This is a genomic window from Methanoregula sp. (assembly GCF_049518935.1).
Lineage (GTDB): Archaea > Halobacteriota > Methanomicrobia > Methanomicrobiales > Methanospirillaceae > Methanoregula.
On sequence record NZ_JBEKRH010000016.1, the window covers coordinates 1 to 41,525 of the forward strand.

At 54.6% G+C, this 41,525-nt stretch carries 46 protein-coding genes; 29 read left to right on the forward strand and 17 right to left on the reverse strand.

Going from position 1 to position 41,525, the window contains the following annotated elements; translation table 11 throughout:
* The first annotated feature begins 329 nt into the window (after positions 1–329).
* The gene (locus tag ABSE13_RS09755; RefSeq protein WP_424028332.1) at positions 330–479 is read left to right on the forward strand and encodes a hypothetical protein; all 150 of its coding nucleotides are present in this window, start codon (positions 330–332) and stop codon (positions 477–479) included.
* Between the two features lie 143 nt (positions 480–622).
* Here the strand turns inward: ABSE13_RS09755 and ABSE13_RS09760 are convergent, their stop codons facing one another.
* Positions 623–1,102 carry a hypothetical protein gene (locus ABSE13_RS09760; RefSeq protein WP_424028333.1) on the reverse strand — a complete coding sequence of 160 codons (480 nt, stop codon included), beginning with the start codon at positions 1,100–1,102 and terminating at the stop codon, positions 623–625.
* A 352-nt stretch (positions 1,103–1,454) separates the two neighbouring features.
* On the opposite strand from ABSE13_RS09760, the gene ABSE13_RS09765 reads away from it, so the two are divergent.
* Positions 1,455–2,564, forward strand: coding sequence for a PAS domain-containing sensor histidine kinase (locus ABSE13_RS09765; RefSeq protein ID WP_424028334.1), 1,110 nt, complete (start codon positions 1,455–1,457; stop codon positions 2,562–2,564).
* A gap of 662 nt (positions 2,565–3,226) precedes the next feature.
* Here ABSE13_RS09765 and ABSE13_RS09770 read toward each other — a convergent pair.
* Positions 3,227–4,213 carry a hypothetical protein gene (locus ABSE13_RS09770; protein WP_424028335.1) on the reverse strand — a complete coding sequence of 329 codons (987 nt, stop codon included), beginning with the start codon at positions 4,211–4,213 and terminating at the stop codon, positions 3,227–3,229.
* Between the two features lie 802 nt (positions 4,214–5,015).
* Between ABSE13_RS09770 and ABSE13_RS09775 the strand changes: the two genes are divergently transcribed.
* On the forward strand, positions 5,016–5,252 hold the full coding sequence (locus ABSE13_RS09775) for a hypothetical protein (protein ID WP_424028336.1): 237 nt from the start codon (positions 5,016–5,018) through the stop codon (positions 5,250–5,252).
* A 188-nt stretch (positions 5,253–5,440) separates the two neighbouring features.
* Positions 5,441–5,701: a hypothetical protein gene (locus ABSE13_RS09780; protein ID WP_424028337.1), complete on the forward strand. Its 261-nt coding sequence runs from the start codon at positions 5,441–5,443 to the stop codon at positions 5,699–5,701.
* Positions 5,702–5,909: 208 nt separating this feature from the next.
* Here ABSE13_RS09780 and ABSE13_RS09785 read toward each other — a convergent pair whose 3' ends face one another.
* Positions 5,910–6,437 (reverse strand): pyridoxamine 5'-phosphate oxidase family protein, encoded by a 528-nt coding sequence (locus tag ABSE13_RS09785; RefSeq protein WP_424028338.1) that lies wholly within the window; start codon positions 6,435–6,437, stop codon positions 5,910–5,912.
* A gap of 187 nt (positions 6,438–6,624) precedes the next feature.
* On the reverse strand, positions 6,625–6,957 hold the full coding sequence (locus ABSE13_RS09790) for a DUF4870 domain-containing protein (RefSeq protein ID WP_424028339.1): 333 nt from the start codon (positions 6,955–6,957) through the stop codon (positions 6,625–6,627).
* Positions 6,958–7,328: 371 nt separating this feature from the next.
* On the opposite strand from ABSE13_RS09790, the gene ABSE13_RS09795 reads away from it, so the two are divergent.
* The 4 genes from ABSE13_RS09795 to ABSE13_RS09810 all read left to right on the forward strand — a co-directional run bounded on the left by ABSE13_RS09795 (position 7,329) and on the right by ABSE13_RS09810 (position 11,731).
* On the forward strand, positions 7,329–8,918 hold the full coding sequence (locus ABSE13_RS09795; RefSeq protein ID WP_424028340.1) for a PKD domain-containing protein: 1,590 nt from the start codon (positions 7,329–7,331) through the stop codon (positions 8,916–8,918).
* 187 nt (positions 8,919–9,105) lie between these two features.
* The gene (locus ABSE13_RS09800; protein ID WP_424028341.1) at positions 9,106–9,765 is read left to right on the forward strand and encodes a DUF4013 domain-containing protein; all 660 of its coding nucleotides are present in this window, start codon (positions 9,106–9,108) and stop codon (positions 9,763–9,765) included.
* A 117-nt stretch (positions 9,766–9,882) separates the two neighbouring features.
* The gene (locus ABSE13_RS09805; RefSeq protein ID WP_424028342.1) at positions 9,883–10,500 is read left to right on the forward strand and encodes a double zinc ribbon domain-containing protein; all 618 of its coding nucleotides are present in this window, start codon (positions 9,883–9,885) and stop codon (positions 10,498–10,500) included.
* 217 nt (positions 10,501–10,717) lie between these two features.
* Positions 10,718–11,731, forward strand: a complete 1,014-nt coding sequence (locus ABSE13_RS09810) for a hypothetical protein (protein ID WP_424028343.1) — start codon at positions 10,718–10,720, stop codon at positions 11,729–11,731.
* A gap of 140 nt (positions 11,732–11,871) precedes the next feature.
* Here ABSE13_RS09810 and ABSE13_RS09815 read toward each other — a convergent pair whose 3' ends face one another.
* Positions 11,872–12,021 carry a hypothetical protein gene (locus ABSE13_RS09815; protein WP_424028376.1) on the reverse strand — a complete coding sequence of 50 codons (150 nt, stop codon included), beginning with the start codon at positions 12,019–12,021 and terminating at the stop codon, positions 11,872–11,874.
* 90 nt (positions 12,022–12,111) lie between these two features.
* Here ABSE13_RS09815 and ABSE13_RS09820 point away from each other — a divergent pair, with 90 nt between their 5' ends.
* Positions 12,112–12,243 (forward strand): hypothetical protein, encoded by a 132-nt coding sequence (locus ABSE13_RS09820; RefSeq protein WP_424028344.1) that lies wholly within the window; start codon positions 12,112–12,114, stop codon positions 12,241–12,243.
* A gap of 4 nt (positions 12,244–12,247) precedes the next feature.
* Positions 12,248–12,520 carry a hypothetical protein gene (locus tag ABSE13_RS09825; RefSeq protein ID WP_424028345.1) on the forward strand — a complete coding sequence of 91 codons (273 nt, stop codon included), beginning with the start codon at positions 12,248–12,250 and terminating at the stop codon, positions 12,518–12,520.
* Positions 12,521–12,765: 245 nt separating this feature from the next.
* Here the strand turns inward: ABSE13_RS09825 and hisI are convergent, their stop codons facing one another.
* Both hisI and ABSE13_RS09835 read right to left on the reverse strand, forming a co-directional pair.
* Entirely contained in the window at positions 12,766–13,134 is a 369-nt protein-coding gene (gene hisI / locus ABSE13_RS09830; protein WP_424028346.1) for a phosphoribosyl-AMP cyclohydrolase, read from the reverse strand.
* Entirely contained in the window at positions 13,135–14,370 is a 1,236-nt protein-coding gene (locus ABSE13_RS09835) for an A24 family peptidase C-terminal domain-containing protein (protein WP_424028347.1), read from the reverse strand.
* A 170-nt stretch (positions 14,371–14,540) separates the two neighbouring features.
* Between ABSE13_RS09835 and ABSE13_RS09840 the strand changes: the two genes are divergently transcribed.
* The 4 genes from ABSE13_RS09840 (at position 14,541) to ABSE13_RS09855 (ending at position 18,248) form a co-directional block, all read left to right on the forward strand.
* Complete coding sequence (locus ABSE13_RS09840) at positions 14,541–15,152, forward strand: hypothetical protein (protein ID WP_424028348.1); 612 nt, start codon at positions 14,541–14,543, stop codon at positions 15,150–15,152.
* 105 nt (positions 15,153–15,257) lie between these two features.
* Positions 15,258–16,367, forward strand: a complete 1,110-nt coding sequence (locus ABSE13_RS09845) for a V4R domain-containing protein (RefSeq protein ID WP_424028349.1) — start codon at positions 15,258–15,260, stop codon at positions 16,365–16,367.
* A gap of 58 nt (positions 16,368–16,425) precedes the next feature.
* Positions 16,426–17,220 (forward strand): response regulator, encoded by a 795-nt coding sequence (locus ABSE13_RS09850; protein WP_424028350.1) that lies wholly within the window; start codon positions 16,426–16,428, stop codon positions 17,218–17,220.
* Positions 17,221–17,504: 284 nt separating this feature from the next.
* Positions 17,505–18,248 carry a hypothetical protein gene (locus ABSE13_RS09855; RefSeq protein WP_424028351.1) on the forward strand — a complete coding sequence of 248 codons (744 nt, stop codon included), beginning with the start codon at positions 17,505–17,507 and terminating at the stop codon, positions 18,246–18,248.
* A gap of 160 nt (positions 18,249–18,408) precedes the next feature.
* Here the strand turns inward: ABSE13_RS09855 and minD are convergent, their stop codons facing one another.
* The 3 genes from minD to ABSE13_RS09870 form a co-directional block, all read right to left on the reverse strand.
* A complete protein-coding gene (gene minD / locus ABSE13_RS09860) occupies positions 18,409–19,203 on the reverse strand; it encodes a cell division ATPase MinD (RefSeq protein ID WP_424028352.1) in 795 nt (264 codons plus the stop codon).
* Between the two features lie 70 nt (positions 19,204–19,273).
* Positions 19,274–19,804 (reverse strand): hypothetical protein, encoded by a 531-nt coding sequence (locus tag ABSE13_RS09865; protein ID WP_424028353.1) that lies wholly within the window; start codon positions 19,802–19,804, stop codon positions 19,274–19,276.
* An 86-nt stretch (positions 19,805–19,890) separates the two neighbouring features.
* Complete coding sequence (locus ABSE13_RS09870) at positions 19,891–20,694, reverse strand: hypothetical protein (protein WP_424028354.1); 804 nt, start codon at positions 20,692–20,694, stop codon at positions 19,891–19,893.
* A 241-nt stretch (positions 20,695–20,935) separates the two neighbouring features.
* Between ABSE13_RS09870 and ABSE13_RS09875 the strand changes: the two genes are divergently transcribed.
* From ABSE13_RS09875 to ABSE13_RS09895, 5 genes are all read left to right on the forward strand, one after another.
* Positions 20,936–21,283, forward strand: coding sequence for a roadblock/LC7 domain-containing protein (locus ABSE13_RS09875; RefSeq protein ID WP_424028355.1), 348 nt, complete (start codon positions 20,936–20,938; stop codon positions 21,281–21,283).
* A gap of 12 nt (positions 21,284–21,295) precedes the next feature.
* Positions 21,296–22,066 carry a roadblock/LC7 domain-containing protein gene (locus ABSE13_RS09880; RefSeq protein ID WP_424028356.1) on the forward strand — a complete coding sequence of 257 codons (771 nt, stop codon included), beginning with the start codon at positions 21,296–21,298 and terminating at the stop codon, positions 22,064–22,066.
* Between the two features lie 190 nt (positions 22,067–22,256).
* The gene (locus tag ABSE13_RS09885; RefSeq protein ID WP_424028357.1) at positions 22,257–24,695 is read left to right on the forward strand and encodes a type II/IV secretion system ATPase subunit; all 2,439 of its coding nucleotides are present in this window, start codon (positions 22,257–22,259) and stop codon (positions 24,693–24,695) included.
* Positions 24,688–25,611, forward strand: a complete 924-nt coding sequence (locus tag ABSE13_RS09890; RefSeq protein ID WP_424028358.1) for a type II secretion system F family protein — start codon at positions 24,688–24,690, stop codon at positions 25,609–25,611. The genes ABSE13_RS09885 and ABSE13_RS09890 overlap by 8 nt, the downstream gene beginning before the upstream one ends.
* A 1-nt stretch (position 25,612) precedes the next feature.
* Positions 25,613–26,644, forward strand: coding sequence for a type II secretion system F family protein (locus ABSE13_RS09895; protein ID WP_424028359.1), 1,032 nt, complete (start codon positions 25,613–25,615; stop codon positions 26,642–26,644).
* A gap of 446 nt (positions 26,645–27,090) precedes the next feature.
* Here ABSE13_RS09895 and yciH read toward each other — a convergent pair whose 3' ends face one another.
* Entirely contained in the window at positions 27,091–27,396 is a 306-nt protein-coding gene (yciH, locus tag ABSE13_RS09900) for a stress response translation initiation inhibitor YciH (protein ID WP_292346507.1), read from the reverse strand.
* A gap of 213 nt (positions 27,397–27,609) precedes the next feature.
* Here yciH and ABSE13_RS09905 point away from each other — a divergent pair, with 213 nt between their 5' ends.
* On the forward strand, positions 27,610–29,058 hold the full coding sequence (locus tag ABSE13_RS09905; RefSeq protein ID WP_424028360.1) for a cobyric acid synthase: 1,449 nt from the start codon (positions 27,610–27,612) through the stop codon (positions 29,056–29,058).
* Between the two features lie 231 nt (positions 29,059–29,289).
* Here ABSE13_RS09905 and ABSE13_RS09910 read toward each other — a convergent pair whose 3' ends face one another.
* Together ABSE13_RS09910 and ABSE13_RS09915 are read right to left on the reverse strand one after the other, a co-directional pair.
* Complete coding sequence (locus ABSE13_RS09910) at positions 29,290–29,571, reverse strand: hypothetical protein (RefSeq protein WP_424028361.1); 282 nt, start codon at positions 29,569–29,571, stop codon at positions 29,290–29,292.
* A 122-nt stretch (positions 29,572–29,693) separates the two neighbouring features.
* Positions 29,694–30,626: a bile acid:sodium symporter family protein gene (locus ABSE13_RS09915; protein ID WP_424028362.1), complete on the reverse strand. Its 933-nt coding sequence runs from the start codon at positions 30,624–30,626 to the stop codon at positions 29,694–29,696.
* 582 nt (positions 30,627–31,208) lie between these two features.
* On the opposite strand from ABSE13_RS09915, the gene ABSE13_RS09920 reads away from it, so the two are divergent.
* A complete protein-coding gene (locus ABSE13_RS09920; protein ID WP_424028363.1) occupies positions 31,209–32,387 on the forward strand; it encodes a nucleotidyltransferase family protein in 1,179 nt (392 codons plus the stop codon).
* A 360-nt stretch (positions 32,388–32,747) separates the two neighbouring features.
* Here ABSE13_RS09920 and ABSE13_RS09925 read toward each other — a convergent pair whose 3' ends face one another.
* The gene (locus tag ABSE13_RS09925) at positions 32,748–33,533 is read right to left on the reverse strand and encodes a CBS domain-containing ParB/RepB/Spo0J family partition protein (RefSeq protein ID WP_424028364.1); all 786 of its coding nucleotides are present in this window, start codon (positions 33,531–33,533) and stop codon (positions 32,748–32,750) included.
* 280 nt (positions 33,534–33,813) lie between these two features.
* Between ABSE13_RS09925 and ABSE13_RS09930 the strand changes: the two genes are divergently transcribed.
* Together ABSE13_RS09930 and ABSE13_RS09935 are read left to right on the forward strand one after the other, a co-directional pair.
* Positions 33,814–34,506: a hypothetical protein gene (locus tag ABSE13_RS09930; protein ID WP_424028365.1), complete on the forward strand. Its 693-nt coding sequence runs from the start codon at positions 33,814–33,816 to the stop codon at positions 34,504–34,506.
* A gap of 78 nt (positions 34,507–34,584) precedes the next feature.
* Positions 34,585–34,845, forward strand: a complete 261-nt coding sequence (locus ABSE13_RS09935) for a thioredoxin family protein (RefSeq protein ID WP_424028366.1) — start codon at positions 34,585–34,587, stop codon at positions 34,843–34,845.
* Between the two features lie 9 nt (positions 34,846–34,854).
* Here ABSE13_RS09935 and ABSE13_RS09940 read toward each other — a convergent pair whose 3' ends face one another.
* A complete protein-coding gene (locus ABSE13_RS09940; RefSeq protein ID WP_424028367.1) occupies positions 34,855–35,430 on the reverse strand; it encodes an HVO_0476 family zinc finger protein in 576 nt (191 codons plus the stop codon).
* A gap of 32 nt (positions 35,431–35,462) precedes the next feature.
* Here ABSE13_RS09940 and ABSE13_RS09945 point away from each other — a divergent pair, with 32 nt between their 5' ends.
* A complete protein-coding gene (locus ABSE13_RS09945) occupies positions 35,463–35,891 on the forward strand; it encodes a DUF371 domain-containing protein (protein WP_424028368.1) in 429 nt (142 codons plus the stop codon).
* Here the strand turns inward: ABSE13_RS09945 and xseB are convergent.
* Positions 35,875–36,060: an exodeoxyribonuclease VII small subunit gene (gene xseB, locus ABSE13_RS09950; protein ID WP_424028369.1), complete on the reverse strand. Its 186-nt coding sequence runs from the start codon at positions 36,058–36,060 to the stop codon at positions 35,875–35,877. The two genes, ABSE13_RS09945 and xseB, sit on opposite strands and share 17 nt — an antisense overlap.
* Positions 36,044–37,294 (reverse strand): exodeoxyribonuclease VII large subunit, encoded by a 1,251-nt coding sequence (gene xseA, locus ABSE13_RS09955; RefSeq protein WP_424028370.1) that lies wholly within the window; start codon positions 37,292–37,294, stop codon positions 36,044–36,046. Before xseA ends, xseB begins: the two co-directional genes overlap by 17 nt.
* A gap of 42 nt (positions 37,295–37,336) precedes the next feature.
* On the opposite strand from xseA, the gene ABSE13_RS09960 reads away from it, so the two are divergent.
* The 5 genes from ABSE13_RS09960 to ABSE13_RS09980 all read left to right on the forward strand — a co-directional run bounded on the left by ABSE13_RS09960 (position 37,337) and on the right by ABSE13_RS09980 (position 41,022).
* Positions 37,337–38,158: a sugar phosphate isomerase/epimerase family protein gene (locus ABSE13_RS09960; RefSeq protein WP_424028371.1), complete on the forward strand. Its 822-nt coding sequence runs from the start codon at positions 37,337–37,339 to the stop codon at positions 38,156–38,158.
* A 107-nt stretch (positions 38,159–38,265) separates the two neighbouring features.
* On the forward strand, positions 38,266–39,549 hold the full coding sequence (locus ABSE13_RS09965) for a hemolysin family protein (protein ID WP_424028372.1): 1,284 nt from the start codon (positions 38,266–38,268) through the stop codon (positions 39,547–39,549).
* Positions 39,550–39,583: 34 nt separating this feature from the next.
* Complete coding sequence (gene purN, locus ABSE13_RS09970; RefSeq protein ID WP_424028375.1) at positions 39,584–40,189, forward strand: phosphoribosylglycinamide formyltransferase; 606 nt, start codon at positions 39,584–39,586, stop codon at positions 40,187–40,189.
* Positions 40,190–40,268: 79 nt separating this feature from the next.
* Positions 40,269–40,595 carry a ribonuclease P protein component 4 gene (locus ABSE13_RS09975; protein WP_424028373.1) on the forward strand — a complete coding sequence of 109 codons (327 nt, stop codon included), beginning with the start codon at positions 40,269–40,271 and terminating at the stop codon, positions 40,593–40,595.
* Positions 40,579–41,022: a YhbY family RNA-binding protein gene (locus tag ABSE13_RS09980; RefSeq protein ID WP_424028374.1), complete on the forward strand. Its 444-nt coding sequence runs from the start codon at positions 40,579–40,581 to the stop codon at positions 41,020–41,022. The genes ABSE13_RS09975 and ABSE13_RS09980 overlap by 17 nt, the downstream gene beginning before the upstream one ends.
* Positions 41,023–41,525 lie beyond the last annotated feature (503 nt).

Consider the following 41,525-nt stretch of genomic DNA (forward strand, 5'->3'; position numbering starts at 1 on the left):
AACCCGTCCTTTCACTTTTACGGCACAACCCCCGGTTGTCCGCAAGATGGATTTTGTTGTTATATAATAAACGTCTTATCGGCCAAAACTCGACACGTTCACGTTCTGTTTTTTAGTAAAAATAATTCCAGGCTTTCGGCTTGCCCCCTCCGTTTCCTTCGGCTTTCTGCAACGCACGCTCGTATCGCAGCCCGGGCAATCCCCCTCGACAGGAGCAAGCCCTGACGGCCCCCCTCAAAGGCGGAGCCTTAGGGAATAACTGTCAGTATCACTGCAGATTTTTTTTCACTCAACACCAATGTTATGTCATTTCCGTCTGACAGAATAGTATGGATGCTGAACAGGTCGCATGCACTGCAACAGGTCCTGACTGGTGCATTGTGCTCATTGCTGTCATCGCGCTTCTTCTGATAACCGGTGTCGCTGTTGTTGGCTACCGGCTCATCGCGGATTACCGGAAAAAGACGGAGATCTCCTGATCTCCTCTCACTTCTGGAAATTCCGGGGAGTTGTATACACTTCCAGCGTCCAGAACCTGGCGCTTAGCAACGCCCTTCCGTATCGCAGTCCGGGTAATCCCTGCCCGGGATCCCCTCACGCCGTGCCTGAATGCCCGGGTACCTCAGATCGGGACGCCCAGGGGCTGCTGGCTGCACGCCTCGACCGTATCGGTCATGGTATTGTAGGACAAATTCCTGCTGTATGCGTCCCGTATCAGCGGAATTCTCTTGTTCTCTCTTGAATATCCCGCAGTGGTAGGGTCATCTTTTGTAGCCTTGAGGACGTTATACTTGTAGTTCACCGCACACACATCCTTCGGGTCCGGGGTATTCTGCATGCAGGTGGTAAATGCCAGCTGGGAGGTTACATCGGAGATGACGGGGGTAGCGGCGGAACATGCTTCTGCCGCACCGGCAAATGCCTTATCCGCAATTGCCGCCGTATCCGGTGTCGGAACGGGTGCGGATGTCGGCATGGTGGTAAATGCAGGGGTTGGCGCCGGAGTATACGTTACCGCCGGGGTGCTCTCAACCTGAACAACCGGCGGGTTGTTGGTACTCGTACAACCACTCAGCGCAGTCATCAGGACGACGACTGCCATAATTACCATGAAAACCGATGAGCCTTTCATATACCTTTAGATCCCGCTGAGGGACGATAAACTCTCGGATTGGGTTCCCTCCCCCACTCCCCTGGTTCATTCCCTTGTCGGCATTCCCCGATACCGCAGGCCCACAGCCTTTGTGGGAGAGGTTCTCTCCCTACTCATCAGCGCTGTGGCAACGCCCTTCGCCACACCGGCGGTGCAATCCCCCCTGACGAGTGCACCTGCCGATAGCCCGCCGGCGAACGCGGGACCGGGTTGAAGATCATGGCCCCCCTGTAAAATCCGGAAAAATTTTACATTTTTTAGGAAGGTTGAATATCATACGTATACCAATATCCAATAAAGGATGAAACCGGGGAACGCAGAGGATCCGGGACCTGACGCTCTGGTCAGGGCCCCGAAAGAGTTTTCAAATCTCATCGAGAGCATCCCTCTTGGTGTTTTCCGCCTCTCCCCGGCGCCCGGCCACCCCGTCGTGTTTGCAAACCGGAACCTCGCACTGATGCTCGGGTACGGGTCCGCAGACGAGATTATCGGCACCCACGCACGGACCTTCTTCCCCCCATCGGAAGATATCTCGTCCATCAGGCATGATCTGTTTATCCGGGACGCGCTGACGAACATCGAAGTGCCGCTGGTCCGCAATGATGGTTCGGAGATCCGGGTCATGATCACCGCGAAGCTGCAGTACGCGGCCGACCATTCTCTCGAACAGATCGAGGGCTTCTGTGAGGATATCACCGAGCGGAAGGTCTTCGAGATGGAGATGCAGTACCACGATGCGGAGCTGAACCGGTATGCCCTTGCCCTCTCGCTGGCAAACAAGAAGCTGAACCTGCTCCAGAGCATCACAAGGCACGATATCCTTAACCAGCTCATGGCACTTGGGTTTTATCTCGAGCTGATGAAGGAGTCAATCACCAACCCAGAGTTCCTTGAATATATTTCAACCGGTGAAAAGGTCACTGAAACTATCCGCAACCAGATCCAATTTACCCGGGATTATCAGGATATCGGTGTATCATCGGCCCAGTGGTTCGATGTTGAGAAGACCGTACGGGACGCAACCGCTTCCCTTCCGCTGGGGAAGGTCGTGCTGGAAACCGATGTCTGCAACCTGATGGTCTATGCCGATCCGCTGTTCGAAAAGGTGTTCTACAACCTCGTCGAGAACGCATTGCGCCACGCGCAGGGAATGACCAGGATCCGGTTCTCGTATTACCTGTCCGGGGATTCGGCGGTTCTCATCTGCGAGGACGATGGGTGTGGTGTCCCTTCCGGGCAGAAGGAGGCAATCTTCCGGCGCGAGTTCTATAAGCATACCGGGTTCGGCCTCTTCCTCAGCCGGGAGATCCTTGGCATCACCGGGCTCTCGATTCGCGAGACGGGCGATCCCGGCACGGGTGCACGGTTCGAGATTATTATCCCCCGGGATTTCTTCAGGATCGGATTATGAGATCCGTTTGCCGGTCCGGGGGTCCTCAGGCTCCGCCCTTTCCACCCGGCCCCTTGCAATGCCCGGCCCATCAAGCCCACCATTTTTCCAGTTTTCAGAGAATGGTAATACTAAAAGCAGTGGGATGCAATCTGCAGTAAACCTATACCCTGAAATAGCGACGCGGAGTAACAAAATGAGAGGTTGATGTATGGCCGGAGAATCTGAAAAACAACCGAAAGGGTCAGCAAAACTGGTATCCCCCTGTGGAAGTGGCTGTCAGAATTTTGTGGAAAAAACCTGTCCCGGTGAAGATACCGGGTGTGCATTATACTGGCGTTTTTCACAAGGTCTTCCCTGACAAAAAACCGGGATCCACGTACGAGTCCGCCATCCCCCTCTTTGAAAAGTGATATCAGAAGTGACGGGCTGCGAAATGTGGGATAACAATAACCCGCACCACGTGTTTGGGGAACCGGATTTGGACCTCTCTGTTTGCAGGAACCAGGACAATTCTTGATCATCTCCGTCCTCTTGGCAACGCCCTTCCGTATCGCAGCCTGGCAATCCCCTCGCGGGCAAAAGTGCCGACGGCCCACCACCCCAGGCGGATCCGTTGGATACACTCTACACATACATTCCGGAATTTCCTGAATTCTCTCTCGATGGAACAGGAATAATATTCATTCTTTTTTATCGGCAAATTCCCTGCATGCAAGTATTACTAGGAAAGGAAGAACCAGGATCCAATAATGCAGGTACTGGCGGATAAGAAGTGTTCCTGACAAGACGAAAATAAAAATAAAAATCGCACGTTCCGATGGCGATCCAAGTCCTCTCCGGACAACACTCGCTCCGGAAAACAGGACTACGGGAAGCACAACAAAAATACTGGAAATAAGGCTTATTGCATAGGAAAACAGGTCGTCCGTGTGATAGTTGGGAATATCTGCGATTGTCTGCCCGGTGATATAGGCGGGTCCCACACCGAATGTCCAGTTCAGGGCACTCATCATCGTTGTAGTGCCGTAAACGAACAGCAGCACGCCAAACATAACCATACCTGTGGCGATCGCAGGTATGATCAGGTATTGGAACCGGCGATCCCCCTGTGCCCACATCAGGTAAATCAATGGAATAAAACCAAGGAGGGCATATTGCTTGAATCCAAATGCAAGGCCGATACAGATCCCTGCATACATGTACTGTGATTTTCGTGCGGAGACAAGGGCCAGCAGGAGAAACAGGACTGCAAACTGTTCACTGAACAGGAAATACCCCTGAGTGAATGCGGCCACAACAAGGTAGAGAAGACCGGCAGAAAAACCCGAAATATAACCATAGTCTTTGTTCCCGATATAAAAAACCAGGAGGGCACAGATTATATTGATCAGGGTTATTACGGGGGTGTCAAGCAGACCCGGCGGCTGCACCAGATCCATTGCTGCAACAACGAAGAAGAGAAGGGGCGGTTTGGGATCGACAAAACTGACATAGGGTGCAAAGCCGTTGATGATCATCCGGGCCATCTCATGAAACCTTTCGGCATCAACCCCCGCCCATCCTCCGGTATCGATCTTTTGCATTACGCAGGCAATTATGCAGGCAATGATAATGTACGACAGTGAAACTGCAATCAGCTGCAGGTAAATTCGCCGGTCGTCGTCCACAAGGGACCGTTTGCTATTATATAATAAACGATTTGTCGGCCAAAACTCAACACGTTCACGTCCCGGTGTTCCGTGATGCGATGCCGGGCCCCCGGTTCACCCCTGGCACCCGGCCCGGCAGGAGCATGTGCCGACGGCCCACCGGCGCAGGCGGGACCGGGGTAATCCGGGCCGGAACGGGGGAGTTACCCGTCGCGATCATCTACAATCAGCTGCCGGCCTGATGTGTCCGTTACTGCAGGGCGGAACCGGGAATAACTGCAGAAATTTTTTTCACTCAATCGCCATTATTGTCCGTCCGGAAAAATGTTCCTGCAGGGAAACGGATGCGTCTCTTCTCTATCCATCCCTATATGGGTATAGAATCTATAACCGGAAAGCTATTGTGCTAATGATTAGCACACTCTGGTATAACCTCAAAGGAGGTGAGCGAAAAATGTTTGACTGGAACCTGTTCCTTAACATCATCATCGCGATTCTCCAGGCCATTGCCCATGCACTGCCCGTATAATATGGCAGGACCGGGTCATGGGGAGGCGGCAGGAAATTATCTCCTGTTGTTCGCGGTGATTATGCACCGGATGAAGACTTCCCATTACAACAAATTTCTTTTTTTTCCGGCAGTTTCCCGATACCTGAAATTTCCTCCCCCCTTGTCAGCGTGATTATCACCGCCTTGGAATCCTGTAGAATCCGGGCGAATGTGATGACGTCTCACCGCCGCACGCGGACCCGGGCGCTCCTTGTCAGTAACTGAAAGCATATAACGTTATGTAACGTATAACGTACAATGCCGCCGTATATGATGTATCATACACACTCGTTCGTCGGGCCAATCCTGATGTTCGCCGTCTGGATAGTACAAGTGCTCATTGCATATCTTATCTGGAAGGACGCAAAAGAACAGAAGATGCTTGCGCCGGTCTGGGCAATTCTTGCGATCCTGCCCATGTTCGGGTATCTCGTTGACGTGCTCTACCTGATCATACGGGAGGTACGGTCTCCCCGGAAAACAGAAACTCCCCCTGCGACGTTATAACCGGACTGATCTACCCTCCATCAAGAGATAAGATCTATCAGCAGATCTGAAAAAAAATATTTTTTCATAAGGGATCAGGCTTCATATATTTTGGGAATTTTTAGCTAACCTGCGATCCCGGATCAATCGGGTTATCCTCACTTGGCGCTGGATCTATAAAACTGGTCCTGGATCACAGCCCCACGCATATGAAAGGAGCTGCATCCGGTGTCATGAAAGCACTTGGCAATACCGGTATCATCCTCGGGATCGTGATCTTCCAGATTGCATTCTCTGAAACCCTGCTTACCGCGGAGGCCGCGGCGCAATTACACGATCCGTTCACGGTCCCGATGCCGACGATAGCTGACGGGTTCCAGGCGACTTTTCTCCTCGCAGCGGCACTCAAGTTTTGCTGCGGTATTCTTTGCATGGCATGCACGGGACGCAGTGGTGGATGCCTCTTCTGAAGATTCCCCGGGGGTATAGGGAGGAACCTTAACCCCCTCTCGTTCCCTCCGGTGACAACGGACCCCGGAAACGGACCCGGGTGAACCGGAAGTACGTGAAGATCCTGGTCACGTTCCTCCTGTGCCAGCGACTTCTTTGCTCCTCGCCTCACAAAAAAGAAATTGAGAACTGTCTCACCGTTTCCGGAAGTTTACTTTTGGAAGCGCCTTAGCGCTTCCAGACTTCCAGGCTTGCCATGTTCTTCCCGTGGTACGTGATCTCGTTCGCTGTGAACACGAGCACGACAAAATCGGGATTCTCGGGCGTCTTGAAGAACTGTTCGAACATCGGGTTCCAGTATTTCTTCTTCGTAGCTACATCCTCGTGGATTTTCCCTTTTGCCTGGATCTCGACATACGGGTCGGAGAACTCCTTTCCCGACCATGTGGAGAGGGCCGCGTCGGGATTCTTCTTCAGCTGCCCGACCTTCTTTGAGGATTTCATCGTTGCCCCGACAAGGGTCATGTCGGGAAAGCCGGCAAGCACCATGAACCGGACTGCAGGCAGCTTCCCGTCAAGCGTTGCGACGGCGGTGGGATGGGGCCCCCCGATTACGTCCATAATCTGCTCTTTGAGTACCATGCGGGACATTCTGTCCAGGGTCGTATTAAACGTACTGATCGGGGAAGCCGGGTGGCCACGCACCTTGCCGGTTTCGTGCCGGACCCGGGTGAAGATCAGAACTACCCGTCCCATTGCCCCGTATGACAATGCAACCCGGAATCCGGCCGGGAAAAATGTAATAAGAATCCGGATCCCGTCCCTTTCGGACTTACCTGGAACCACCGATCCCCGGGGGTAGAGAGTGACACCCCCGGATACAAAATACCGTCAGCCGGCGAAGAAGATTAAGTGATGAAATGGATCACTAATCCAGAAAAAATTATACCCAGGATTCGGCCATGTCGCCGACAACCGGGAGCTTGAACTTCTCGCCCTGGTATGACTTGATGATGAGCAGGATCCAGAGAATGAGTTCAACGAGCCAGACCAGGAGCATGAGGATGCCGATGAACGGGATGATGAAGGCGAGAACCATGATCACAATATACACAATGAACAGGCCAACGAACACAATGATTGACTGTGCTGCGTTGAACCTGACCGTCTTGTTCTCCTTCTCTACGAGGAAGAAGATGATACCGGTGATGAATCCGAGTACATACGTTAACGCCGATGCAATGTTCTCATCAAGACCAAAAGTTGCTTTCTCCATAAATCTCTCTCCGTAATTTTACATGCATAAATCTTTTCTCAAAGCATTAAAACGTTTTGAATCAATTGCTTTGGCCAAAATTGCCTTAAAATCTGCGGAAATGCCCGGAAACCGGGTATCATTTTCTCCCGGAAAGTATTTGAATGGTAAAACACGTTCCCTGTATCGCGTGACTTTGGCGCTATGATTTAGCCTCCTGTTCGATTATTCATCCGGCCCCGGGATTAATTCACTGCCGGTAAGTCCCGATTATAAAAATCTCCCCGCACAAGACGTGGTTCACCGGGCCAGCTCCCCATCTGGTGATACGACCGGTCCAGCAGGCTTTAATATCGGGATGGATACCATGATTTTATATCTGGATGAATACCATGAAACGCAATTCCCTGTGGCTCCTTTTGACCCTGGCCGCGTCATTCCTCTTCCTGACGGCCGCAGCCGGCGCAACCTCACCGGCAGCATTGTTTACTTCGAATATCACAAGCGGATCTGCACCCCTGTCTGTGCAGTTCATCGATACCTCCACCAACACTCCTACCGGCTGGGTCTGGTCCTTTGGCGATGGATGGACTTCGACTGGCGAGTCCCCGGTCCACCAGTATACCGGGATCGGTACCTACACCGTTACCCTGACGGTCACGAATGCCGATGGCAGCAATACCGTCACCCAGGCCGGGTATATCACTACCACCAAGGTGGCGGATAAGCCCGTGGCCGCGTTCGTCTCGAACATCTCGGCCGGGAGCCAGCCTCTTTCCGTCCAGTTCGTAGATTCCTCCAGCAGCTCCCCCACGTCATGGGCCTGGTCCTTTGGCGACGGCGGGACCTCCGCCGCCCAGAATCCCTCGCACACCTATACGACAACCGGAACGTTCACGGTGACGCTGACCGCCACGAACTCGGCCGGCAGCGCAACGATCTCGAAAGATGCATTTATTACGGTGGCCGCTGCATCCACCACACCGGGCGCATCCTTTTCTGCAACAAAGACTTCCGGCACAACGCCCCTGTCCGTGCAGTTCATCGATACCTCCACCAACAGCCCGACCACGTGGGTCTGGTCCTTTGGTGACGGGTATACTTCCCTGCAGCAGAACCCCGTGCATACCTACAACTCCGTGGGAACCTACACGGTCACCCTGACAGCATCGAACAGTGCCGGCAGTTCCACGGCGACACGATCCGGTTACATCACCACTACCCTCGCCGCCCCCATCGCCTCATTCTCGTCAAATATCACCACAGGAACGGTTCCCCTGTACGTCCAGTTCAATGACACCTCGGGAAATGCCCCTTCTACCTGGTACTGGTACTTCGGTGACGGCAACACGTCATCCGTACAGAATCCCGTTTACGGGTATACCCGTGCCGGGTCCTATACCGTAGTGCTGACCGTCTCCAACACCGTCGGGTCCAACTCCACAACCAGTGCGAAGTACATCAATGTTTCGGCGATCGCCATTCCTGTTGCCTCGTTCACTTCCGATGGGACAACGGGAACCCTCCCCCTCACGGTCCGGTTCACCGACACGTCAACAAACTCCCCCACGTCATGGGCCTGGAATTTCGGTGACGGCAGCACATCAACGGACCAGAACCCGTCGCATGTCTACCTCAGCGGAGGCAGTTTCACGGTAACCCTGACGGCGACCAACAGCGGGGGAAGCCAGACTATCACGTCAAGTAACTACATTGCCGTCACGGCAATTCCCACGGTAACGATTACCACCGTACCGACAACGCAGCCGGTAACCCCGGGTACTTCTGCGGCTTCTCCTGCCGACCAGGTTCCGGTCACAACGGAGACCACAACTGCACCTGCTGCATCCTCCGGTGACTCTTCCGGGCTGCTCCCGGTGATCCTGGTGGTACTTGTTGCAATAGGTTGTATTGCCATCGTGTATATCCTGAAGAGAAGGCCGCCGAAGGGACCGCACCATTCTCACAACAGGGAACTCTGATCCCCCCGCATCTTTTTTCGGGAATCCTTTTTTCCCCGGGGAACCTCCGGGTTTGCTGAACTAAAATGTATTCAGGAATGCCGGGTTTATTCCGGTGCCCCTGGTTCTCATGTCAGATCCAATCCTGCGGGATTTTTATAATATCCGGTCCAAACATCCCATATCATAGTAGTTTACAGGTGATACCATGGATTTCGGAAACATGCTTGGCGACTCCTTTGCCTATGCAAAGGACGCAGTGGTAGGTAAGTGGAAACAGTGGCTCCTCCTGATCATCGCGACGGTCCTCCTCACCATCCCCCTGATGGGATATACCCTGAAGGTGTTCCGGGGCGAGAAACCCGCTCCGGAAGTGACCGGCTGGGGTACGCTCATTATTGACGGGATCAAGTACATCATCGTTGCATTCGTCTGGGCAATTCCCTGCCTGATCATCCTGCTTCTCACCCTGGGTTCGCTCATTGCCGCTATTGCCAGTGGTAACTCTGGGGCGGCTATGGGGTTCATCGGTGGTGCGCTTATCGGGCTTCTCATATTCCTTGTGGTAGCGATCATCACCAGCCTGCTTGCCACCATCGGCATTGTCCGGTTCGCACGGACCGGCAGCATGGGCGAGGCCTTCAACTTCGGTGCGATCCTTGCCACCATCGGGAAGATCGGCTGGGGTACGTATATCCTCGCCATGATCGTCCTGGTCATTGCGCAGTTCGTCATCGCCCTGGTCCTCTGCATCTTCGGGCTCATCCCGATCCTCGGCATCATCGTGGAGCTTATCTTCCTTGCCCCGATCTCGATCTTCGAGGCCCGGTACATCTGCCAGCTGTACGATGCAGCCGGCACGGCCTGAACTTTTTTTCTTTCATCCCTTATCCCGGCCCGTCCCTGGTCCGGATACCGGAACGAAAAATTATACTATCCGTCCTCCACCATTGGTACAAGCGAATCCGGAACCGCAGGTAACACGATGCTCGATCTCAAGAAATGTCCCAGGTGCAGGGAACAGACCGATCTGAAAAACGAAGTCTGCCCCTATTGCGGTCACCACTTCTCCGAACCGGAGTCCTCCACGTCCCGGTCACCATCATATCAGCAACCGCAGAACCGGTGCCCGAACTGTGGTGCATCGGTACCTGCAGGCCGTCCGGTCTGTCCTGTCTGCCGGGCCTCCCTTACGCAGACTGGCAGGTCCCGCACGATCTTTGTTGTTGCCGGGTTTGTTGCAGCCGTTCTTATGCTTGCCCTGTTCGTCTTCTACCTCCCCTCGCTACCCCCCGGCAACACCCCGCCGGCCCCGGCACAAAATGTGACCCCGGCGCCGACCATGCCCCAGTGCATTATCGCGATCACCGGGCAGAAGGTATCCGGAAACACTATCCAGCTCCATCTCATGGAAATGACCTGCGTGCAGGGAGATATCTCGAAACTGCGGGTAATGGTGAACGGCCGTGATGCATGGATCCTGGATCCACGGCTGGGTGCATCGGGGAATTACCCCGGTCATGCCGGCCCGGATTCCGTTGTCGTGGTAGCGGTTTTCAGCAGCGGGTACGAGAAGACGGTACTTGAATCAACCTATTCCTGATTCATGACGGGCAAAAGAACCGGAGACGGTGAACTGTATGGGACGTACAGCACCATCAACGGGTCACCCGGGTGTCCTGTTCCCGGTGCCGGGACCGGTGAAAATCCGGATAAACCTTTTTCCTGCACCGGGATAATGGTTCGGCCTTTTTGTTCCTGTGTGGCCCCGGGAACCCTGGAAAGTGCCTTTTTATACCATTTTCTTCCACATAACAAGTGTGTCAACACCAGTCGGTGCCGCAATTCTTGCGCTTATGGTATCGGCGCTCCTGATCGCCGGGTGCCTTGCCCCCGGTAACAACACCTCGCTGACAACGCCAACGACCCCCCGGACGTCATCGGTGACGGTGATCGAAGTCACGACCACGCCCACACTGGTACCTGAGAACGTTACAATAACCCCCCCGCTGCCAGCCGCAGCTGTCACGCCAAACGTCACGCTCCCCGGGGCTGCGACCCTGGAGACCGGGCCAAAGAAACAGGCTTACCCGTATGCGATACGGACACGGTCTCAATTCCTCTACCTCGATACGTATGACGGCGTTGTGGACTACCTCCAGAACCAATACCCCGACCGGCCCACGGATTTTTACAACCCGGCTACCCTCGGGCCGTACTACCGGCAGTATGTCAGCGATCCCGTGCAGAAAAAATACCTTGCGGACTTTATTCTGAACATCCATGACCGGAGCGAGCTGCCGGAAGAACGGGTCCGGATCGCGGTGAGCCTGATCCAGCACATCCCCTATGCCCTGACCCCCCGGACCCTCTACCCGTACGAGGTCCTCCATTACGATATGGGAAAATGTGACGACAAGTCAATCCTGATGGCGTATGTCCTTTCGGAGATGGGCTACGGGACTGCCCTGTTCCTGTATTATCCCGAGCACCACATGGCGCTCGGTCTCAAGTGCCCGGTACAGTACAGCTACAACGGGTCCGGGTACTGTTTTGTCGAGACCACGGAACCGTCAATCATGACCTACAGCAACGGGACCTACGTGGATGTCGGGAAACTGACTTCAACACCCGATATCATCAAGATCTCCGACGGGGAGTCTTTCGACCAGATTGGCGAGGAGTATACTGATGCCCGGTCCTTCGATGCCGTGATCAACAGTGCGACCTGGAACGGCACAATGATGACACTGGATGCGATCAACTACAATCAGTTCGGGTACCTCCGGCAGAAATACGGCCTCTGGGACCTCGATATCCAGAAACTCCCGTGAGCAGGCGGGATACCCGATCCCCTGGTACCCCGCGGCACCCGGCGCAGGGTTCGGCCCGGTATAATATCCCCGGGTGGCCCCCGGGAGATCGTTTTTGTCAGGTGCAGCTGCGTACAGGGAATGCGACAACACCGGGCCGGTCAGGTTCTGAGCAGGTACGTGATCCCGAGGAACGCAAACCCCATGGCGCAGATCAGGAAGAACCTGAGGTAGATCCAGTGCTCGAAGGCCGGGAAGCCAAAGACGATCATCAGCCAGAGCCCTATGATGATGATGATGATCCCCGCCATTATTTTTAGGAAAAAGGTTGATTTGCGGCGTCTGGATTTTAGCACAGATGACGGTTGTATCACACATGCCGGTTTTTGTATTCCTGCATAATGAGCATTGTGGAATGCCTGCATTACCGGGACAGGTCTGCCGGTGCCATCCCGGTACGTGCAGCCCCGGTCACTTTCACCCCCCGCCAGCCCGATCTTAATCCCCCTGCTGGTGTCACGTACATCCGGTGATGTGATGCGAAGGAAAGACCTTGACCCGCTTATCTTCCGCTGGAAGAAGACCACCCGGGCACTGAAGATCCATGACCAGTCCTATGGGAAGCGGATTACGGATATCCTGGAGCAGTGCACGGATACGGACCTGGTGCTCTTCACCGATCCGGTGGAGGCGGCTGCATTCTTCTGCCTGCTCGACCTGGCCGGGAAGATCCCGGGCGAACCGTGCCATGCCGGGCCTGCCCTGCCGGAAGGACAGTGCCCTCTCCTGCCGGAGTATTGCCTGCCTTAATGCCTCTGAATACTTGTACGGGTTTACCCGCAGGGGGAATCACCCGGTAAACTCCCTGCATTCATGAGGACTGTACCATACAGGTTGTCAACGGGAATCATCCCCCCATGGGGCGGGTGCAGAACGGGCTATGCAAAAAATGGAACGGGACTGATAACCAGGTACCATCCGGCCAGGAGAGGCCGGTGAAGGTTGTAACGCACGGATTCCGGACCTGAATATGCAGGAGTAAAAACCAGCCAGGGTTAATGGCCCGGCTTTTTGTAAACTTTTTCCGGATCGAAGACTTTCAAGCCGGTGACGGTACCGTCCAGCGTCCGGTAAAAACAGGACATGTAGCCGGTGTGGCACGCCGCGCCGGTCTGCTGCACCTCGTAGATGAGGCAGTCCTCGTCACAGTCGGAGAGGATCCGCAGGACCTTCTGGAAGTGGCCGCTCTCCTCACCTTTCTTCCAGAGCTTCTTCCTGCTCCGGCTGTAATAATGGGCAAAACCGGTCTCGTTCGTGAGCCGGATCGCTTCCTCGTTCGCATACGCCATCATCAGGATCTCCCGGGTCTGTGCATCCTGCACGATCACCGGGATCAGCCCGTTGTCATACTTCAGCGCCAGCATCTAAATTCCTCCGGTGAAAATTTTCATGATCGTGAGCAGGAAATCGCCAAAGACTACCGCGGTGACAAATCCCGCAGTGATAGGGATGATGAACGGCACCGCGTACGAGATCCAGACGGTACCGGCCTTTTTGTACATAGCGAGCTCATCGGCAAAATCCTCCGGGTGCTCCCGGAGATCCTTGGTATAGACCCGGTCCTCCCCGGAGTACATGCGCCGGAGTGAATCGAAGAACCCGATGAACTTCCGGGAGATTTTCCCGTTCGTTTCTCCGAAGTCCTCCATCACAAAGCCCCATTCCTTCTGGATCTCCGCACCCTTGACCGGGAAGCCAAAGAACATGTACATCAGCGGGGCACGGTTCCCCCGGGCGATGTTGATGATGAAGATTCCTATCGGCGCCGCGAGGTTCAGCAGCAGTGCATTGATCAGGACCGAAAAGGAGAGGAAGCCCAGAGGAGGTATCCCGAGGAGGGGGGCAAAGGGGAACGTGGGTACGCAGAATGACATGAATATCAGTGCCCAGGCATCCGCCCCGCCAAAGAGGTTCATCCTGCCAAAGATGTAGAAGACGCCGCAGAAGACCGACAGCAGCAGGATCAGGATGGCAGGCTGGCCCCAGGCGGGTTTGGCCCCGGCACTGGCGCTGAAGAGCATCAGGGCCGAGACGATTGCGAAGATCATGATGACCAGCACGAAGTACCAGCGGCTGATCGTATCCTTCACGTCAGCAACCGCAGGCTCCTGGTTTTTCCGCTTCTGCTTCTTACGGGGCGTTTCCTCCGGGACGCCCTTGTATTCCATATAGGTGGCATAGGCAAAGATACCCGCAAACATCATAAACCAGGGGATGATCTGGGAGTTCACCGATGGCGTGAGCACAAACCATGAGAGCACCGGCAGAGCGATCACAGGGACGAGATACCAGAACATCCGGGATTTCGCATAATACCCGGTGAGCCCAAGGGAATCCGTCCTGCCCCGGTTGTCCAGGTAGTCCGCGTAGAGGAAGCTTGCGACGAGGGCGAGGTACCCGGTCACGAGACTTGCATTTGCCGTTGTCTGCCAGAGCAGGACGGAGGTGCAGATGATGCCCACAGCCAGCATCGGGAGCCAGTGGATGAACGGTACCCTCCGGTCACGGATATCCAGGTATGAGGTATAGATCAGGGTGGCGAGGACAGCGACCGCCGAGATCACCATGGGGTAGAAGATCTCCATAAATCCTATATACATTCTTTTTTGGAGAACTTATGCATGGCGCTAAAGTGCGCTCAAAAAAACCGGTTCTCCCCGGCACCCGGTACCGTAAATATATATTCCCCTCTATCCCATATTCCCATGAGTACAGATCGCGGTCACCCGATGAGGGTCAGGCCGGATCAAATGCAGGACAAACTGATCTCATGAAAATAAAGGACCTGATTGAAAATATCCTCAAAGGCTCACAGTATCTGGGGACTTTCACACTTCCTGACATGTTCAGTTTTGCCAAGGCAGGCAGCGTCAGTGGTATTGCCGTGGCAAAAGAATCCGGGAAAGAGTTGTACCTCGCCCTGATCAGCGGCGAACCCGAGGGGGCGATTTATATCGACGAGAAGGGGGAGCTCTATGGTGACAAGGCGGTCATGATGATAACCGGCCATGAAAAATTCGTGCTCTGCGAGGTGAAACCGGATATTGTCGAGGCCGTGGTGATGGGATGCAGGATCTTTGAGAAGTCACACCTGAGAATGAGCATCAATTACGTCCTGCCGGAGATTGGCATGAAAAGCCAGGGCATGGGGGTACTCACCCTCGTTATCCAGCGGGATCACGAGCCGCAGAACGGTATCCGGGTCTCGATCCGCAGGGACGGCAAGATTGTCGGGAGCGATGTGACCACCGATGACGGCAGCGTGGGGTTCAAGGTATTATTTGGCGATTACGACTGCATAGTGCAGGACCGCAGCCAGATGATCACCTCGTTCCGGATAAAATTCAATGAAACAAATCCAAAAAATATACTCGAACTTTAATACCCTGTATCAGGTCTGTTTTTCTTTTCTGCCGCAAATCCTGCGAACCCCGTCAGGAAACATAAGACGAAACACTTTAATTGGATAATGACAGAACAATGCTTTATGAAGATCGGACGTGAAGACTTCGAGGCGCTCATAAAAGGCGACAAGACCATCGCCCCGTACATCGAGCTCGACCCTCTTGCCGGTTCGTACTCAGTATTTGGGGTCAAAACGGCCAGTAACCCGAATTATCTCATCAGGGCAATATACGAGATGTATGAGGCAAACCTCAACAAGAAACTCGCAGTAAAAGCAGTGCGCAAACTCTTCCGTTCGGTCGGGGCCGGGTCAGTAGGGCTCAACAACCTGTTAAAGAAACTTGGCATGGACTTAAAGCCCGCGGAATTCCTGATGCTGGTCTTCAAGCTCCAGCACCAGCAGGGATGGGGCGCCCCCTTTGAACTCGTGGAGGCAAGCGACAAGCGGATCATCCTCCGCACCAAGCAGACCTTCGAGTCCGTAGTGCTCAAGGACTGGAACATGGCAGTCTGCGGTATCCACCAGGGATGGATCGAGGGGGTCCTCATGGCAGTGACCGGTAAGCCATGGTTTGCTCTCGAGAAGACCTGCCACGCGAAGGGCGATGAGTACTGTGAGTTTGTCTGCGACCAGGTCGAGCCGAGCTGGAAGTTCAAGGCAGAAGCCGTGGTCAAGGGAGACTCCGCGATCACCGAGTTCATCGAGCACAAACCTCTCGAAGGCACGATCCAGCTGATCGACGAGCCGGTGGTCATGATGCCCCGGTTTATCTTCACGTCCATGACAAATTCCTTAAAAAAGACCATGGGAGAAGCACCGGCAAGCGGGGTGAATTACCGCGCCTACATGGACATGGGCAAGGAGAATGTGGAACACTACAAGAAGATGGGCATCACGAACCCGAAGACGCTCTCCGACATGGCTTTCACCTTCTATTCCCAGATGGGCTGGTTCAACGTGATCAAGGAGGAGTGGGACGAGAAGACCAAGACCAAGCAGATCTACCTCTCCCATACGGTGGAATCGGAATCCTTCGGCAGCACTGGCAAGAACGTCTGCTACTGCACGGCCGGCCTCCTTGCCGGTATCATCGAAGGTTCGTTCGGGATCCGGGTACAGGCAAAAGAGGCAAAGTGCAAGTCCAAGGGTGACGAGCACTGTGTCTTCACGATCACCAACAAACCTGAATAAACCTATTTTTAAATAGCACCTCGTCCTATTTTTACGCATACGAGATAACCGGAATCCTATGGCTCCCATCCCCCGCATCCTCATTGTCGAAGATGACGATATCATCTGCAACCTGATCACCACGATGCTGGAACGCCGCGGGTACAGCGTTGTCGGCAGGATCAGTTCCGGGGAAGAAGCGATTGTCAAGGCTGCGGAACTGGAACCCGACCTTGTTCTGATGGATATCAGTCTCGCGGGCCAGATGGACGGCGTTGCGGCAGCCCGGTATATCTTCCAGCTCTTCCAGTACCCGATTGTCTTCTTAACCGCCCTTGCCGACGACAAGCTGATCGAGCGGGCAAAGCACGCCCAGCCGCTTGGCTATATCCTCAAACCGTTCACCGACAAGGACCTCTCATCGAACGTGGAGATGGCCCTGTACAACCACAGTATCCGGAAGAAATACCTGGACGCCTACCCCATAGGTGAACCCAAGAAACTTATGGCCAGTCTCGACACCCTCCTCGTCATGGACACGAAAGGCCGGATCGTCTTCTATAATCCTTATACGGTCCGGTTCCTTGATCTCCCCGAGAACCAGATCCTGATGCACCACTGGCGTGAGCTCATGATGATCGTCAACGACCAGACCGGGGAGGAGGTTCCCGATCCCGTTCCCGAGGTGGTTAAACAGATGCTCGTGGTAACCCATGAATTCAATACCGCCGTGGTAACAAAGGCCGGCAAAAGCAGGAAAGCCGGTGTCACGATCCGCCCGGTCAAAGATGACAAGCACGAACTGATTGGCGTTTTTATGCATATCAGGGAAAAGACCCTTGACCAGATCAAGATGGCTGCAAAGAAAGCCTGAGCCTGTTTTTTAAAACGCCGGGAAGCCCGGGCAGGAGACTGCTGCCAGCACCCCGCACCCGGTACATCGCGGATTTCCCCGTACCTTGTTTCTGCAACAACTTCCCTGTTTTCTCGTGTTTTCCGGTTTCCGGGTGATAGATCGGCCGGAACCGGCAGGATCCGGGCTGTGCTCCAACAACTATTTAATAAAAAAATAGCCAATATTTATATTGAGCAGATACTATTCCTGCCCTTTTAAAAGGGGTACAGGTAAAAGTATCAGCCTCTGGAAGGAATGACTGCGTGACCGGCATCGTACATTATGAGCGCTGCAGAACTGCATGGAACGAGTCACGGCATACCTATCTTATAGATGTCGGGAACCAGATTGAGATCCCGCTGGTACTGGTATCACCGGCCACCGAAAGCCGGGTCCTCTCTCCCCCTCACCAGGAAACCCGGTATTTTGAGATCGAGGTTGACGAAGTGCGTAAGAACGGAGAGAAAACCTTTGTCTTCCAGAATATTTTTCCCGTCAGGGCCGGACGAAAACCGGATTGGTTCTTCCTGAAGTTCAGGATCAAGCGAGGTGGCTGGACGATCACTGAACGCATCTATGCCCGGGCATCTGACCGTGAGTCCCAGTGGATCTATACGGACGATTTCAACATCCTCTTCCTCTCGTCCGGTGGCAGGCACGATCTTGAGATGCTCATCAATCTCGTCACTGCCCGGCTCGATGAGATTGCCATCTCGGTGAAGTCAGGAACCCCTCTCCCCTCCCAGTTTGAGACCCAGCTGGCATGCAGGGACGTGCTCGACTCCATGTTCAGCGATGGTGTTGACCGTGCGTTCCGCGATACCGTACTCTACCGGCAGCCTTCCCCGGTCCCTTCTGGAGATCCCCCCCGGACAGTCTTCCTTTCAGGTGCGGATATCTGCCGCAATCATGGCAGGATCGCTGTACCTGTGGATCTGGCAGCCGACCTGAACGTGAACCTGGATCAGATTGAAGAGCTCGATGACCTGAGCTGGCTGTACGAATAACGGGAATATCGCCCCCCTTGTTTTAATGCTTGTTCCCGGCCGGGAACAGATACGGGGTTTACAGCACGGCGATGCGTGCAATCAGCGGGATAACAGGTATGGATGCGGAAAGATTCGCGAACCGGTTTATCTTTAACGTGAAAAAAAGGAATAAAAAAAATTACTTCTCGGACTTCTTCTTGAAGAGTGCCTTGCTGAACCGGTCTATGAACCCTTCCTTGACCTCTACTGTCTTCTCTTCCTTGTAGGCGACACCGACAAGATCGGAGGCGATCCGCTTTATCGCCTTGGACGCAGGGGACTGGGGGAATTTGATCACGATCGGCGTTTTTGCAGAAGAGGCCCGGCGGACATTGGAGTCTTCCGGAATGATGCCGATGACCTTGACGCCAAGGACCTTCTCCATCTTCTTTGTGATGATATCGGTTTTGTCCTGGTCCACTCGGTTGATGATGGAGCCCAGCACGTGTCCGCCGACAACTTCGGTCAGGATCTTGGTCTTGAGGGCATCGACAATGGAGGAGAGTTCAGGGTTGACAACAAGGATCACTTCATCGGCGACGGCAAGGGGTACGACGCCGTCCTTGCTGATGCCGGCAGGGGCATCGATGAGGAGGAATTCACAGCGCTTGACGAGTTCGCTCATCACGTCCCGGATCTTGTCCGGGTCTGCCTGCTGGAATCCCTGGAGTGAGATACCGCTGGGGATTACCTTGAGCCCCGCAGGTCCTTCGTAGATCGCGTCGCTGATATTTCCCTTGCCTGCAAGGATCTCATGAAGGGTGATCGGTGCATCCTGGAGCCCAAGAACAAGGCCTACATTTGCCATACCGATATCCGCATCCATCAGGTATGTCTCCTTGCCGAGTTGGGCGAGCATTGTTCCGAGGTTAACAGAAACCGTGGTTTTTCCTGTACCACCTTTTCCGGAAGCGATTGTGTAGACCTTGACCATTGAACACCCTGTGGTAATACGTATTCCCGTTGTGTTTATATAAGATTACTGGATTTTTCTCATATTCGTGTTATATCCACTTGTTTAAAATATCTTTTGTATCTCTCTCAATCATACTCGTGACATCTCCGGGTATCCGGAGGTTTGTCCGGATAATCCCGACCAGGTCGGAGCCCTTGTGATCCAGGCCGAAGAGCACAACCCCGGGAGTTTCGGTAAGCGGGTCATTCGCGAACATCTCGCCGAACCGTGCAGCATCGTCCTGCGCATCCTCTCCCCCGCTGGAGGCAAATACCAGCCCATCGGCCGTAGCGATGGTAAACTGGTCCAGGGAGTACTTTTCCGTGAGGGTGCGGAGGCTCGTGGTGATATCGATCATGCCCTCGGTGACACTGGTATCCCCGGGCCGCGGGAGTACGCCCGGTTTCTGTACCTGACGGGGGATGGATTTCGGCGATACCGGGAGAACAGGTTTTATCCCGGGCCGGTAATCCAGGTTCTGCGCTTTCTGCATGCCCGGAATGTTCCGTTCAGCGGAAGGTGCCGGCAATCTGCCTTTTCTCCGGACAAGGACCACAACAGCAGCTGCAGTCAGGATCACGAGCGCAATGATCAGGTATACCAGCAGGGAATCGGGAACGGGAGGTAAAACGGCGATGATGGATCCACTCCTGTAGCGGGATGTTGTCAGCGCTCCATCAGGTGTTCCAGATGGAGTTGTTTGATCATGGTCTTGCAGTCATTCCGGATCTTATCCGTGACATTTTCCAGGTCCATGGTGTCGAATGTGTCAATATCCGAATCAAAACTGGAAGCTCCCTGATCCGGAGCAGGCTGGTCCGCACCCGGGATACCCCGTGGCGGTTCTGCCTTTGGTGCCGGCATCCTCTGCGACGGGGGGATTTGCGATGCCGGCTTTGTGGCGGATTCGGTATGCGTGGGGACGGAAAGCGGCTTGTGTTCCGGCGCCGGGGGGACTTTCTGCGGAGCGGTGGGTCTTGGAGCAGACGCTGCTGGTGCGGCCGGTACAGCTGCGGGTTTTAACGCAGCTTTTACCGGTGCTGCGGGGGCAGCAAAATGCGATGATGACGGAGGCTTTTTTGCCGGCTCATGCTGGGCCGCCTCATGATGCTCCTGCCGGGGCAGGGGAGCCGGCGCCTGCTGGGATTGCCCGATTTTTCCTGCTTTTACAATCTTGCAGGCTTTGTTGAATTCCAGGGAGAGCTGTACCTGGGCCTCATCCAGCGAGGAGAGTGCCGCATCTACCTCATCGCCAAGAATTTTCTGCAGCTCACCCCACCCGGCATCCCCTTGTTTTCCCTGGAACTTGACAAGGATACACTTGCCCGCCTTGAACACAAGGGTCCCCATATTCGAGCCGGAAGAGATGCTGCAGATCCCGGAAAATTTCGTCCGCTCGAGCTCAAGCAGAATGCTCTCTACGGTTTCATTCTTCTTGATTTCGCGAAATGTACCCCTCGGGAGTTGCATTGTGTTTAATTTAGCGGTATTCTTGTATATAGTTTCTTTTTATGCAGCCCGGTCGGGATAAAAAGGATGTGCGCTTGCACCGGAAGATTCCGATGGGTATATATGCTTCTCCCCCGGTGGGTCCGAATCGTTGTCTTATTGGGGGGTATTTTTGCCATACAACCATGGTAATGAGGAATATCAAAACCAACATTTTAATAGCAATAACGCAAGAAAGATAAATTTATAAAGTGGTGCACATATGCTGAAACCATTATTGGAAGAATTTCTCAAGGTAGAAGGGGTATCAGCTGCGGTCGTCGTGGGAAGGGACGGGTTCGTTATCGAGAGTGCAGTCTCGGGTAAAGTCGATATCGAGGCCCTTGGAGCCATGGCTTCAACAGGTCTTGGTACTTCCGAAGCGATGGGCAATACGCTGGGTAAGGGCGAACTCTCGCAGATGCTCGTAGAACTGGAGAAAGGGCCGATCATCCTCTCGCCGTTGTCGGCTGACGAACTCATTGCGATTGTTGCGGATACTACCTCTAATGTCGGAAGGATCCGGTACGAACTGAAGAAGAACAAAGAACGAATCGTCGCTGCCCTCTAACCCCATTTTTTTATGAAGTTTCCAGCAGGAACCGACGGCGGTATCATTTCCAACCCTCAGGATGAGGGGTTTATCCGGGATCTGATGGCCTTTGTCGGCGCGATCGAGATAGAAACCGGATCAGGACACGGTTTCATCCTTACCGAAAACGGGAAACTGATATCAGCCTATTTCCGGAATGATAACGGTGTGTTCAGGGGAAAGGAAGCCCTCTCCCACATGACCCTGGATTCTGACGGGAATGATGACCAGACTTTCAGCCTGAGGAGATACGATACCGCGGAATTTGTCCTGGCCGTCAGGATTTCCCGGGATGAGCACCTCCTCCTCTCCGGTTCAGTGCCGGCCCCCTCTCCTGCCGAACCACAGCCTGCCCCGCAACCTGTACAACAGCCATCGGCAGAGGCCGGTGCCCAAAAGGCGGCACCGGTCTCATCGGTTCCCCCGGAATACCTTGATGAGACACGGCTCCGGAAGATTCTCAGCCAGCCTGGCGTGATTGCGGTCTCTGCCTTTTTCGAAGGTTTTCCCGTCCAGTCCATCGGGGACGCGGATTTTGAGCATGTCGCTGCATCGGCAGAAGACTTCATGCGGGCCGGCCTTAAGATCACGCAGGAGATGAAGACCGGGAATCTTGATCAACTGATCCTCGAGACTGCGAATAACAAGTTCATCATTGCCCCCTGTGGCGATCTCTATCTTTGTATTTTTACCACAGCCGAGGCCCAGCTGGGCCTGATCCGGGTAGTGCTCAAAAGTATACAGAAAGAGATCACCGGATGACTGGAGGAGACCCTATTCCCCTGACCTGTGCTTCGTGGATATCCGGCAGGCATAGTAGGTTATATCCGGATTCTGCTCCTGTCCACAGGATAGATATACTCACAGGCAAATTATCAATTAACAGCCGGAAGATCGCAGTTTACCCTACCCGTGACACAGTATTTTACGATCAGAATAAGGGAGATCTGATATGAGCAAAGACACTGACGATTCACTTGATGATGTGAACTCACTTATGAAAATGATCGGGAGTGCAAAGAAAAAGGAAGCCTCCCCAAAAGAACAAAACGATACACCGGTGACACCAGCAGCCCCGGAGCCGGCCGGGGCCACGGATGATACCGGGGATTTTTCCGCACTCATGAAAAAACTGGGGATGGCAAACCGGCAGGAATCAGCATCCCGCGCAGATACGGTGAGACCCCCCGACCGGTCTCCCCCTCAACAAGCCAGTCCTGCTGAATCGTCAGAGGAGCAGGTACAGACATTTGATGATCTGCTCGAAGACGAGTCCCCTGCTGAAAAACCCGAACTTCCCGGCAAGGATGTCAGGTCGTCCCTTGGCAAGCTGCTGGCAAATATGAATACCGCCCAGCAGGCATCGTCATCTCCTCCGGAAACGCCCCCTGCGCCCCTTCCTGCAAAGGCAAAGCCTGTTCCTGCACAACCGGAAGAGGATACGATTATAGAGATCATCGATGAAGACCCCAAGGCAGCCCTGCGAAAACCCCTGTTTGCAAAGAAAGCCCGGGTTGTAGCAGCAGAAGAGCCCCCGGCAGCGAAAGAGACCGAAATAGATGAGAAGATCATCACGGTCGACCAGATCTCGGACCTGTCCGGCCTGATCCTTCCCAAGGGCGCCACGTTCAAGATCGAGGAGCTGAAACTGCACGGGCGGATCAATGCATTCGAAGGTGCCCGCGGTAGTGCCCTTCCCGCAGAATTTGCCGAGATCTGGAAGAAGGAATTCTCCACAGCCGGTTTCAAGGATCTCGATATGGAAGAGGAGATGGCATCAGAGAAGGCAAAACTCAAACCGGCCCCGAAGAAATTCGGTCTGGCAACGCTCTTCAATGCCATACATGCTGAAGAGGTGAACTATGATCCCAAGACCCATGGCCCGCTGGTCGACCTCGTGTTCAATGCCAAGCCCGGTATCGAGGAGATGGAGATGTACCCGGTCAACGAGCCGTATGCATACATCAGGATCATCTACGATCACTCCACCCATGAATACACGTACCAGATTCTCGAACCGATCCTGACCGAACCGGAAAAAGAGCTGTTGAAGGAACTCAAGGATCGCCTCTTTGAGACCCTTGATATCAATACCAAAGACATGTCCCGGGAAGACGCCCGGCAGAAACTTCGCGCTGCCACCAACGATATCCTGGCTGATTACGGTTTCAAGCTCGATCCTGCCCAGAAGGAGAAGCTCCACTACAACATGCACAAGGACTTCCTGGGCAACGGCCTGATCGATCCGATCATGCATGACAAGTATATCGAGGATATCTCGTGCGATGGTGTCAATACCCCGCTCTTTGCCTTCCATTCCAGCTATGAATCCATGAAAACCTCGATTGCCTATCACCATGCAGAAGAACTCGACTCGTTTGTTACCAAACTCGCGCAGCGGGCCGGCAAGTACATTTCAATCGCCGAACCTATCCTCGATGCAACCATGCAGGACGGGTCACGTATCCAGATGACACTCGGGACGGAAGTGACCGCCCACGGTTCGACATTCACCATCCGTAAATTCAAGGATGAGCCAATCACGCCGACGGATCTCATCGAATGGCATACCTTCTCACCGCTTGCAATCGCCTATATCTGGCTGGCCGTGGAGAACGGCAAGTCCTCCATCTTTGCCGGCGGGACTGCTTCCGGTAAGACAACGGCCCTCAACGCCATCTCCCTGTTTATCCCCCCGATGGCAAAGATCGTATCCCTTGAAGATACCCGTGAAGTGAAGCTGCCCCACCCGAACTGGATCCCAAGTGTCACCCGTGACTCGTTTGATACGGCAGGGAGGGGTGAAATTAACATGTACGAACTCCTGCGTGCTGCGATGCGACAACGCCCTGAATACATCATCGTGGGTGAAGTTCGTGGCAAGGAATGCCAGACCCTCTTCCAGGCGATGAGTACCGGCCATGTTACGTATTCCACAACGCACGCGGACTCGGTCGCCAGTGTCGTGCACCGTATCGAGAACCCGCCTATGGATGTCCCGCGGAACATGCTCTCGGCACTGGACTTTATCTGCATCCAGGTTCAAGCGCGTGTCGGGGGAAAGCGCATCAGGCGGAACAAGCAGATCGTTGAGATCCTTGATATAGACCCGAGGACGAACGAACTGATCACGAACGAGGTGTTCAAGTGGCGGTCAGCGACCGATGAGCACACCTATTCCGGCAAATCCTACCTCCTCGAAGAGATCATGGAAGCGAAAGGCTGGAGCGAGAACCGGATGCGCGAAGAGCTGAAGCGCAGGCAGGAAGTGCTTGAATGGATGCGGATCAAGAAGATCCGCCACTACAAGGATGTGGCGAAGATCCTGATCTCCTACCACCGGGACCCGGAATCGGTTATTGAGAAAGTACGGAAGGACCTCTATGAATAGTTACGAGCGACTCTGTTTCAATCTCCTTGGCAAACGGATGAAAGGCAAGCGCGATGAATATGCCCAGCTGAGAAATGATCTCATCTCCGCCCGGTTCAAGACCCCCTTCGAAGTCTACCTGTCCACGGCATTCGTCAGTGCGATCGTCGTCGGGCTGTTGGCAGCAGTCTTTATCGGGCTCATTACCTGGCTCCTCAAGCTCCCTACCCTGATCAAGTACCGTGGGGCCGTGCCCGGCCCCCTGGTGGTGCTGTCCACGTACAGTCTCCAGATCGGGACCATTGCGATCACCATCTTCTCCCTGCTGGTGTTTGGCGGTCTCACCTATGCTGCGTTCGTCATGTATCCAAGTCTCGAAGCCGGGAACCGGCGCAGGAACATCGATGCCACCCTGCCCTATGCAATCAATTACGTCACCTCGATGTCGACTGCCGGGATCACTCCCGCCGAAGTGTTCCGGCTCCTTGGGGACAGCCCTATTTATGGGGAGAGCTCTGTGGAGGCCCGGTACATTGCCCGGGAGATCGATATCTTCGGGAGGGATCTTATCGATGCCCTGCGGCTGGTATCGTCAAGCACGCCGAGCAAACGGATGAAGGAGTTCCTGCAGGGTGCCATGGCCAGTATCTCGAGTGGTGGTAACCTGACCGATTATTTCCGGACCAAGGCCGATCAGTACTCTCTGGAAAACCGGCAGACGCAGAAGCTCTTCCTGGAAACCCTCGGGCTGATCTCGGAATCGTATGTTACGGCGATGGTCGCAGGGACACTGTTCCTGATCATCCTGCAGTCGATCATGTCCGTCCTGTCCGGGGATAATCACCCCGTTTTTCTCTATGCCATCACGTACATCATGATTCCTCTTGGCAGCATCGCATTTGTGATCATGATCAGTTCCATGACGCCGGAGGCCTGATATGGGATTTACGGATATCTTCAACAAAGGTTCAGAAAGTCCTGACGCGACCAGGACTTCCGAACCTGCCTCCGCGGAAGGTGAGTTCACTGGGATCACAGCCCGGCTGGACCAGGAGCGCCAGAAACGCGAAGGCATCGGGAAGTTTATCAGCCACCCATTCCAGGTCCTGACCGAACGCCCGGAAAATATCCTCATCGTCTCCCTCCCGCTTGCATTCCTGCTGTTTATCGGGGGATTCATTTACCTGTTCAAATCCACTGGTGGCATCTCGTTCCTTTACACCACCACCACACTGGATGACTTTGCCGTCTTTGCAGTACTGATTGCCATTGTGCCGCTCGCCCTCCTCGATCTTAAAGAACAGTTCCGGGTCAAGAACCTGGAAAATGCGCTGCCCAACTTCTTCCGTGACCTTGCCGGTATGAACGACTCCGGTATGACCCTTCCGACTGCAGTCCACCTTGTTGCCGGGGCGGAATACGGGACACTTACACCGCATATCCGGAAGCTGGACAATGAGATGTCCTGGGGTGTAGGTTTCGTCGAGGCCCTGTACCGGTTCGGGAAAAGCCTTGGTACGAACCTGGCAGACCGGAGCGTGGACCTGATCGCAAAGGCCAGCAAGGCCGGGGGAGATGTCAGCGAAGTGCTGCGGGCCGCGGCGAAAGATACGTTCGAGGTTGTCAACCTGCAGCAGGAGCGATCAAACAACATGCTGATCTATGTGATCATCGTGCTCGTCTCGTTCGCCGTCTTCCTGTTTGTTATCGCGATCCTGGTCTCGTCGTTCCTGACTACCATGGCTACCGCAGGATCCGCTGCAGCAGCGTCAGGTGCAGCAGCCAAGGGTTTTATGGGGAAAATCGATATTTTCATCTACAAACGCCTCTTCTCCCATGCGGCCATGCTGCAGGGATTCTTCTCGGGTCTCGTTGCCGGCCAGATGGGTGAAGGACGGTTCATTGCCGGCCTGAAATATTCGGCAATGATGCTCCTGATCGCATGGATCACGTTCAGGTTCTTCATCTGATCTTTTTTTTGGCGAATCCCGACAGGGATGAGCCATGAGAAGAACCATCAGGTTCTTCGAACAGACATTCTCATCAGAGATGAGCCACGAGAAGAACCCCGCAGGGTTCTTCGAATAATCCGATCCCGCTCATCAGAGCCGCATAGTCCGGTTTTCCGGAATACATTCCCGGTTCCTGAACGCTGCGCTATGGAAAAGGCAGGGGGATCAGCAGGTTCCCAGGCCCTTAGCAGACCCAGGAACTCTTACACGTGCATACGTGTTCGCAGAACAAACAAAGGTAAGGGTAAGCCCAACACATAATAAAAAATACTCATCGCGAAATTGTAAAAATCCGTCGTTGAGTGAAAATTATTTCTCACTTAAGGCTCTCTTCGGCAGGTTTGTGCAGAACATCGGATGAATACCGTAACTGTTGCGAAAGAAAATGCCGTTTTAAAAAAAGATCAGGAAATATTTTCCGTGCTGTAACCCTTGAGGGAGAGGAGTTCCTTGACCCTGTCCCGGTGGTTACCCTGCAGCTCGATGGAGTTACCCTTGACCGTCCCGCCACACGCGAGTTTACCTTTCATATATTTTGAGAGGTCTTCGAGATCGATATCAGTCGGATCAAGCCCTTCGATGACGGTAACTTCCTTCCCGTACCGGCGTTTATTCACCTTGACATTGATCCTCTGCTGTTCCTTTGCAACCTCCTCACAGATGCATAACTCTTTTGGAAGTCCACACGTCGGGCAAATCCCACCAATCATTAGCAGTATTTTTACGTTTCACTTTATTTATTACTTGGCATTGAACGGGCAAATTCCGGCGTTTCGCGCCCGGAAACGCCAACTTATGGCAGGAAATGGATCGGGATACGCGTGATTACGGCTGATTTCCGGGTGACTGCCCCGTTCTGCCCTGAGGGGCGGCAGAAAAAGCATCGGTTTTTATGATCCGTGCATACAACTGTACGAACGGAAATGTCGCTGTTTGTGGTGGGAACGTCATCCCATGTGGGCAAGAGTGTTACGGTCGCTGCGATCTGCCGGTGCCTTGTCCGCCGTGGGATTACTGTCGCCCCGTTCAAGTCCCAGAACATGAGCCTGAACTCGTATGTCACCCGGGAAGGTGGGGAGATCGGGATGGCACAGGCGATGCAGGCGTTTGCAGCGAAGGTCGTCCCCCACACGGACATGAACCCGGTCCTGCTCAAGCCAAAGGGGGACTGCATATCGCAGGTGGTGCTGAACGGCCGGCCGTACAAGGATGTCCCCATAGCGGAGTATTACCGGGAAACCCCACAGCTCCTGGAGAAAGCCCTCGAATCATACAACCGGCTGCTGTCGGAATACGGGCAGGTGGTGGTGGAAGGAGCAGGCGGGGCTGCGGAACTGAACCTGTACGACCGGGACATTGCCAATACCCAGCTCGCCCGGGAATTACGGATCCCCCTCATCCTTGTCGCGGACATTGAGCGGGGAGGGGTTTTTGCCCAGCTGTACGGTACGATCGAGCTGCTTCCCGGAGATATCCGGTCGCTCGTGAAGGGGATCATCATCAACAAGTTCCGGGGCGACCCGGCGATCTTTGAGACGGGGGTAACGAAGATCGAGGAGATCTGCGGAGTGCCCGTGCTCGGTGTGGTGCCCTACTTCTCCCTGCCGCTGCCCAGCGAGGACTCGCTCTCGATCGGCGACAAGAAATCCGGTACGGCCGGTGTCCGGATTGCGATCATCCGCCTGCCCCGGATCTCGAACTTCACCGACTTCGAGTTACTCGAGCAACATGCATCGGTCGACTACGTCGCTCCCGGCACTCCGCTGGACGTGTATGACTGCATTATCATCCCCGGGACAAAGAACACGATCGATGACCTGCAGGTTCTCCGGGAGACCGGCACCGGGCAGGAACTGCTGAAGGCCCGGGAGCGTGGCGTGCCGGTCATCGGGATCTGCGGGGGATACCAGATGCTCGGCACCACGCTGATCGATGCCGGGTTTGAGTCGGCGGCCGGCACCTACGAAGGACTCGGTCTCCTCGACTGCGTCACGCATTTCACCTCGTATGACAAGAACACGACCCAGGTAACCCGGCAGGCCGCCGCAGTCGCCCCTATCCTATCGGCGATGGGCGAGGTGACCGGGTACGAGATCCATATGGGGGTCACTTCCGGAGGAACGAACCGGGAGGCCCTTACCGGTGATGGCCGGGCGAGCGATGACGGGCTCGTGTTTGGGACGTACATGCACGGCCTCTTCCTGAACCGGTCCGCGGCGAATGCATTGCTCGCGTTTTTACATGAGAAGAAGGGGCTGGCGTTTTCTCCGGTTTCTGCTGATGCGGCGGATCCGTACGAGGCGCTGGCGGATTTGTTCGAGGAGCACGTGGATATGGATGCGGTGGAGCGGCTGGTGAGGGAAGGGGAATGAAAAATGCTTGCCAGTTCCAGAGTTGTTCATATCGATCTTTTGAAAAACCACATCTCTTAACAACAAAATTGCTTGGAGTGATCACACCCTCCCAAAATAATAATTAGAGGGGGGGTTCACGGGCAACCCCCCCACCCCCATGCCAGGGGGGTTCGAACTGCCCGGAAGACAAAGGGGGATGGGGGTAGAGGGGTTGCCAACCCACCATCCCACAAAATTCCCGGCAAACCCTCAGCTGATAATATTCGTAATACTATGGAACCCCTCGCCCTGCCGGTCCGCACACTTCACCGCAGTGGCCTTCGCAAAATCGACCCTCTCCGTTACCCGGCACTTCGTGCAGTAGGCAAGCGAGGGGGACTTCACGTACTTCCCGCCTACCTCGAACTCGCGGCAGAAAATGCAGAACCCGCAGTTCCCGGTCGGCTCCTTCTTCTCCGGCAGGCACTGCACCTGCCCCTTCGTGACCGGCAAGATCCGGTATTCGTCATCTGCCATAGCGTATTCCTGCATCTCATTCCACCCGGGATCATATAAACCCGGGGCAGGGGCAGCTGGCAAAAAGCGCAGATGTGCGCTGGCAGGTAATTGGAATTTTAGCACCAGTGGTCGCCAACACAGATACATCAGAACTGTTATTCCGGATTCAGACGTTTAACTGCTTTCACCATAATTGGAGATGATATCATCTGGACTACTGCATAAAGAGTGGAAGGTATGACGATCGCCTGATTCACTTTCATGATATCAACAACGGCAGGAGCAATCCCGAACTCCTTGGTGCTTACAATGAATAAGAGGGGAGAAAAGAGCTCCTTTTCCAGTGCAAAGATAATCTTCGTTCCATAAGCAAGGCCATAACCGAATAGGTTCAGTGAGATTTCCATGAGCAGGACTATTACCGCAACCCCTTTTAAGGAGAGGATGGTCTGGGCGTTAGAAGAGACTACCACAAACAGGAGCATTATATAGCACAGGGAGGCGATACCTGACCAGATATCCTTTTTCCCCCCGATTTCTCCTGCGTAGGAGTTTAAAAAAACTCCAATACATATGGGTATTATGATAATCAGGATTAATTCAACCATGAGATATGATGTTGGTACTGCCAGAGTTATACCGCCAAACAGGGTAAGAACGTTTGGCAGGACAAATGGCGTCAGGAGCATCTCAATAACAAGCATTGCTGTCGCCAGGGCCGTATCACCGCCGATTAAGTAGACCATGAGAGGGGCTGATATATCAGCCGGAAGACACCCGAGAAGTAATTGTCCGGTGCTCAAATCTGCGAATGCGGGTAAAAAAATTTTCCCTATAACCAAAGAAAAAAATGCCATTACCATGAACGAGAGGAAAACTCCCCACAAAATCACGAACGGGTGTTTTACAACCTGCAGTAAATCCCTGTAGTTAATTGTCATGCTCACGTTAAAGACCATGAAGGCAAGCAAAGGTGAAACGATCCAGCCTAACCCGGAACCCGGCCCGGGAAACAACAGGGAAAATGCTGCTACGGCACATACGAGATATAAAAGATTGTCGGAGATCTTATTCAGTAATTTTATCATTCTTAACTCCTCCGGCCACTATCTTTGAAAAAAAACCAGAAATCGTTCTCATCAACCAAAAAATCATCTACACTGTTGTCGAATCGATGATCTCCGATGACAGAAAATCCCTTTCATCCCGGTGCAATTCACCAATACATCCCGAATGCAAACAGTCTTCAGATTATGGTAAAATGTCAATAATAGCTGCATGCTGTTTGTTTTTAAGATTATCGAAGGATACGTTTCCGATTATAAAGTAACGACGTTGAAGGCGGAGGAAAAAACCATGGATTGTGGTATCTGACCCCTCCCGGACAAGGTAATTCCCCCGGGCATCGCAAAGCGAAGGGGTGGTGAGGCAGCATACCCGCCTGAAAGGCTGGTGTGATGCGCAGAAGGTTTCCCGCGGAAATCTTCGAGGGGAACAGTACATCTGTTAAAACCGGTGTGATGCGGGAAGAACCATCAGGTTCATCGGTGAGGCACAGTCCCCCTCTCTCCAAAAAACCTGAAACCGTTTCTTATTGAGGATGGATTTTCCCGGAACTTTTATTCCAAAAAAGCAGTATCCTTAAACCATTCCCGCACAAAACCAGATGTATGAAGGTGTGTATCATGTGCGGGGGGGAAGGCACCCGACTCCGCCCCCTCACGTTCGAACGGCCCAAGCCCTGCATCCCGATTGTCAACCGCCCGTCTATCCAGCACCTGGTCGCACACCTGACCACGATGGGATTCCGTGAGGTCGTGCTCACGCTCGGGTACATGGGCAAATCCATTGAGGAAGCGCTTGGTGACGGTTCCCTTTTCGGTGCCGAGATCACCTATGTTCACGAGGAACACAAGCTCGGCACTGCCGGGAGCGTGAAGAACGCCCAGGAATATCTGGACGGCCAGGACTTCCTGGTCGTAGGTGGCGACCATGTCACTGACCTGAACGTGCTGGAGTTCTACCGGGCTCACCAGAAAGAGAAGGCCTGCGTGAGTATCGGACTGATCTCGATTGACGATCCCGGCGAGTACGGCATTGCCGAGATTGATGTCAGTTACGAGATCAAGCGGTTCAAGGAAAAGCCTGCACCCGGCGAGATCTTCTCCAATCTTGCAAGCACCGGAATGTACGTCTGCAGCCCGGAGATCTTCGACCACATCCCTGCCGGAGTCAAGTACGATTTTGCCCGCGACCTCTTTCCCAAACTGATGGGCGAGGGTCATGTACTGAAAGGCTGGCTTGCACGGGGCAACTGGACGGACGTCGGCAGCCCGCATTCCCTGAGGCAGGCGGAACGCTGGAAACTGCAGGACATCGCATTCACGGATATCATCGGCGACCTCTCCATCCATGGGGCGCAGGTGCAGGGCCCGGTTCAGCTGGGCGGTTCAATCACCCTCGGAAATAATACGAAGGTGATAGGTCCTGTGGCGATCGGCAACGGCACCTCCATCGGGGACAATGTCCTGATCGGTCCCTATACGAGTATCGGGGAGAAATGCATCATCCGGAACAATGCGAAGATCTTCTCGTCCTCGCTCTACAACCGCGTCATTGTAGGTGCCCACACCACGATCTCCGGCAGTATCATGGACAACGACACCCATATCGGGGAGTACTGCAGCATCGAGAACGACACCGTGATCGGCCCGCGTGTTGTCCTGCGGGACCGGGTCGTGGTCCACTCCAAGACCCGGCTCTGGCCGGAAGTCGTGATTACTGACGGCACGATCGTGAAAGAGCACGTGCTCAACGAGAAGTTCGACCTCAGGTACGACGGGTCGTAAATCTATTTTTTTCACGGGTTTTTCGAAATTAACTTATTTTCTCCTGAAAATTGATTATTATCAATCGTCCCCCCCCCTTGTGCCACCAGCCCCCGAGGGGGGGCGGGGCACAATTATGATGACTCTGATAAAAGAGTTATTTACAGGATTCGTTTTTGCATTATCCCTGACAGGAGGACAGGTAATACCGCGTCATCGCAATCGGGGGATGCCACAGCGGCGGGGGAGGGGGCACATCGTGCCGAATCCCCCAAGAGCGTTAAAAAAGTTCCGAAATATACTCATTTTACTATCGAAAAAATCATCAACTCTCTTCACGAGCGAACAGGACGTCAGTCCTGTGAGTGGTGAAACGAGTCATCAGACTCGCTTCACCAGCCGGTGCGTGATCGCCACCAGCGGGTGCCGGGCATAATCGAGGACCTGCACGTCATCAAGGGTCTTCAGGTTCATTGCCAGTGCAGTCCGTTCCATGCCCAGCTCGATGTTCTCCTTGATCTCGATGATATAGGCATCGAGGGCGCTGATGCCCAGCCGTTTCGCTGCCACAGCCCGGTGGTGCCCGTCGACGAGGATGATCTTTCCCGGCCGCCTGACAACAATGATCGGTTCGGCAAGGCCCTTCTTGATCTCGTAGATTCGTCCTTCCAGCTCATCCTCGTAGATCTTCGACTGGGTCGGGAGGAGATCCTTGACCGGCACGGTGCCACGGTCAAGCGTGGGATCCACGTTATAGAGTTTTTTGAGGGTGGTCATGAAATTGAAGACCTTCTCCGGAGAGACGTGCTCGATCTGGGAGCGGATCACATCCGAGTTGGAGATGATGCCCAGCAGGTGGTTCTTCTCGTCCACAACCGGCAGTTTCTGGATACCGCTCCGGAAGATGACCCGGGCTGCATCGTTGATATCCATCTCCGGGTCTGCCACGATCAGGTTGTCGGACATCACCTTCTCGACCGGGGTTGATGGATCGACAAACAGGAGATCCCGTGCCGAGATATAGCCGATAACGGTAGTTCCGTCTACCACCGGGAAACCGTCATGATGGGTCTTCTGGATCTTCTCGATGACGTCATGGACCGTACCATGGAAGTCCACGCTCACGACATCATAGGTCATGTAATCCTTGACCTTCTTTTTATCCATCGGTACAGCTTTACCGTCAGGCACTTTAAAGACATCGGTGAAAAATGACAGGAGAGGATTCACCTGGTTTTTATTCTATGGCAATGCCGGTCTTTTTTTGGGTAACTTCGGGCACACCGTTCCTGAAACTCGCTTTTGCGTCATCGTCCGTGACCTCAGCCGGCAGGATGGGTTAACCCCCGGTTACTACTCATGCACTATAAACTATTGCACAAATCCCTCAACAATCGGAATAGTTTATGTCCGAGCGGTTACGATGTAGTAAGGAGGCTCGTTAAGCATGGGTGAAAAGAAAAAGAAAGAAGCATCGCAGAAGAAGTGGACCAAGATCGGCTTAATCATTCTCGCGATTCTCTTTGTCGTTGTCATGGTCGTCTCTTCCATGGGATCAAACTGGATCACCGGGCTCGCACCGATCCGGCCCGGTGATACCGTATTATTCGACTATACAATTTATGACACTGCGGGAAATCCGCTCGTTACATCCAACCAGCAGCTGTACACGCAGGCATCCCAGGCTGGGAAAGGAATCATGTATGCAAAGCAGCTTACGCTGACCGCAAACCAGACCCTGAATACGGGCGTTTATCCGGTGCCGGTATACGTAGGCAGTAATGGCGGCAGCTGGAACCAGTTTGCGCTCTTCTCCCCGGAGTATGACGCCATTACGCAAGGGCTTGTAGGCATGAGGGTCAACGACAAGAAAAATATTGTATTTACTGACAATAGTTCGATGAGCCAGCTCTGGTCTCCTGATCAGCTCACGAAGAACAATATCAACATGAGTTCAATCCAGGTCGGCGACACCCTCGCGATGGGAGTTTCTGATAATCCTAATGCGACCGCTGCAAACTCATCTGCTTCAACTGATATCCGGATTGGCGAAGTAACCCGTATCTCCCCGGCGGGAGTTGTCGTGGATTTCGGTTACCCCAGCGCCGATATCAGCGTTGTCACGGTCACCAAGCAGTAACCCGGGATGCTGTTCCTTTTTTGGATTACCCCCCGTTTTATCCATACGCTTTTTTATTACTGCCTGCTATTCCTGTTCATGGCACTGCGTGTACTCTGCTTTTTCCAGCCGGGATGTATGGGCTGCATGGAACAGGCGCCGATCAATGCGGAAGTGGGTAAGAAACTCGGGCTCGCGATCGAAGAGATCGATGCCACAAAAAATCCCTCGTTTATCGGGGAATACCAGCTGAAGGCAACGCCCACGTTTCTCATCATTGTTGACGGTGTTGTAAAAGAGCGGTTTGAAGGTGTGGTCCACCGGGAACAGCTGGAGGAAAGTATAAAAAAATATCTCTGACCGGGGTACTTACGAGCGGACCCCGTAGATGCGTTTGACCCGGTGGGCAACCGTCTTCCAACCCTCTTTGCGCATCAGCGGCCCGTCCCTGAGCTTGAGATGGGAGATACGGAACCTTTTACCGGAGACCACGTACATTTCGTTGACAACGAACGGCTGTTCCCCGTCACACTCCATATAGACCGGGATCGTCTTCCGTCCGTCATGGATAGAGATCTTGACTACGACCTGTTCGATCCCCCGGGTCCAGAGCGAGGTGATATCTTTTGCCTTTGCCCGTTTCATTCGCTTCTCGCCGCATTCAATAGCGGTGACTTCGACGCCGAAGACGTCATCCCCGCATTCGGCTACGAGATGATCGTCAACAGAGCATTCGTCATCTTCGGCAAATTCGATCCCGCAGACTCTGGAGGTTCCTTCTTTGGAAACGATCGCCTTGACGATGAGGGTCTCCGGTTCGCGTTCCCTGGGAAGGCGCTGGTGATGACCGCAGGTAGTGCACCGCACGAGCATGTCGCGGGAATCGGCCACGACCTCATGTTCGGTCTCATCCTTGCACTCGGGGCAGTGGGCGGTAATAAACATTGAATAGGAATGGCGCCCTCACATGATAAAGCATGAAGGCGCAGGAAACCGTGGTCTGCCGGGGGCATCCTCTCGTCCTTGGCACCCATCCGACAACCTTTGAGGTGACCCGCGAGGAGCACCTGACTGCAAACGGCAACTGCATCATCGGGATCGCGGCCGACAGGGGTTGTGCTGACCTGTCTCCCGCATTCCGGGCACTGCTTGCCCATGACGATGCCCTCCTCACCACCCGTCTCGCGTGCGGAGGCATTTCTATCGAGATCCGGTCCCGGGGATCGGCGCAGATGACCCACAATCACCCGACGGATATGGTCTGGCGCAGGAGCTCGTTTGTCTGCGGCCGGACGATCGGGATCCTGTCGGATATGGTGGCAGCAGACCTGCCCCGCGATCTCGTAGAGTCTCTGGTACAGGGAAAAGAGATGATTGTGACCCTGACGGTTACGCGTCCCGGCTGAGCATAGTGATCTTTATCTCTGCTTCGGCCAGCAGGCTCTCGCACTGTTTCACGAGCGCTGCGCCCTGCTCGTAGAGCTTTATGCTCTCGTCAAGGCTCGTGTTCCCGTCCTCGATCTTTTCTATGATCTTCCTGAGCTGTTCGATCTTTGCCTCATATGTTTCCGTCATGGTCCACACGCTCCACGATGACCCGGCTGCTGCCGTCATACATCCGTATCTTCATCCGGTCCCCCTCTGCTATCATGCCCGTACCCCGGACGACCACGCCGTCCTTCTCTGCAACACAATACCCCCGGGCAAGGACCGCAAGGGGGTTCTGTCCTTCCAGCGCGGTCTTCAGTTCTTTCAGGATCAGGCGCTCGCGCCCGAGCCTGGCCTGAAGGGCCCGGTCGAGCCGGTCCCCGAGGTCCGCAGTTGCAGTTTTCCGTTCATCCAGCATCCGCAGGAACCGCTGGGGCCGGAGCCGGTCCCGGAGGCCGGTCACCTCCTCCCGTGCCCATACGACCCGGCCCTGCAATGCCGAACTCATCTGGCGCTGAAGTTCTTTTACCTGGAGCAGGAGCACGGTCCGGTCCGGGACCACCAGTTCGGCTGCAGCGGAAGGTGTCGGTGCCCGGACATCTGCCGCAAGGTCGGCAAGGGTGATGTCCACTTCATGGCCGATCGCGCTCACGACCGGTACGGGGCTTGCGGCGATTGCCCTGACCACGTCCGGGTGGTTGAACGGGAAGAGGTCCTCGAAACTCCCCCCGCCCCGGGCAACAATGATTACGTCCGCACGGCCGGCAAGCCGGCGTATCGCGGCCGTGATATCCCGGTGTGCATCCTCGCCCTGGACTGCGGTGGGTGAGATAATGATCTCTACGGGATACCGCCGCCCGATCACGTTCCGGATATCATGGATCACTGCGCCGGTCTCCGAAGTCACGACCCCGACCCGTGCGGGAAAGCGGGGGAGCAGGCGTTTCCGCTCCGCAGCAAAGAGCCCCTCGGCAGTAAGCTCCTTCTTCCATTGCTCGACAAGGAGATATTTTTCGCCGAGGCCGGCCTTCTCCATCTTTTTTACCTGCAGCTGGTAGGCCCCGTGCGGTGCGTATACGGTGACTGAACCGGAGACAACCACCTCCATGCCTTCCCCGGGAGTGAACGTGAGCCTGTCGGCATCGGATCGCCACATCACGCATTTTATAACTGCCGCTGTTGCCCCCCCGCCCTTCTCCGAGAGCGAGAAGTACCGGTGCCCCCGGCCATGATGCTTGTAATTGGTGATCTCGCCCTTCACCCGGATGTCCTGCACCCGGGGGTCGTCGAGCAATCCGATGATGAGGGCAGAGAGCTCCGAGACGCTCAAAAGCGTTGCCTTCCCGTCGGCAGGTTCGTCCGGGGTACTGAACCAGTCCATCAACAACTATTAGGATAAAACCGCATATCAAATAGTACTACCATGGTGTCGTTTTCCGTCGCAAGCATGTTCTTCCATGAATGCACCACTCCTGAGATCTTCTCGTTTGTTTCAAAGGCAGGTCTCGACGGGATCGAATTCTGGCTGGAGACCCCCCATTTCTGGCTCCGGGATCTTCCCGTTGAGGAAGTGATTGCCTGCCGCAGGGAACACCCGGAACTAAAGACCCTGACGGTGCACGCTCCGATTCTTGACCTGAACCCCTGCTCCATCAACCCGGAGGTTGCGGCAGTATCGGTGGAGTATGCAGTCAGGTCCCTTGAGCTCGCCACCCGCATGGGTGCCGGTCTCGTCACGGTCCATCCCGGGCGACGGACGGCAAAACGTCCCCCGAGCGATGCCGACTTTGCCCGGTTCGATCATTATATCGATGTGCTCCGGGAGGTGGCCACGCGTTACCCGGTCAAAATCTGCATGGAGAACATGGAACCGATCGTCAACTCCCTGCTCTGCACTCCGGAACGGATGCGCACGCTCCTTGACGAGGAACCGTGGCTGTTCTGTACGCTCGATGTTTCACATGCCCTCTCGAAATCCGCTGAGGAACCGATGCAGTATATCGAACTCTGCCATGACCGGATGGTGAACGTCCACCTCAGCCGGGCCGAGGGAAAAACCCTTCACCTCCCGTTGTCCCGGAACCCCGGCATGGCCACGGTTATGCAGGCCCTCCGGGACCATGGCTTTAAGGGCAGCCTGACCCTCGAGATCGAGGACCTGAATTTCGGCCGCACCTTCTCCTCTGACGAGAAGATTGCACTGCTTGCCGGGGACTGCACATTCATGCATGAGTGCATGGAATGAGCGCATTGAGCAGGCGCTGGTTTTATGTAATTCGCTCCCGTATATAATGGTGAAAATTTCATTATGAACCAGAAAAAAATGCGTGCGCCCGCACGTTGTGAAACCCGATGATCCAGGACGACGTTTTGGAAATTCTGTTGTTTATCGTCTGCGTCCTGCTCTCCGCATTCTTCTCCAGCTCGGAAGTGGGGCTCATCTCCATCACCCGGGCAAAGGTCAGGACGCTGGTCAACGAGCACCGTCCCGGGGCATCGGAAGTGGCGGCGCTGAAGGAATCTCCCGAACACCTGCTGATTACCCTCCTCATCGGCAATACGATCGTCAATATCACCGCTGCATCCATAGCAACGGCGGTTGCGATCCAGATGTTTGGTGATGTCGGGGTCGGGATTGCAACGGGTTTTGTCGTGATCGTGCTCCTCATCTTTGGCGAGATCGGCCCGAAGATCTACGCGGCCCGGGCGTCCGAATCCTTTGCCCTCACGGTCGCCCCGATTATCCTCTTCCTCTCCCGGATCTTCTCCCCCATCATCTGGCTCGTGGAGCGGGTGAGCCCGACCTTTGGCATAGGCAAGGATGTATCGGAGCCTGCCGTCACGGAAGAGGAGATCAAAGAGTGGATCGATGTGGGCAAGGAGGAAGGCACGATCGAGCAGGGAGAGCAGGACATGCTCTACTCGGTGCTCGAGTTCGCCGATACCACTACCCGCGAGATCATGACGCCCCGGGTTGACGTGATCCTGATGGAGGATACGGTTACGTTCGAGGAGGCGATACGGATCTTCAACGAGACCGGCTTCTCGCGGATCCCGGTCTACCACGACCAGATCGATAACATCACCGGCATCCTGAACGTCAAGGACGTCTTCTCCGCGATGGTCTCACACCGGAAGACCTCAACGATCAAAGAGATCATGTTCGATCCCATGTTCGTGCCCGAGACCAAGAAGATCGACGACCTGTTAAAAGAACTCCAGGTCCACCGGGTGCTCATGGCGATCGTGATCGACGAGTACAGCAGTTTCGTCGGGATTGTGACTGTTGAGGATATCCTCGAGGAACTCGTGGGCGACATCATGGACGAGTACGACAAGGAGGAGCCCGGGGTGCAGGAACTTTCGCCCGGCGTCTTTGTTGTTGACGCCCAGATCTGGGTGGAGGATATCAACGAACGGATGAATCTTGACCTCCCGACCGATGAGTCTTACGAGACGGTTGGAGGGTTGATTATCGACCGGCTCGGCCATCTCCCCCAGCACCCGGGCGAGAAGGTGGAGATCGGTGACGGCCGGGTGACGCTCGTTGTCCTGCAGATGCACGGGCGGCGTATTGTCAAGGTCAAGATTGTTGTCCGCCCAACGGACGGAAACGGCGGTAATGGCAACAGTTAAGAGGCAATCGTCCAGAGATCTGGCAGGGATAACCATGAAACGTATCGCGGTGCTCGCATCCGGCAGGGGTTCGAATTTCCAGGCAGTGATCGATGCGATTACTGTCGGGAAGATCCCGGCAACGTGCGAGGCGCTCATCACGGATAACCCGGGCGCCTACGCGATCGAACGGGCCAGAAAAGCAGGCATTCCTGCACGGGTGATAGATTACCGCTCGTTTCCCACACGCGAAGCGTACGAGCGCTCGCTTCTCGCTGCCATGCAGGAAGTGGATGCGGATCTGTACGTGCTTGCCGGGTACATGCGCATTCTCGGGATGGACCTGGTCCGGGCCTTTGCAGGGAAGATGGTCAACATCCACCCGGCGCTCCTGCCGAGTTTCACCGGTCTGCATGCCCAGCGACAGGCAATCCTGCATGGCGTGAAGGTTGCCGGCTGCACGGTCCATTTCGTAGACGAGAACCTGGACTGCGGTCCCATTATCCTCCAGTACTGCGTGCCCGTTCTCGATGACGATGACGAGGATACCCTTGCCGATCGTATCCTGGAGCGGGAACATGAATGCTATCCGGAAGCCATCCGGCTCTTCTGCGAGGACCGGCTTGACGTAATCGGCCGCAGGGTCAGGATACTACCCTGACCGGAACCTTCCCTTCACCCTGACGCTTATCATCTAGGACGCCTTAATATACAGCACAACCGGGAACCGGTTCTGACGCATGAAAGAGAAGTCCAGGAACCCTGCGACGCGTATGATCGCACGGGAACGTATTGAGATCCTGTTCGGGCAGGCAGAGCAGGCATTCCCCGACCACCCGGAACGGAGCAACCGGTATGTGGAGCTTGCCCGGAAGATCGCAATGCGCCAGCGGATCCGGATCGACCGGGTATTCCGGCGCCGGTTCTGCCACCACTGCTCTGCGTTCCTTGTCCCGGGCCGTAATATGCGGGTGCGGGTGTCCCGCGGAAACGTCGTGGTCACCTGCCATTCCTGCAACAAGAAGATGAGATACCGTGTGGTGAGACCCAATGCCGGAAAAGAATGATTCGTCCATGCAGGACCTCAAGCCGACCGTCTGGATTGGCAAACAGGGCTGCAGCGGGACCATGATCGAGGAGATCGTGGCCCAGCTCAAGAAACGCAAACTGATCAAGGTGAAGTGGCTCCAGAACACGGAAGTCGACCCGAAGGCTGTGGCATCGGAAGCCAAAGCGAAGCTCGTGGAAGTCCGGGGCAGGACGATGGTGCTTGAAGCCACAGGTAAGGTATCGGGCACAACGCGACCTGCAGGGAAGGCGACGGGAAAGGCCATGGGAAAACTCGCGGCAAAGGTTCCGGTGAAGGCTACAGCCAAGGTCACGGCCCGGGCTGCAGCGAAATCCCCGGTGAAATCCACCGAAAAGGCCCCGGCGAAAACCGCTGAGACCGTGAAGCCCCGGCAGACCGGCGCGCTGAAACGGGCGAAAAGGTGATACTCACGGGGGCTGTCCCCCCGGATTCCCGATAGCGATAACGGCTCACGGGGGTGGGCGAGCATACGAAATCATCTTCCGGTGATTTTTCCAATCTTTCGGGATGCTGTCCCTCAGGACATCCCTACTCGCATTGAGATTTTTTTTCGGCTCATTCCATTAAGAAAAAAAACGTTCTGAACCGCCGCGGGGAATCAGGTATCGTATCAGCGATGACTGACTAGAGAAGAATTCATCAGGAGTCTTCGAAGCGCCCCATTGGGGACAGCCAAAGGCTGTGAAGAAGTGATAACTTCGACTGCTACGGCATTCATCGCAATTATATTTCAGCTATGAAACCGTGTCCATCGTCCCGCCTGTTTTCCTCCCCCGGCGGCTCTCCTGCCCTTGGAAATATATAAGAACCTTCCTCACAAATAACATAAGACTGTTATTTCATTATTCAACAGTGAGGTAGTAGATGACAACAGTATACGATGTCCCCGCAGACCACATCATCCGGG

What these genes read in the sequence shown, in the direction of transcription:
- ABSE13_RS09945 (WP_424028368.1), top strand. Translation starts at nt 35,463, where the DNA reads ATGAAGGCGCAGGAAACCGTGGTCTGCCGGGGGCATCCTCTCGTCCTT.
- ABSE13_RS09870 (WP_424028354.1), bottom strand. Translation starts at nt 20,694, where the DNA reads ATGCAACTCCCGAGGGGTACATTTCGCGAAATCAAGAAGAATGAAACC.
- ABSE13_RS09930 (WP_424028365.1), top strand. Translation starts at nt 33,814, where the DNA reads ATGGGTGAAAAGAAAAAGAAAGAAGCATCGCAGAAGAAGTGGACCAAG.
- ABSE13_RS09850 (WP_424028350.1), top strand. Translation starts at nt 16,426, where the DNA reads ATGGCTCCCATCCCCCGCATCCTCATTGTCGAAGATGACGATATCATC.
- ABSE13_RS09910 (WP_424028361.1), bottom strand. Translation starts at nt 29,571, where the DNA reads ATGCAGGAATACGCTATGGCAGATGACGAATACCGGATCTTGCCGGTC.
- ABSE13_RS09925 (WP_424028364.1), bottom strand. Translation starts at nt 33,533, where the DNA reads ATGGATAAAAAGAAGGTCAAGGATTACATGACCTATGATGTCGTGAGC.
- ABSE13_RS09980 (WP_424028374.1), top strand. Translation starts at nt 40,579, where the DNA reads ATGCCGGAAAAGAATGATTCGTCCATGCAGGACCTCAAGCCGACCGTC.
- ABSE13_RS09960 (WP_424028371.1), top strand. Translation starts at nt 37,337, where the DNA reads ATGGTGTCGTTTTCCGTCGCAAGCATGTTCTTCCATGAATGCACCACT.
- ABSE13_RS09920 (WP_424028363.1), top strand. Translation starts at nt 31,209, where the DNA reads ATGAAGGTGTGTATCATGTGCGGGGGGGAAGGCACCCGACTCCGCCCC.
- hisI (WP_424028346.1), bottom strand. Translation starts at nt 13,134, where the DNA reads ATGCTGGCGCTGAAGTATGACAACGGGCTGATCCCGGTGATCGTGCAG.
- yciH (WP_292346507.1), bottom strand. Translation starts at nt 27,396, where the DNA reads ATGATTGGTGGGATTTGCCCGACGTGTGGACTTCCAAAAGAGTTATGC.
- ABSE13_RS09785 (WP_424028338.1), bottom strand. Translation starts at nt 6,437, where the DNA reads ATGGGACGGGTAGTTCTGATCTTCACCCGGGTCCGGCACGAAACCGGC.
- ABSE13_RS09940 (WP_424028367.1), bottom strand. Translation starts at nt 35,430, where the DNA reads ATGTTTATTACCGCCCACTGCCCCGAGTGCAAGGATGAGACCGAACAT.
- ABSE13_RS09895 (WP_424028359.1), top strand. Translation starts at nt 25,613, where the DNA reads ATGGGATTTACGGATATCTTCAACAAAGGTTCAGAAAGTCCTGACGCG.
- ABSE13_RS09835 (WP_424028347.1), bottom strand. Translation starts at nt 14,370, where the DNA reads ATGTATATAGGATTTATGGAGATCTTCTACCCCATGGTGATCTCGGCG.
- ABSE13_RS09800 (WP_424028341.1), top strand. Translation starts at nt 9,106, where the DNA reads ATGGATTTCGGAAACATGCTTGGCGACTCCTTTGCCTATGCAAAGGAC.
- ABSE13_RS09760 (WP_424028333.1), bottom strand. Translation starts at nt 1,102, where the DNA reads ATGGCAGTCGTCGTCCTGATGACTGCGCTGAGTGGTTGTACGAGTACC.
- ABSE13_RS09975 (WP_424028373.1), top strand. Translation starts at nt 40,269, where the DNA reads ATGAAAGAGAAGTCCAGGAACCCTGCGACGCGTATGATCGCACGGGAA.
- ABSE13_RS09880 (WP_424028356.1), top strand. Translation starts at nt 21,296, where the DNA reads ATGAAGTTTCCAGCAGGAACCGACGGCGGTATCATTTCCAACCCTCAG.
- minD (WP_424028352.1), bottom strand. Translation starts at nt 19,203, where the DNA reads ATGGTCAAGGTCTACACAATCGCTTCCGGAAAAGGTGGTACAGGAAAA.
- ABSE13_RS09775 (WP_424028336.1), top strand. Translation starts at nt 5,016, where the DNA reads ATGATGTATCATACACACTCGTTCGTCGGGCCAATCCTGATGTTCGCC.
- ABSE13_RS09765 (WP_424028334.1), top strand. Translation starts at nt 1,455, where the DNA reads ATGAAACCGGGGAACGCAGAGGATCCGGGACCTGACGCTCTGGTCAGG.
- purN (WP_424028375.1), top strand. Translation starts at nt 39,584, where the DNA reads ATGAAACGTATCGCGGTGCTCGCATCCGGCAGGGGTTCGAATTTCCAG.
- ABSE13_RS09805 (WP_424028342.1), top strand. Translation starts at nt 9,883, where the DNA reads ATGCTCGATCTCAAGAAATGTCCCAGGTGCAGGGAACAGACCGATCTG.
- ABSE13_RS09845 (WP_424028349.1), top strand. Translation starts at nt 15,258, where the DNA reads ATGAAGATCGGACGTGAAGACTTCGAGGCGCTCATAAAAGGCGACAAG.
- ABSE13_RS09755 (WP_424028332.1), top strand. Translation starts at nt 330, where the DNA reads ATGGATGCTGAACAGGTCGCATGCACTGCAACAGGTCCTGACTGGTGC.
- ABSE13_RS09790 (WP_424028339.1), bottom strand. Translation starts at nt 6,957, where the DNA reads ATGGAGAAAGCAACTTTTGGTCTTGATGAGAACATTGCATCGGCGTTA.
- xseB (WP_424028369.1), bottom strand. Translation starts at nt 36,060, where the DNA reads ATGACGGAAACATATGAGGCAAAGATCGAACAGCTCAGGAAGATCATA.
- ABSE13_RS09780 (WP_424028337.1), top strand. Translation starts at nt 5,441, where the DNA reads ATGAAAGGAGCTGCATCCGGTGTCATGAAAGCACTTGGCAATACCGGT.
- ABSE13_RS09935 (WP_424028366.1), top strand. Translation starts at nt 34,585, where the DNA reads ATGGCACTGCGTGTACTCTGCTTTTTCCAGCCGGGATGTATGGGCTGC.
- ABSE13_RS09905 (WP_424028360.1), top strand. Translation starts at nt 27,610, where the DNA reads ATGTCGCTGTTTGTGGTGGGAACGTCATCCCATGTGGGCAAGAGTGTT.
- ABSE13_RS09840 (WP_424028348.1), top strand. Translation starts at nt 14,541, where the DNA reads ATGAAAATAAAGGACCTGATTGAAAATATCCTCAAAGGCTCACAGTAT.
- ABSE13_RS09825 (WP_424028345.1), top strand. Translation starts at nt 12,248, where the DNA reads ATGCGAAGGAAAGACCTTGACCCGCTTATCTTCCGCTGGAAGAAGACC.
- xseA (WP_424028370.1), bottom strand. Translation starts at nt 37,294, where the DNA reads ATGGACTGGTTCAGTACCCCGGACGAACCTGCCGACGGGAAGGCAACG.
- ABSE13_RS09875 (WP_424028355.1), top strand. Translation starts at nt 20,936, where the DNA reads ATGCTGAAACCATTATTGGAAGAATTTCTCAAGGTAGAAGGGGTATCA.
- ABSE13_RS09820 (WP_424028344.1), top strand. Translation starts at nt 12,112, where the DNA reads ATGAGCATTGTGGAATGCCTGCATTACCGGGACAGGTCTGCCGGTGCC.
- ABSE13_RS09795 (WP_424028340.1), top strand. Translation starts at nt 7,329, where the DNA reads ATGAAACGCAATTCCCTGTGGCTCCTTTTGACCCTGGCCGCGTCATTC.
- ABSE13_RS09915 (WP_424028362.1), bottom strand. Translation starts at nt 30,626, where the DNA reads ATGATAAAATTACTGAATAAGATCTCCGACAATCTTTTATATCTCGTA.
- ABSE13_RS09815 (WP_424028376.1), bottom strand. Translation starts at nt 12,021, where the DNA reads ATGGCGGGGATCATCATCATCATCATAGGGCTCTGGCTGATGATCGTC.
- ABSE13_RS09890 (WP_424028358.1), top strand. Translation starts at nt 24,688, where the DNA reads ATGAATAGTTACGAGCGACTCTGTTTCAATCTCCTTGGCAAACGGATG.
- ABSE13_RS09965 (WP_424028372.1), top strand. Translation starts at nt 38,266, where the DNA reads ATGATCCAGGACGACGTTTTGGAAATTCTGTTGTTTATCGTCTGCGTC.
- ABSE13_RS09885 (WP_424028357.1), top strand. Translation starts at nt 22,257, where the DNA reads ATGAGCAAAGACACTGACGATTCACTTGATGATGTGAACTCACTTATG.